This is a genomic window from Kineosporia mesophila (assembly GCF_021129235.1).
Lineage (GTDB): Bacteria > Actinomycetota > Actinomycetes > Actinomycetales > Kineosporiaceae > Kineosporia > Kineosporia mesophila.
The window spans coordinates 172,200-229,870 of sequence record NZ_JAJOMA010000007.1 but is presented as its reverse complement, the minus strand read 5'-3'; the positions used below and the strand labels follow the sequence as shown (position 1 = coordinate 229,870).

Here is a 57,671-nt window from a genome sequence, read left to right as displayed (position 1 = left end):
CGCTGACCTTCAGTAACCGCCCGCCCGAATGGCCGACCATCGGGCGGGCGGTCCTTTGGTCCCGTTCCCCATCCGTCACAGCGCTCTCTCCTGGGCATTCCCGCAGGGTGAGGGGAAACTGGCACTACGGCGTGACACCAACCACAGGGTGATCTCGTCAATCCGACTCGTACGGCCTGGCCTGCGGGGATATGCTTGTCCGTACAGGTGATGCCGACACTCCCCCGGGCATTTTCCGGGAGAACACTGCGTTCCCTGAATCGAAACCAGGCGGTCACAGAGTTGCGAGAGCCTGGGTATCGGTAGAGCACAACGGCCTACGACCCTTTGTTAAGGAGGAAAGATGCTTCACACCGCGACCACCCCGGACCGTGACGACACTGAGGCTCCTCGATCCGCCTCCGTCGCCAACCCCCGTCGCACGCGCCTCGGCGCCGACGGCCGGCCGCTGAACGTTCCGGCCACTCCGTCCGCCGCTGAGTAAAGCGCTTATGGACGCCTAGAACGCTTGCGTTCGAACGGCGATGCCCCGGTCTCACGACCGGGGCATCGCCGTTTTTGCGATCTCTCCCGCAGGCCGGATTCACGTTCTCAGGCTTCTCACAGACGTGGTGCAGCGAACGCCGAGGGGCGGGGCTTGAACTAGTCCATGTCAGCAAGCTGGCCATGAGGGTGAGAAGAATGTCGCAGACCACGAACAACCACGACGAGAACACGTCCTCCTGGGGTAACCGCCCCGGTGACGACTCGTCCGCCACCAACCCGGCTCCGGCTGCGCAGGCTTCCTCCGCTCCGGCCGGCCCGACGCACGAGACGCCGGCACAGACCCAAACCGCCACGGCGCCGGCCACACCGGCGTACAGCGCAGCCCCGGGATACAGCGCGACGCAGGACACGCAGGCGGTACAGACCCCGCAGGCACCCCCGGCGCCGCAGGCCGCACAGTCCCAGCCGGGCGCCCAGCCGTACGGACAGCAGCCTTACGGCCAGCAGTACGGCCAGACCCAGCAGAACCCGCAGGCCTACGGGCAGCAGCCGCAGGGCGCCCCGCAGTACGGCCAGCAGCACGACCAGAACCAGTGGCAGAGCCCGTACACACGCCCCCAGTACGGGCAGACACAGCAGACGGGCTGGAGCAGCGGAGGCCAGAACATGCAGAACACCAGCGGCGGTACGCAGACCCTCACCGCCTACCCGACCACGACCGACACCCAGACGGGAGCCCCGGTCGGCACGCAGACCGGCGCCCTGCCGCAGGCCGGCTGGGGCCAGCCCGGCTCGAACGGTCAGCTGGGTCAGCCCGGTCAGGGTGGGCAGCCTCCGCTCCCGCCGAACGGCAAGAAGCGCCGCGAGGCCGGGCAGCCCGGATGGCGCGGTGTGATCGCGACCGGTCTCGGCGCGGCCCTGATCGCCAGCCTGCTCACCGCGGGCGTGGTGCTCGCCGTGAACAACGACGACCCCTCCTCCGCCACCAGCTCGCTCACCTCGTCCTCCCAGAGCGGCGACTCCGCCGAAGCACCGGTGACCACCTCGTCCTCCGAGAACGCGGACTGGAAGGCCGTGGCCTCCGCGGTCGAGCCGAGCGTGGTCTCGGTGCAGGTGACCAGCCAGTCGTCCGAGGGTGAGGGCTCCGGCGTCATCCTTGACACCGACGGCCGGATCGTCACCAACAACCACGTGGTCACGGGCGCCCAGACCATCGAGGTGGTACTGAACGACGGCCGGAAGTACACCGCCAAGGTCGTCGGCACCGACTCCGCCACCGACCTGGCCGTGATCCAGCTGGAAGACCCGCCGAGCGACCTGAAGCCCGCGACCCTGGGTGACACCGACTCGGTCAGCGTGGGCGACTCGGTCATGGCCGTCGGTAACCCGCTGGGCCTGGCCGGCACCGTCACCACCGGCATCGTGAGCGCCGTCGACCGCCCGGTGACCACCTCGTCCTCCGAGAGCAGCGACTCCTCGTCCAGCGGCTCCGGCGAGACGGTCGTCACCAACGCCATCCAGATCGACGCGGCCGTGAACCCCGGTAACAGCGGCGGCGCCCTGGTGGACGCACAGGGCAAGCTGATCGGCATCAACTCCTCGATCGCCACCCTGAGCCAGAGCAGCGGTTTCGGCCAGGAGAGCTCCAGCCAGTCCGGCAGCATCGGCCTGGGCTTCGCGATCCCGGTGGACCAGGTCAAGAACATCACCAACCAGCTGATCGAGAACGGCAGCGCCCAGCACCCGTGGCTGGGCATCACCCTCGGCGACGCCACCGTGAAGGTGGACAACGCCGAGCGGGACGGCGCCTCGGTGCAGTCCGTGGTCGCCGACTCCCCGGCCGAGACCGCCGGCCTGAAGAAGGGCGACACCGTCATCGCCATCGACGGTGAGTACATCAACGGCGCCGAGTCGCTCATGGCCCAGGTCCGCGAGCGCACCCCGGGAACCGAAGTGACCGTCTCGATCGTCAGGGACGGTAAGACCCAGGACGTGAAGGTCACCCTGGACACCCGCCCGGACAGCGCCAACTGACCCCGCCCACTACCCCGCCCGGCCCGAGAGGGCCATGAGGTAGCCACTGGCCGGCCACACCGCACCACCGTCCGCCCTGGCCCCCACCCGGGGCGGACGGTCCCGACGGCCGATCCCCACGGCCGTCACAACGAAAGGGCTGATCCGAGCAGCCCTTTCCCGAAAGACCTCCGGAGATCCGCCAGGATCACCGGAGGCCTTTCGCGTTGCCCCCGACCGATCCGGACCGGACACCAACGCTCCGGTCCACCGCCCGCCCCGCACTCGCCCGCCGCCACGGCCACCAAGGCACCTCAACCCCTGACGCCAGCTTCCCCGTCAGACCGTGAACATCCGCACCGCAGCGTCTTCCACCTCTTGGTACTGCCGCCCCGCCTGGGCCAGCGCGGCCTGGATCTGCTCCAGAGCCACCCGCACCCGCTCTTGCGTCACCCGCCAGTCACCGACCACCGACTGGAACGACGTGGCCGCCGATCCGCTCCAGCTGCCCTGCAACTGCACGAGATGCCGCATCATGCGGTCGACCTCGGTACCGATCTGCTGGGCCGACGCCTGCACCGCGGCACTCGCCTGCACCACCTGGACGCTGTCCACCTCGAACCTGGGCATGCTCTCCCCTCCGCCGAACCCCCAGCATCACGAAATGTCTTTCCGAGGGACCGCTCCCGCCTGCGGCCTGGGGGTGCGCACGGGCGGGAGCGGCCGTTCCGCCACCGGTTCAGGTGGCGTGGAACGACCATGACAGCTTCCGCCAGCAGGCATCCGGCACTGTCCACAGAATCCGCGCCTGTGGAAAACCCCGGGTTTGTATGAGTCACGGGGCCGGATCGAACGCGGGACCCCAGCAAAACGACACCGCCGCGCACAGCTCCCGTCAGGGAGCCACGCGCGGCGGCGGAAGGACAGCGGTCAGCCGGCACTCATCGGACCGGTCGGGACGGGACCTCTCGACCGGTCCGACGCGAGCGCACGGGCCGGACCGCCGGTCCGGGTCGTTACGGGTCGCTACGGACCTCAGTGCGCGGCGTAGGGCATGGGGTTCGGAACCTCCCACACCATGGACAGCCGGCGGCCACCCTTACCGTCGGGCAGCTTCACCCAGTGAGCCACCGGGCGCAGCCCTGCGGCCGTCCACTCCGGGTGCCCCTCGTGCAGCGACGAGTCATTCGTCGCGGAAGCCGATTCCGTAGACGACGCGCCGGAGACCGTCTCAAGACCATAGGTTCGCTTCATAGTCCCCTAGCCACCTCTCGTTCATCTTTTGTTCACCTTCAGGTTAGCACCTGGTCAAGTGAGACAACACTGGGAGCTCACAGGCAACGCTCACCACCGGGGAGCCCAGCCGCGTCACCAATTTTTACTCTCTGTCATATCAGCACGCAGACGGGTGTTTCCGGAGGCCGCCGACCGGCTGAACCAACCCGGATCACCTGCCCAAAGTGCTGGAAGAGGGCCACGTCACAGCGTCGCCGGACGGCACCGAAACAGGTTCTTCCGGTTCATCTGGGCGACCCCACCCCCGGTACGGCCGAGCCGGGGGTGCCCGGCTCGGCCTCGAACACGCGTTTTCCCCAGCGTTGTTTACAGTGGCGAGGTGGCAACGGTGATGCTCGGCCTCCCGAGGACTCGTGGAGAGGGGCGGACCCCCGCGCCCACGGGGCGCCCCGAAGACTCCCGCCTGATCGACACCTATGGACGGGTGGCGACCGATCTGCGGGTGAGCCTGACCGACAAGTGCTCGCTGCGCTGTGGTTACTGCATGCCGCCCGAGGGCCTGGACTGGCTGCCCGACGACCAGGTGCTCTCCGACGACGAGCTGATCCGGCTGATCACCCTCGCGGTGCACGAGCTGGGCGTCGAGGAGGTCCGCTTCACCGGCGGCGAGCCGCTGCTGCGGCGCGGCCTGGAACGCATCGTCGAGGCGACCGCCCACTTACGGACGAAGACCGGCCGCGCCCCCGTCACCGCGCTCACCACGAACGGTGTGGGCCTGGACAAGCGCGCCCGCGCCCTGGCCGCGGCCGGGCTGAACCGGATCAACGTCTCCCTGGACACGCTCGACCCGGAACGCTTCCACCGGATCACCCGGCGCGACCGGCACCGCGACGTGCTGGCCGGACTGGCCGCGGCGGCCGCGGCCGGGCTCGGGCCGGTCAAGGTGAACACCGTGCTGCTGCCCGGCATCAACGACGACGAGGCCGTACCCCTGGTGCGCTGGGCCCTGGCCCAGGGCTACGAGCTGCGGTTCATCGAGCAGATGCCGCTCGACGCGCAGGGCGCCTGGCAGCGCGAGCAGATGGTCACGGCTCACGACATCCAGCAGGCCCTGGCCGGGGAGTTCGAGCTGATCCCGGTCGACGCCCGGGCCCGGGGCGCCTCGCCGGCCCAGACCTGGACCGCCACCGACGGCCGCAACACGGGCACCGTGGGCATCATCGCCTCGGTGACCCGCCCGTTCTGCGGCGACTGCGACCGCACCCGGCTGACGGCCGACGGCCAGATCCGCAACTGCCTGTTCGCCCGCGACGAGACCGACCTGCGGGCCCTGCTGCGCTCGGGTGCCGACAACGCGGAGCTCGCCCAGATCTGGCGGGCGGCCATGTGGGGCAAGGCGGCGGGCCATGGCATCAACGACACCTCGTTCATCCAGCCGGACCGGCCGATGAGCGCTATCGGAGGCTGAGCCGTTCCCATGGGTGACACCCGCACCACCAGTGACAACACCACAGATCACAGCAACCTCACGACAGGGTTGGTCACGATCCGCTACTTCGCCGGGGCCCGGGCCGCGGCCGGAGTGGAGTCGGAGCATCTGTCCATCGCCGGGCCCACCCCCCTCGATGAACTCCTGCTGCACCTTGCCGAGCGCCACGGGGCGGATCTCGCACGGGTTCTCAAGGCGTCGTCGTTCCTGGTGGACGAGGTCGCGGGCGACCGCCGGAGAGTCGTCCCGGTCGGCGCCGTCGTCGATGTGCTGCCGCCATTTGCTGGCGGTTGATCCGGTTTTCCTGGGTTTTCGACTCCCAGGAATCTCTCAGTCGACCGTTGTCCTCCCGTGACCCTTCCGGCGGGTGACAGCGTCCGGCCTGACGTAGGCTGATCGTGGGCGCTCCTTCCGAAGGCGCCGTAACGGTCTCCCGTTGTCGACGATGTCCGCCGTGGGTGACCACGGATCAGGATGCGGCAATGTCGCCGTGCGTGACCATAGGCACTCTCATAAGCGCCGACTCACCACGTCGAAGTAGGAGACATCGTTCGGTGACGCAGACCACGGGGCGGGGACCCGACGGGGCCGTACCGGCTGATTCGGGCCGGAAGACCACCGCACTCGCCGGACCGCAGACCACTCCTCTCAGCACCAGGCCCCGCCCGGGTCGTCTCGAGCGCCTCGAGGGGCGCGCGCACGATGTCCTGGCCCGGCCCGGGATGGCCGAGAGCCTGGTCGCGCTGATCGGCGCCGTGGTCTTCACCTGGTGGATCAACCGGCCCAGCCCCTGGTGGGACGAGGCCGTGACCCGCGACGTGGTGTCGCGCAGCACCGGCGAGATCCTCGACCTGACCAAGAGCGTCGACCTCGTCCACGCCACCTACTACCTGCTCGTGCACGCCCTGGTCGGCGACAGCGCCTCGATCACCCCGATCCGCCTGCTGTCCGCGGCGGCCGCGACCGTCACCGGTGTCCTGCTGGTGCGTCTGGGGCGCGAACTGGGCTCCGGCCGGGTCGGCCTCGTCGCCGGCCTGCTCTGGGTGATCGCGCCGCTGTCCTCGCGCTACGCCCAGGAGGCCCGGCCCTACGCGCTGGTCGCCCTGATGGCCACCGCTGCCACGCTGGCCCTGGTGCAGGTCTGCCGCAAGCCGTGGCTGCGCACGCGCTGGGCGGTCTACATCGGCTGTGTGACCGCGCTCGGCCTGCTCAATGTCATCGGCCTCACCATCCTGGCCGTCCACCTCTGTTACGTGCTGGCCACGTCGGCCGCCCCGGTGCGGCACCGCTGGTTCCTGGCCGGCGGCCTGTCCGTGGCCCTGCTCAGCCCGCTGCTCTGGTTCTCCAGCCGGCAGAGCGCCCAGGTGGCCTGGCTGCCGGTGCCACACTGGAACCGGTTGACCGGTTTCTTCGAGGCCCAGTACGAACTCACCTGGGTCGTCATCGGCCTCCTGGTGCTGGCCTTCGCGGGCATCGGCCGGGGCACCCACAACCCGGCCCTGGCGCTCGGCCTGGCCTGGGCGGTGCTGCCGACGGTGATGCTCTGGAGCGTCTCGCAGGTGCACCCGCTCTACGACTGGCGCTACGTCTTCTTCACCGTGCCCGGTGGCGCGCTGGCCCTGGCCTCGCTGGCCACCCTGCTGCGGGTCCGGTACCTGGCGATCATGCTGCTCGTGTTCGTCCTCGGCGGTGCCCACATGCAGGCCGTCTACCGCTGGCGGGCCACCGGCCACTCGGAGAACCTGCGGGGCGTGGCCCAGACCATCGAGTCGCAGGCCCAGCCGGGCGATGCGGTGATCTTCCTGCCCGAGTCCCGGCGCGTCGTGAAGCTGGCCTACCCGGCGGCGTTCGACGAGGTCGACGACATCGCCCTGGCCCAGACCGGCGCCCGTTCCGCCACCCTGTTCGGTGTCGAGGCCTCGACCGCCGACATCACCAAGGCCCTGCGCAAGCGCACCCGGGTCTGGGTGGTCACAAGCAACACCCGTCTGGGCGAGAGCGCCGAAGACCCCGAGGCCGACAAGCAGCGGCTGCTGAGCAACAACTTCCACGCCAAGAAGGCCACCGACCTGGGCACTTACCAGGTTCAGCTGTACCAGCGCAGCAGCAAGGAAGCCGGCATCAAGAACGCCGGCTCCAAGAAGTAGCACTCAGGGGCAGGCGACCCACTCGTCGGTGCCGTCGGCCAGCACCTGGCGCTTCCAGATCGGCAGCTGCGCCTTGACCTCGTCGACCAGACGCATGGCGGTCTCGAAGGCCTCCTGACGGTGGGCCCCGGCGACCGCGACGGCCAGCGCCGTGTCGCCGATGGCCAGCGTGCCGATGCGGTGGGAGACCGCGACCGCCTCGGCGTCACTGGCGGCGGTGACCTCGGCGACGACCCGCTCCAGCACAGCCTGCGCGGTGGGGTGGCCGACGTACTCCAGGCCGGTCACCTCGCGGCCGCTGTCGTGGTTACGCACCACCCCGCCGAACGTGACCACGGCCCCCGACGACGCTCCCCCGACACGTGAGGCGAGCTCCTGGAGGTCGATCGGCTGATCCGTCACCTGGGTCAGCAGCACCTGCCGGGCGGGCGGGACGATCCGGCTGTGGTCGCGTGTGGTCTCGATCGGCACGGGAACCAGGGTAAGCAGCGTTGGTGCAAGGCTGCGCACCGATCCGTGTCTACGTGCGGATCGACCGCGAAGAGACGTAATTGCGGACGTCGGCCGGCCCGGTTCCGGGAGGGGCATCCCAGGTGCGCATCCTCGTCCTCAATCAGAAAGCACGAGGGGCGGCCCTCCCGAAGGAGAGCCGCCCCACTGTGGTGCAGATGGATCAGAAGTCCATGCCACCCATGTCCGGAGCGCCGCCGGCCGGAGCCGCCGCCTTCTCCGGCTTGTCGGCGATGACCGCCTCGGTGGTCAGGAACAGCGCCGCGATGCTCGCGGCGTTCTGCAGCGCGGAGCGCGTGACCTTGGCCGGGTCGATGATGCCCTTGGCGATCAGGTCGACGTACTCGCCCGTGGCCGCGTTCAGACCGTGACCGGAAGGCAGGTTGCGCACCTTCTCCGCCACGACGCCACCCTCGAGACCGGCGTTGATCGCGATCTGCTTGAGCGGGGCCTCGACGGCGACCTTGACGATGTTGGCGCCAGTGGCCTCGTCGCCGGTCAGGTCGAGCTTCTCGAAGGCAACGACCGAAGCCTGCAGCAGCGCGACGCCACCACCGGCCACGATGCCCTCTTCGACGGCAGCCTTGGCGTTACGCACGGCGTCTTCGATGCGGTGCTTGCGCTCCTTGAGCTCCACCTCGGTGGCAGCTCCGGCCTTGATCACCGCAACGCCACCGGCCAGCTTGGCCAGGCGCTCCTGCAGCTTCTCGCGGTCGTAGTCGGAGTCGCTGGCCTCGATCTCGTTGCGGATCTGCGTGACGCGGCCGGCGATCTGCTCGGCGTCACCGGAACCCTCGACGATCGTGGTCTCGTCCTTGGTGATGACGACCTTGCGGGCCTGGCCCAGCAGCTCCAGGCCGGCGGTCTCGAGCTTGAGGCCGACGGTCTCGGAGATGACCTGGCCACCGGTCAGGATCGCGATGTCCTGCAGCATGGCCTTGCGGCGGTCGCCGAAGCCGGGCGCCTTGACGGCGATCGACTTGAACGTGCCCTTGATCTTGTTGACCACCAGAGTCGACAGCGCCTCGCCGTCGACGTCCTCGGCGATGATCGCGAGGGGCTTACCGCTCTGGATGACCTTCTCGAGCAGGGGCAGCAGGTCCTTGACCGTGCTGATCTTGCCCTCGACCAGGAGGATGTACGGGTCGTCGAGGACGGCCTCCATACGCTCCGGGTCGGTCACGAAGTAACCGGAGATGTAGCCCTTGTCGAAGCGCATACCCTCGGTGAGCTCGAGCTCGAGCCCGAAGGTGTTGCTCTCCTCGACGGTGATGACGCCTTCCTTGCCGACCTTGTCCATCGCCTCGGCGATGAGCTCGCCGATCGCGGGGTCAGCGGCGGAGATGGACGCGGTAGCAGCGATCTGCTCCTTCGTCTCGACCTCCTTGGCCTGCGCGAGAAGCTCGGCGCTGACGGCCGTGACAGCCGCCTCGATGCCCTTCTTCAGGGCCATCGGGTTGGCGCCGGCGGCGACGTTGCGCAGACCCTCGCGAACCAGGGCCTGGGCGAGCACGGTGGCGGTGGTGGTGCCGTCACCCGCGACGTCGTCCGTCTTCTTCGCGACCTCCTTGACCAGCTCGGCGCCGATCTTCTCGTAGGGGTCCTCGAGCTCGATCTCCTTGGCGATGGACACGCCGTCGTTGGTGATAGTGGGGGCTCCCCACTTCTTCTCCAGAACGACGTTGCGGCCCTTCGGCCCGAGGGTCACCTTCACGGCGTCGGCGAGCTGGTTCATACCCCGCTCGAGGCCGCGACGGGCTTCCTCGTCGAACGCGATGATCTTGGCCATCGTGTGGTGTTCCCTCCACGTAGGGTGGGTTGTTGGCCAGGGAGATGCCCGCGACGGACGGATCGGCACCCGACGGTCCTGTCCCGCCCGACACCGGCCCTCATCCACCTGGCCGTACTCGCAAAACTGTCACTCACACTTGGAGAGTGCTAGTTCAATGATTAGCACTCGACCATGGTGAGTGCAAACCTCCGGAGCCCCTCCGAACGGCCGTTCGCGCACTGTTTCCCCTGACCGCGTAACCGGCGCCGGGCGCTCAGAACTGTCGGTGGTGGCTGCCAGCATGGGGTTGTGGCGGGCGGTGCGGTGACGAGCGGTTCGGCCGGTGCGAATGTGGTCGCGGCGGGGCGTGTGCTGGTGGTGCCCTCCGGGGATGGTGTCCAGTGGCAATTGGTTAACGCATCTGGTCTCCCGGTCGGTCCGGTCACCTGGGCGGCCGATCCGGTCGCGGAGGTGCGCCGGCTCGAGCTCCAGGCGCGCCCCCGGTGGATCTGGTGGCGGACGGCCGAGATGTATCCGGCGTTGCTCGAAGCGGGGGTGCGGGTCGAGCGGTGTCACGACCTGGCCGCGGTGGAGAACTTGCTGCGCACGTACGAGGGCGAGCCGTTCGTGCCGCCCCAGTCCGCTGTCCGCGAGCCGGTGGTTGCCGGGCGCGCCACGCAGATCTCATTGTTCGGGGAGGGCGCGTTCGGGGAGGGCGCCGGTGGGGGCTCGGGGGCAACCACAGCAGTAGGGACGCCTGTCGGCGCGGGTGGGACCGGCGCGGGTGGGACCGGCGCGGGTGGGACCGGCGCGGGTGGGACCGGCGCGGGTGGGACCGGCGCGGGTGGGACCGGCGCGGGTGGGACCGGCGCGGGTGAACCTGGATCGGCCGGGCCGGGGCTGCGTGGACCAGGCACTGACGAGACTGCCCCTGGCCTGCCTGCCTTTCCGGACGAGGTGGCCACGTGGGCCGAGGAGCTCGACGATGCGGGGATGCCGGTACCCGAAACGGCTACCGGCCGTGTTCCAGGAAGCGATCAGGCCGGCCCCACCGACCCTCGCGGCCGGACTCGCGGCAGCGACACGGCAGGCCACCTCGACCCGGCCCATCTCCCCGACCCGGCCGATCACCCCGACCCGGCCGACCGCATCGACCCCTTCGACGAGGCCGAACCAGTGGCCGCCCCCACTCCACGCGGGGAACAGCCCCATGGTCTGGCTGGGCTGCTCCGTCTCTACGCGGCCCAGGTCGAGCAGATCGCTGACATTCGTGGTGCTCATCCTGGCTTCCCGCTGTTGGTGGCCGCCGAGTCCGCGGTCTGCCTGGCTGCCGTGGAGATGGGGCGGGCCGGGCTGCCCTGGAGCGTGCGGGTCCACAACGAGGTGCTCACCGAACTGCTCGGGCCGCGTCCTGCGCATCACGGGCGGCCGCGCAAGCTGCAGGCGCTGGCCGAAGAGGTCTCGCGGGAGCTGGCCCCGGGCAGCAGTGGGCCCGGGCTGCAGGTGAATCCCGACTCCCCCGCCGAGGTGCTGAAGGCGCTCCGGCGGCAGGGGGTCACGGTCGACACCACCCGGGCCTGGGAACTGAAGGGCATCGACCATCCGGCCGTGCCGCCCCTGCTGCGCTACAAGGAACTGGCCCGGCTGCACGTGGCTCACGGCTGGGCCTGGCAGGACCAGTGGGTCAGCGGGGGCCGGTTCCGCGCCGAGTACGTACCGGGCGGGGTGGTCACCGGGCGCTGGGCGACGTCGGGGGGCGGGGCGCTGCAGATTCCCAAGGTGATGCGGGCGTGCGTGGTGGCCGATCCGGGCTGGGTGCTGGTGGCGGCCGACGCGGGTCAGCTGGAGCCCCGCATCCTGGCGGCGCTGTCGGGTGACCGCGGCATGATCGCGGCCACGGCCGACCCGGACATGTACACCGCCCTGGCCCGGCAGGCCCTGGGCAAGCCCGAGGCCCGCAACGAGGCGAAGATCGGTCTGCTGGCCGCCATGTACGGCGCCCGGGCCAACTCCCTGGCCATGGTGGCGTTGCGCCGGCGATTCCCGCAGGCCCTGGATCTGCTCGAGCGCGCGGCCCGCACCGGTGAAGACGGTGGCATCGTGCGCAGCGTGCTCGGGCGCACCTGCCCACCGCCGGAGCCGACCTGGCAGGACGGGCCGCCGGAACAGGCCCTGGCCCGCTCCCGGGCCCGGGGCCGGTTCACGCGCAACTTCGTCATCCAGGCCTCGGCGGCGGACTGGGCCAATGCGCTCGTGGCCGGACTGCGCCGCCGGCTGTCGGCCCTGCCCGATCAGCAGGGCCGACCCGAGCTGGTCTTCTTCCAGCACGACGAGGTGATCGTGCATCTCCCCGCGCACCTGGCCGGAGAGGCCGTCACCGCGATCGTCGACAGCGGTTCCGAAGCCACTTCCCTGGTTCTCGGGAACCGCGGTGTTCGCATCCCGCTGGATGCCTCGCCGATCGCGTCCTATGCCGAGAAGAATTAGCCGCTCGGCGCATTCCGGCATCTGGCCATGGCTTTTCCGGCTCGTTGCCCCAACAATCATCCGTCGTTATTGATCAGGCCCGGGCCCGATCCGGGTCACTTCCCGACGGACGACCACTGTCGGCCATTGACAGCGTTCCATTCCGCGCCGCCGGGCTATTAGTACGACCCGGTCTCCGGAATGTAAAACCTGCGCAAACACACGAAGCCGCCCCCGGGATCGAGCCGGGAACGGCTTCGGTGACGAGTCAAGCCATAAGCCCGTCGAAGGGGCCAACGACCGACGAATCAGGATGCGGGGCGCACGGCCTCGGCCTGCGGGCCCTTCTGCCCCTGACCGACCTCGAACTCCACCCGCTGACCTTCGTCGAGCGAGCGGTAGCCGTCCATCTGGATGGCCGACCAGTGCACGAAGACGTCCGCGCCACCACCGTCAACGGTGATGAAGCCATAACCCTTTTCGGCGTTGAACCACTTGACGGTTCCCTGAGCCATTCCAACTCCTGCGTGCTGTAACCGCGGCGCGGTTCGCGCACTGCACACGAACCGGGTCTCACGCTCACCGTTTCCACCCGACCGGGCAGATCCGGGATGGTCCAACGTGCGGGCCTCTGGCGTGAAAGCTGGAGAGGACATTGCTCATCGAACTGTTCGACCGACGCCTACAGTAGCGCCTGAATGCGACATGCGGGAGATACCAGTTCTTAGCGATGTTCGTGAACCGCACTTAGACCGAGAACCGTTCGAGGAATGGGAACGGCCTTTCTCCAGGACCGGATAAAAGTCAGAATGATGACGGTCCGAAACGTAGGACTATTTGAACCAGAACTATCCTCGCTGGTCAGCCAACCGCCATCACCAACGTCCTGAAGCCCGTCGTGTGCAGGCAGTGAGCGCACCGCCACAGCCTCCGACGTGGCCCCCAGCCGTCGGCGCGGAGACAACGTCTCCGCCGACGGGGGAAGGCGAGGGCGCCCAGCCCTTCCTGCGCATGATCACGAACAAGAAGGTGACGCCCGGGAGCCGACCACGATCTCGACCGGCTCGCGTCCGTGATCGGGTGACTTCCGTGCGTCCTGGCCGCACGGAAGTCACCCGATCACGGTTCAAGACCTGCTGAGACGGCCTGGGGACACACACCAGGCGTGGACATGACGCAAGCGACCCACGAGGTTCGCCCGGCCGATCCCAGGGCGCCCCGGTCGGGCTACTGAGAGTCCTGCCCCAGCACGACCGTGATGCTGCCGGCGTTGACCGAGGCGTTCTCGGAGATCGTGCCGATGCCGCCGATCGCCTTCTTCACCGCCAGGGCCGAGGCCTTCATCTCGGCGTCCTGGTAGTAGATCTTGGTGGTCGCCAGGTCACGGTTGACGGAGTTGTCGGTGCGCGAGACGGTCCAGTCCTTGGCCTCGAGCTTCGCCTTGTACGTGCTCGCCAGCCCGCCTACGTCGAGGGAGTTCAGCACCACGACGGGGATCGTCTGGTCGGCCGTGGTGCCGGCACCGCCACCGGCGCCCGCATCTTCGGTCGCCGAAGCTTCCGCTGTCGGCTCGGCCGTGGTGTCGTCGTCGGCCGTGGGGGTCTTGTCGCCGCCCTTGCCACCGGCGGTCGCCGTGGCCGTGGCAGTGGCCTCGGTCTCGTCGCTCAGCCCACCGGCCGCCGTGCTGGATGAGTCGCCACCGGAACGATTGCTGGCCACCGTGTAGACAGCACCGAGCACGAGCAGCACGACGGCAACGCCCGCGAGTACCGGCAGGAGCGCGGCAATCGTCTTCGGCCGCGCGCGGTGTGCACCGCGGCGGCTCGCCTCCACCGGCGCGGCGGAGCGGTCGTCGTAGCCCGGAGGCCTCGTGGCGGTCATCGCATGACTCCCAGAACGATGGAACGAGCACCACCCGGTTCAGGGGTACCCGACGGCCTGAGACTACCGACCCGGCCCCTCCCGGCCGGGCATCTCAGAACGCCATATCACTGTGGTGTGCCCCATCGGACGCTTTGGATACTCAGCCGTGAGCATCCAGTGACCGTGCGGATCCACTCCGGCGCCGCGTCTGCCGCATCCGGCGCAGGCGCTTCACCAGCATAGGGTCCGCGGCAAGGGCCTCGGGTCGGTCGATCAGCGTATTCAGGACCTGGTAGTAGCGGGTCGCCGGCATGTCGAAGAGCTCACGGACGGCCTGCTCCTTCGCACCGGCGAACCGGAACCACTGCCGCTCGAAGGCCAGGATCTCAGCCTCCCGCGCAGTCAGACCGGCCGGACCGGCCTCCGGCTGCTCCTGCGAATCCATCCCGCTCCTCAACCCACCTCAAGATCTGTCGCGCTCACTCTAGAACCGCGGCCGACCTGTGTCATTCAAACCAGACTGTCCAGAATCGCGTCGATATCGGCCTCGCTGGTCTCCGGGTTCACCACCGCCAGCCGGGTCACGGTCTCCCCCGCGTGGGTGGTGGAGACCACGAACCCGATGTCGTCGGCCAGCAACCGGTCCGACCAGGCGCGATAGTCCTGGGGGGTCCAGCCCTGGCGGCGGAAGGCGACCACCGACAGTTCCGGCTCGTGCAGCAGTTCGAGCACGTCGCTGTGCCGGATCCGTTCCGTGGCGTAGCGCGCCACGGACAGGGTGCGCTCGACGGCGTCGGTGTAAGCCTGCGTACCGTGCGTCGCGAGCGAGAACCAGAAGGGTAACCCCCGGGCCCGGCGGGTCAGGCCGACCGCGTAGTCGGAGGGATTGATCTCGTCGTGCGCCGCGCCGTCGGTGACCACGTCCAGGTATCCCGCGCGCTGGGTGTGGGCGGCCCGGGCCACCGTCGGGTCGCGGTAGATCAGGGCGCAGCAGTCGAACGGGGCGAACAGCCACTTGTGCGGGTCGACCACGAACGAGTCGGCGCGCTCGATGCCACTGAACCGGTGCCGCACGCTCGGTGCAGCCAGACCGGCGAGCCCGTAGGCGCCGTCGACGTGGAACCAGAGACCCAGCTCCTCGCAGACCGCGCCGACCGACTCCAGGTCGTCGACGATGCCCAGGTTCGTCGTGCCGGCCGTGGCCACCACCGCGAACACCCCGTCGTGCCCGGACTTCTCCAGCGCCTCGCGCAGGGCCGTACCGGTCAGCCGGCCGTCCTCGCCCACCGGCACCCCGATGAAGTCGACGTCCATCACGTCACAGGCACTGACGATGGACGAGTGCGCGTTGGCGGTGCCCGCGACGGCCCAGCGCCGGGGGTGCTCCTTCCGGTCCAGCCGGGCCTGGTACCGGGCCGCGACCAGGGCGGACAGGTTGCCGGTGGTACCGCCCGGCACGAACACCCCGCCCGCGGTCTCCGGCAGGCCGGCCAGCCCGGCGAGCCAGGCCAGCGCCTGGTTCTCGGCGTAGACGGCGCCCGAGCCCTCCATCCAGGTGCCCGCGTACAGCCCGGACGCGCTCACCACCAGGTCGAACAGGGTGGCGGCCTTGGTCGGGGCGCACGGGATGAAGGAGAGGTAGCGCGGGTGGTCGGTGGAGATGCAGGCCTGGGCCAGCACGTCGCCGAAGAGCCGCAATGCCTTCTCGCCGCCCAGGCCCTGGGGCGTGATGGTCTGACCGGCCCGGGCCCGCAGCTGCGCGGCTGTGAGTGGAGCGTCCAGGGGAACGTCCTGGTAACTCATGCGCTGCCGTGAGTAACTCATCACGGCCTCGGCGAGAACCTCGGTCCCGGCGTCATAACGGTGCACGGATGTGCAGTCTAGGTGTGCACGGCGCTACTGTCGGCGGCCGTGACACGCCGACCACTCGCTGAGCAGATCGACCCGGGCTGGGCTGCGGCACTTGCCCCGGTCGAGGAGAAGATCGCCGAGATGGGCGACTTCCTTCGCAAGGAGATCGCCGACGGCAGGACCTACCTGCCCTCCGGCCCCAACGTGCTGAGGGCCTTCAAGCAGCCGTTCAAGGACGTGCGGGTGCTGATCGTGGGGCAGGACCCCTACCCCACTCCCGGTCATGCGGTCGGGCTGTCGTTCTCGGTCGGGCCGGACGTCCGCCCGCTGCCGCGCAGCCTGAACAACATCTTCAAGGAACTGCACAGCGACCTGGGCATCGAGCCGTCGAAGCACGGTGACCTGACGGCCTGGACGCAGCGCGGTGTGCTGTTGCTCAACCGAGTGCTGACGGTCGCGCCCGGCGCCTCCGCCTCGCACAAGGGCAAGGGCTGGGAAGAGGTCACCGCCCAGGCGATCCATGCGCTGGCGGAACGGGACGAGCCCCTGGTGGCCATCCTCTGGGGCCGCGATGCGCGCTCGCTCGCCCCTGCGCTGCAAGACATTCCGCTGATCGAGAGCGCCCACCCGAGCCCGCTCTCGGCCAGCAGCGGCTTCTTCGGGTCGCGCCCGTTCAGCCGGGCCAACGCCGAGCTCGAAGACCTGGGCGCCGAGCCGATCGACTGGTCTCTGTAGAACCACCAGAATTGAGGACGCCCACCAGAGGCTGGTGGGCGTCCTCAATTCTGTTTTTCGGTTCAGTGCTGGAGCTCGACCTCTTCGTACAGCGTGTTGCGCTGCCGCGCGGGCCGGTCGAGGTGTTCGGAGATCTCTTCCAGTTCTTCGCGGGTCTTCAGCGAACCGTACTGCGAACCGGCCATTCTCGAGATGGTCTCTTCCATCAGCGTGCCGCCCACGTCGTTGGCGCCGGCCTGGAGCATGGCCCGGGTGCCGTCCACCCCGAGCTTCACCCACGAGGTCTGGATGTTGTCGATCCGGCCGTGCAGAAGGATTCTCGCGAGCGCGTGCACCACCAGGTTGTCGCGCATGGTGGGCCCCGGCCGGGCGACGCCGGCCAGGTAGATCGGCGCGTTCTGGTGCACGAACGGCAGCGCCACGAACTCGGTGAACCGCGCTGCGCCGTACTCCATGCTCTGTTCCTGCAACTGGGCGAGCAGCCGCAGGTGCCTCGCCCAGTGCGAGGGGTTGTCCACGTGGCCGTACATCATGGTGGACGAGGTGGGCAGGCCCACCTGATGTGCCGTCGTGACGCACTCGATCCAGGACGCGGTCGGCAGCTTGCCCTTGGTCAGGATCCACCGCACGTCGTCGTCGAGGATCTCCGCGGCGGTGCCGGGCATCGAGTCGACCCCGGCTTCCTTGGCCTGCTCCAGCCACTCCCGGATCGGCAGGCCGGTGCGGGTGGAGCCGTTGATGACCTCCATCGGGCTGAAGGCGTGCATGTGCATCTGCGGCACGGCCTCCTTCACCGCGCGGGCGATGTCGAAGTAGGCCGTGGCGGGCAGGTGCGGGTCGATGCCGCCCTGCATGCAGACCTCGGTCGCGCCCACCGACCAGGCCTCCCGGACCCGGCTCTTCACCTCGTCCAGTGAGAGGGTGAAGGCGTCGTCGTCGTTGCGCCGCTGGGCGAAGGCGCAGAAGCGGCAGCCGGTGTAACAGACGTTGGTGAAGTTGATGTTCCGGTTGACGATGTAGGTGACGTCGTCGCCCACCGTCTCGCGGCGCAGGTCGTCGGCGATCCGGGCGAGCTGCTTGAGCGCGTCGCCCTCGGCGTAGGCCAGCAGCACGGACTGGTCTTCGGCGAGGGCCTGCGGGTCGCTCTCGGCCACGCTGAGGGCCTTGACGATGTCGCCGTCGAGCCGCTCGGGGGCGCCGGTGTGGACGGCCTTCTCCCGCAGTGCCTGCCAGTCACCGTAGACGTCGTCGAAGTCGCTGCGCCGGTCGCTGGTGCGGCCGGTGGTGTCGATCGTGACGTTCAGGTCGATGCGACCGCTGCTGCCCCACTCCGGATCCGGCTCCTGCCAGGGCATTCCGGTCGGGAGCGCGGCGGGGTTCGCCAGGCCGTCCTCCCGCATCAGGGCCTTCACGTGGCCGTAGACCCTCGGGTCGAGCCAGGGCTCGCCCACCGCGGCGTACTCCGGGTGCACGGTGAGCCGCTCGGTGAGCTCGAAACCCGCGTCGGCGCTGTACTTGGCCAGGTCGTCCAGATGCGGCCAGGGGCGCTCGGGGTTGACGTGGTCGGGGGTCAGCGGGGAGACGCCACCCCAGTCGTCGGCACCCGCCTGCAGCAGCCGGCCGAGCTGCTCGGGCTCGGACAGGTTGGGCGGCACCTGGATCCGCATCCGGGGGCCCATCACCAGCCGGGCCACCGCGACCGCGGCCAGGTACTCGTCCTCCTCGGCGTCCGCGACCGACCGCATCGCGGTCTTCGGCTTGGCCCGGAAGTTCTGGATGATCACTTCCTGGATGTGGCCGTACTCGCGGGCCAGCCGGCGCAGCGCGAACAGCGACTCGGCCCGGTCGGCGAACGACTCCCCGATGCCGATCAGCAGGCCGGTGGTGAACGGGATGTTGTGCCGCCCGGCATCTTCGATCACCCGCAGCCGCACCTGCGGGTCCTTGTCCGGGCTGCCGTAGTGCGCCTGGCCAGGGGTCTCGTAGAGGTGACGCGAGGTGGTCTCCAGCATCATCCCGACCGAAGGCGAGACCGGCTTCACCCGGCCCAGGTCCTGCCAGCTCATCACGCCCGGGTTGAGGTGCGGCAGCATGCCGGTGACCTCGAGCACCTGCACCGCGAGCGCGCGGATGTAGCCCAGTGTCGAGGAGTAGCCCGCCTCCTCCAGCCACTCACGGGCCTCGGGCCAGCGGTCTTCCGGGCGGTCGCCGAGGGTGAAGAGCACTTCCTTGCAGCCCAGCGCCGCGCCCTGACGCGCCACCCGGAGCACGTCGTCCGGGCTCAGGTAGAGCGACTTGCCCTCACGTTCCAGCTGCTTCGGGGTCTTGACGAACGTGCAGTAGTGACAGCGGTCGTTACACAGGTGCGTGACCGGCACGAACACCTTGCGCGAGTAGGTGACGATCCCCTCGCGCCCGGCACTGGCCAGCCCGGCGTCCCGCACCGCCCCGGCCGCGTGCAACAGCCGGTCCAGGTGCTCGCCGTGGGCCTGCAACAGCACCTCGGCCTCGGCCTGGTCGAGGGTGACACCGTCCGACGCGCGCCGCAGTGCCCGCCGTAACGCGGCCTCGGTCGGTGCCGGGCCGGAGGACGGGGTCGGCGTCTGGGTCACGAAAGACTCCTCTGCGGTGATCGTGCACGGGTCGTGCGCAAGCAACTGGTCTGCCTGGTTTGCTACGGGTCTGCGACTGCTCGCACCGGTGCGAACCCGCTCTGGCACCCGGTGCATTCCGCCCGTGCCTCACTGCACCGGTTCCGCGGACATCCAGGGACATCATGGGGGACGTCGCGCTCGTCACATCGTGCCCTGCGCGCGTATCAGGCGCGCCGCCGACGGCATCTTCGTTCACAGGTACTTTCTGAGCCTTTTCTCTCCCCCCGTCCCCCGAGGAGACTCAGCGCGATGCGCATCCCGCAGCCGATCGCCGGCCAGGTCGTTGTCATCACCGGCGCGGCGCGAGGCATCGGTGCCGCGCTGGCCCAGAGGCTGGCCGAGCGCGGTGCCCAGGTCGCCCTGCTCGGGCTGGAGCCGGAACAGCTGGCCGCCGCGGCCGCCCGCTGCGGCGACCGGGCCGCCTGGTTCGAGTGCGACGTGACCGACCCCGACGCCCTGGCCACCGCCGTCGCCGGGGTGCAGGAGCGTTTCGGCGGGGTGGACGTGCTGGTCGCCAACGCCGGGATCGCGATGGGGAGCCCGCTGAGCCTGTCCGACCCGGCCGCCTACGACCGGGTGATCGAGGTCAACCTGCTCGGCAGCATCCGCACGGTCCGTGCGTTCCTGCCCCTCCTCGTCCGCAATCGGGGCTACTACCTCCAGATCGCATCGCTGGCCGCGCTCGCCCCCACCCCGATGATCACCGCGTACGGCGCCAGCAAGGCCGGCGTGGAGGCCTTCGCCCTGGGCCTGCGCACCGAACTGACCGGTCACGGCGTGCGGGTGGGCGTGGCCTACCTGTCGTTCACCGATACCGACATGGGCCGCGTGGCCGGGCGCTCCGGCCGGCTGCGCCTGCACGACCTGGACGCGGCCATCACCCGCATCGTGAACGGCATCGAACACCGGTCGACCTACGTCTACGGCCAGGCCTTCATCCGGCTGCTGCGGCCGGTGCGCGGCCTGATGCCGGGAGTGGTGCACCTGCTCGGGCGGGGTCCCGCGGCCCGGTTCGAGACGGCCCTGGCCCAGGCCGGGCCGCAGGCGTCGTCACCCATCGGCCCCGGCGGGCGGGCGGACACCAAGGCCCGCGCCAACGACCCGGACCCAGCCCCTGAGAGCGGCTCGCGGCCGTGATGCGAGGCGGCGGCAAGGCGTGAAGAGATGCGCCCGCCACCTTGTTCGTGATCAGGCAAAATTTCCCCGGGGAGATTTTGCCTGATCGCGAACGAAGAGGGGGAAGGCCGTAGCGCCGGGATCAGTGCTGCGGAGGCCGACCGTACTTCGGTGCCTCGTTCGGCGGGGTGCCGTAGACCGGGGCGTCTTTCGCCTGAGGAGACTGCCCGGGTTTCGGCTTCTCACCCTTGGCGTCTTTGAGGCGCTTGGTCAGGCCGCGGGCCTGCTCCTGCACCTTGGCCCGGGTGGCCGGGTCTTTGAGCTGCTTGCTGATCTGCTGGGCCTGGGCCTGCACCTTGGCCCGGGTGGCCGGGTCCTTGGCGGCGGTCTGGACCTGCTGGATCAGTTTCTTGCCCTGAGGGGAGCGGGCGAACGCACTGAACTTCCCGAGAAAACCGGCCATGCCCCAAACTAACCGCTCAGAAGATCGAAGGCATCCGGCGCGGAATTCCCCGGGATGCCGAATCAGCAGGTCGTCGGCATGATTCGGGGTATGAGCGGCTCGGGCGACGAAGAAGTGGCAGAGGCTGTCGGAAAAGCCGGGAAAACCCCGGCGGAAATCGACGGTGAACGCTATGACGTGATCGTGATCGGCACCGGTTCGGCCGGTAAACCGCTGGCCGGTGAGCTGGCCCGGGCCGGCCTGCGGGTGCTCGCGGTGGAACGGCACCGGATCGGCGGGGAGTGCGCCTACGTCGCCTGCGTACCGTCGAAATCCATGTTGCTGTCCGCCCGGCGACACCGTTCGGCCGGTTCGGCCGTGCCTCACCTCGAGGCCTTCGCCCGGGCAGTGCGCGTGCGCGACGACACCGTCCACCACCGCGAAGACACCCTGGCCGCCCACGGGATGCTCGAGGACGGCGTGGAGCTGGTGCGGGCCCGGGCCACCGCCGGGCCCGGCGGGGTGCGGCTGGACGACGACTCGACCACGGGAACCGTGCACTGGAACACCGCTCTGGTGCTGGCCACCGGGGCGGCCGCGGTGATGCCACCCGTCGACGGGCTGGAGCGGGGCGCCCCGGGCATCTGGACCTCCGACGTCGCCCTGTCCACCGCCGAGCTGCCCGGCCGGCTCGCGATCCTCGGCGGCGGGGCGATCGGCTGCGAGCTGTCCGAGGTCTACGCCTCGTTCGGCAGCCGGGTCACGCTGCTGCAGTCGGCGCCGACGCTGCTCGACCGCGAGCAGCCCTGGCTGGGCGAGGCGATGGCCACGTCACTGGAACGGCTCGGGGTGGACGTGCGCACCGGCACCGAGCTCAAGCGGGTCGACGGCACCACGCTGACCACCGACGGCGAGACGTTCGCGGTCGACCGGCTGCTCGTGGCCGTCGGGAAGAAGCCCGTGCTCGACGGGCTCGAAGACCTCGACCTGGAGACCGGTAAGAAGGGCGAGGTGCTGGTCGACGCCCGGATGCGGGTCAACGGCCGTACCGACGTGTTCGCGATCGGCGACCTGACCGCGATCAACCCCTACACGCACGGCGCCAACCACCAGGCCCGCGTGGTCGCCGACGAGTTGCTCGGGCGGGGCCGCGACGCCGACCATTCGGGTACGCCACGCGTGGTCTACACCGACCCGGCCGTGTTCGCCGTCGGTGACACCGAGAAGACCGCAGCCGACCGGGGCGTCCGTACCGCGACAGCCCGCTCCGACGCCACGGAAACCACCCGCAGCGCGGTGGAACGCACGCTGGACCCCGACGACGACCGCCCGGCCGGGCTGGAACTGATCGCCGACGCCGACACCGGCGTGCTGATCGGGGCGGCCGCGATCGGCCCGGAGGCCGACGCCTGGGCGGCCGAACTGGCCCTGGCCGTGCGGGCCCGTGTCACCGTGCAGGCACTCGCCGACCAGCCGCACGCCTTCCCGTCGTGGGCCGAGGCGATCAACGCCCCGGCCCAGGAGCTCGCGGCCCGGCTACGGTGAGCTTCGGGAATGATCCGGGTGGCTGATTGCCCGGTTGTTCCCCGGCTGCCGATACCGGTACCGCAGATAAGGTGCGGGGCATGGACGCGGGCACGAACGACGGAACGATCTCGAGCGCGGTCTTCATCACGGCTACCGAGCCGGAACCGCGCAAGTACGGCAAGCCGGTGGTGATCGGCGGCATCCTCGACCACCTGTGCGAGCGGCTCGGGCCGGACAACGTGCACCTGGTGCTCGTCGGCCGCGCCGACATCCAGCGGCCCGACGTGCCCTACCGGCGGCACGTCCTCTCCAAGCCCGGCACCGTGGAGCAGGCCACCTCGGTGCTCGCCAACGTGGTGCTGCCGCCCCGGTTCCGGCCGGCCGGTTTCGGCCAGGCCGCCGGTGAGCACGCCGGTGGGCGCTACCGGCACCCGCTGCAGGAAGCCGTGCTGCACTCCCCGGCCCTGGGCAGCCGGATCTTCTCGGCGGTGGACGAGATCCAGGCCGACCTGGAGATCTGGGACACCGTGCGGATGGGCCAGTACGTGCTGGAGCGCGGCGAGACCGCGCGCGACCGCTCGGCCCTGTGGCCCGGCACCAGCTTCGGTCACCAGGTGAAGCGCCGCATCCTCTACGCGGACGACCTGTTCTCCGAGCGCTACGACGCGATGCTGAAGGAGCAGGGCGGCTCCGGCAACCCCGGTGGCGAGTTCGCCAAGCTGCTGCCCGGCCCGGCCAAACGCCTGCTGGCCAGCCCCCGGGTGCACCGGCCGCTGCTACGCCTGGAGCGCGACCTGGTGGCGGCCTCGGAGACCCGTCAGCCGGAGTACTTCGACGGCACTTACCTGATCAGCCCCGAAGAGACGGCGCGGCTTCAGTCCAAGGTGCCCGGTGCGAACATCGGCACCCTGCCCCCGCTGCTGCGCGAGCCGTCGAACAGCCGGGTGCGCTACTACACCGGCGCCCCGGAGTTCACCTTCATCGGCGGCTTCGACTACGCCCCGAACCGCGACGGGCTGGACTGGTTCCTGAAGGAGTGCCGTCAGGCCGTGCAGCAGGTGCTGCCGAACGTGGTCATCAACGTGGTGGGCCCGGGCACCGACGCCGGTCTGCCCTCCGGTGAGGCCTGGGGCGGCGCCGTGCGGTTCCTCGGCTGGGTCGACGACCTCGACACCGTGCTGAACGGCAGCGCCGCGCTGCTCTCCCCACTGCGTACCGGCAGCGGCGTGAAGATCAAGGTGCTGGAGGCTCTGGCCCGGGCGCTGCCCGTGGTCGGCACCCCGGCCGGCGTGCAGGGCATCGACGGCAACGAGAGCAGCGGTCTGCTGGTCGGCCAGACCCCGCAAGACCTGGCCGCGGCCATGCTGCGGGCCACCGACCCGATCCGCAACCAGCAGCTCTCGGCCGCCGCCCGCACCGCCTGGGACACCAAGTACTCCCCCGCGGTGGTGCGCCGGCGTTACGACGACATCTTCGGTCTGGCCCGGCCGATCCCGCCGGAGACCCGGCCGATCCAGCTGCCCCGTCTCTGACCGCGGAACTGAACCGAACAAAAAATGGGGGACGCCGGCGTCCCCCATTTTTTGCTGGTTCGGCTCAGGTGGACGCGGGCATGCCACCAGGACGGTTGAGGTCGCGCTTCTCCGCCCAGACCGTGCGCACGGCCGGGTACTGGTTCAGCAGCTCGCCGACCGTGCGCGAGGTGTAACCCTTCTCGGCCATCCCCCGCAGGAGCACCCGCGTCGCCTCACCGCGTTCCAGCTCCGCCCCGGTGACCGGGTCGAGGGCGCCCACGCCGTCGCCCGAGTGGTCGTGCAGCAGCACGAAACCGCCCTGATGCAGCGAACCGATCGCCCGTTCGGCGATCACGCCGGCGTCCGCGCTGTCCCAGTCGCGCGCCCACGCCGACCAGACCACGACCTCCAGGCCCAGGGCCCGGGTGGCCAGGTACTGCCCCACGGTCTGCGCTCCGTAGCAGGGACGGAACAGCGTGACCCGACGTCCGGCGACCTGCTCCAGACGACCCTTGCCGTCCTTGATCAGTGAGAGCGCCTTCTTCAGCGGCAGCGAGCTGAGCCGGGTGTGGTCGATGCCGTGCAGCGCGACCTCGTGACCCCCGCCGATGATCCGGTGGATCAGGTTCGGGTACCGCTCCGCCTGCTCGACCAGCACGAAGAAGGTGGCCCGCTGACCGGCGGCGGCCAGCGCGTCGAGCACCTGCGGGGTGTACTCCGGGTTCGGGCCGTCGTCGTAGGTGAGGCCGACGACCTTCTCGGTGGTCGCGACGCAGGCGACCGTACTGACCGCGAGCAGGGCGGGGCGGCCGTAGGTGAGCACCTTGTCCGGCCCGGGCAGCGGCCGCTCGCCGACCTCGTAGTCGCAGACGTATCCGCGGCGCACCAGCGTGGCAGAGAGATCCAGGACGGGCCGCCGGGCGGCCTGAGCGGGGGCACCAGTCATGGTGCGACCTTATCGACCGGGTCTGCCGGTTCCCGGGGCCATCACCCAGGGCCACCGAGGTGGAGCAGAACGACAACGTTCGGGGGATCCGGCACTCACAATGCGTTGAAGGAGTACACCGAACCGGCTACGGGGGACCGAAGTCGGTCATCACCACACCGCGGCGCTGGATACCCTCGAGCTCTTCTTGATTTCGGAGGATTTCCAGATGTCCGTTCAGCACGTCGGCGTCATCGGCGCCGGAATCGTCGGTCTCGCCGTCGCCCGGAGGATCACTGAGGTCTACCCCGGCACCCAGATCACGGTGCTGGAGAAGGAAGACCGTCCGGCGGTCCACCAGACCGGCCACAACAGCGGCGTGGTGCACGCCGGCCTCTACTACACCCCGGGCTCCCTCAAGGCCACGCTCTGCCGCCGCGGCGTCGGGCTGCTGAAGGAGTACACGCAGGAGAAGAAGCTCCCCTACGACGAGTGCGGCAAGCTCGTCGTGGCGATCAACGAGGACGAGATCGCCGGGCTGAAGAAGATCCAGGAGAAGTCCGCCGCGAACGGCGTGCCCGACGTCACCTGGCTCGACAATGTGGGTCTGCGCGAACTGGAGCCGTACGCGGCCGGTGTCGCCGCCCTGCACTCCCCGCACACCGCGATCACCGACTACGTGGCCGTGACCGACGCCTACGCCGACGACGTGCGCGCGGCCGGCGGCACCATCGAGTTCAACTTCCCGGTCGACGGGATCACCCAGTACAACGGCAAGGTTCAGGTGAAGTCGAACGGCCGCACCCTGGTCTTCGACCGGCTCGTGGTGTGCGCCGGCCTGCAGTCCGACAAGGTCGCCACCTGGGCGGGTGACGACGCGGGCCCCGCGATCGTGCCGTTCCGCGGTGAGTACTTCCAGCTGGTGCCCGAGCGCACCCACATGGTCAAGGGCCTGATCTACCCGGTCCCGAACCCGGACTACCCGTTCCTGGGCGTGCACTACACCAAGCGCGTGCACGGCGGCGTCGACCTCGGCCCGAACGCCGTGCTGGCCTTCGCCCGCGAGGGCTACTCCCGGGGCACGATCAAGCCCTCGGAGCTGTTCGAGACGCTGAAGTGGCCGGGCATGCGCAAGCTGGCCCAGCAGCACTGGCGGATGGGTGCCGGCGAGATGGCGGGCTCGTTCAGCAAGAAGCTGTACGTGAAGTTCGCCCAGCAGTACGTGCCCGAGATCCAGGCGGCCGACCTGGTGAAGGCCCAGGCCGGGGTGCGGGCCCAGGCCGTGGACCGCGACGGCTCGCTGGTCGACGACTTCCGCATCTCCAAGCTCGACAAGGTCATGGCGGTGCGCAACGCGCCCTCCCCGGCCGCCACGTCGTCGCTGGCGATCGCCGAGTACATCACCGACGAACTGCGCGACCTGATGGTCTCCGCGACCAGCTGAGGCACCTCCCGGCGGCACGGGCCGTGAGATCCGCGAGCGCGAACGATCTCACGGCCTGTGACAGGTGTTGCGCATATCCGGATTCTTCATCCTTTCTTCCAAGGCGTGAGCGCATCGCCTCCGGCACCCTGGCATGCTTACGCCAGGGGGCAGCAGCGCTGCTGTCGTTCCGCCGGGCGCTCCAGCCGGGTGAACGGGAGATGCCAAACCTCATCCGAACAGCCAGAAATTACTGGCGGCCCGGGATCGGTGGTTCGACCGGCAAAGCTCCGAAAGATAGGTTTCGGTTGCCTGGTTCTGAGACCAGTGTTTCTCCAGTGACTACGCAAGGTAGTCAATGATGCCAGTACCGTCACTCGACACCTGCGTTGCGGTAACGAAGTCTGCATTGGCTCACGATGAAGATGACGAGACCGTACGTTGGCAGTGACGGCAGTGCGGGGCTGCGGATGACACAGTGCGACAGGGAGGGCTTTAAGTGACGCTCCGTGATCCGATGGGCAGGGCTTCGCGAGACGCCGGGGGTACTGTCCCGGACACCCGCCCGGACGAACCACGGCTGGTCATCGATGTTCGTGGGGGCTCCGTCCCCGACCGGCAGCTGACCAGTCAGAGCGCGGCCCAGCCCGGCTACGGGGGTTACGCTCCGCAGGCCCCGTTCAACCAGCAGACCGCGACCCAGCCGATCCAGCTACCGCAGCTGAATCAGGCCTCGCGACCCGGCGCCGACCTCCACGTCACCCAGGGTGCGCAGGACGACGACCCGCCGGCCGGTTCCTGGACCGGGCCGCTGGTCCGCGCCGGCATCCGCCCGATGCTGGTGCTGCTCGACCTGATCGCCTGCCTGGCCGGGGCCCTGGCCTCGGGCGGGGTCCGGCCGATCATGGGTCTCTTCACCCTGCTGCTGATCTCCGCCTACGCCACCGCCGGTCTGTACCGCTCGCGGCTGTCGCCGGGCATCCTCGACGACCTCCCGGCCCTGTCCGGCCGCCTCCTGGTGGTCCTGGCCCTGACCGTGACCGGCCAGCTCACGCTGAACCAGCTGCGCTGGGACGTCGAGATGGTCGACTGGAAGCTGCTGGTCGCCGCCGCGGTCACCGGGGTCGCCACGGTCTGCCTGCGCAGCATGGCCTACGGCCTGGTGCGCTACGCCCGCCGCACCGGCCGGATCGCGCACCGCACCCTGATCCTCGGCGCCGGCCGGGTCGGTACCTACCTGGCCGAGTCGCTCTCCCAGCACCCGCAGTACGGCCTCCAGCCGATCGGCTTCCTCGACATCGACCCGCCGCGGCCGGGCGTCAGCGCCTCGCACCGCATCCTGGGCCGTCCCGAGCAGCTGGTCGAGGTCCTGCTCGACCACCAGGTGCGCAACGTGATCGTCGCGTTCGGCTCGATGCGCGAGTCCGAGCTGGTCGACATCATCCGCACCTGTGACCGTCTGCACTGCGAAATCTTCGTGGTACCGCGCCTGTTCGAGCTCCACCACGTCGGTGGCGAGATGGACACCGCGTGGGGCATGCCGCTGATCCGCCTGCGCCGCGCCGCCTACCGCAGCCGCGCCTGGCAGGTGAAGCGGGCCATCGACATCGCCTTCTCGGGTTTCGCCCTGATGTGCCTCTCGCCGCTGATGGCGGTCATCGCCGCCCTCGTGCGCATGGAGGGTGGCCCCGGCATCCTGTTCAAGCAGGAGCGCGTGGGTGTCGACGGTCAGCACTTCTCCGTGATGAAGTTCCGTTCCCTCAAGCCGGTGGACGAGACCGAGTCCGCCACCAACTGGAACATCGCCCTGGACGACCGTCTCGGTCCGGTGGGCAAGTTCCTGCGTCGCTCGTCGCTCGACGAGCTGCCGCAGCTGCTGAACATCCTGCGCGGGGACATGAGCCTCGTCGGCCCCCGGCCGGAGCGTCCGCACTTCGTCGACACGTTCCGCAGCCAGCACCCGCACTACGTCGCCCGGCACCGGGTTCCCTGTGGTCTCACCGGCCTGGCCCAGGTCAACGGCCTGCGCGGGGACACCTCGATCGCCGAGCGGGCCCGTTTCGACAACTACTACATCGAGAACTGGTCGCTCTGGCTCGATATCAAGATCCTGATGCGGACGGCGATGTCCGTGATCCGGGCCGAGGGCGGCTGATCCGACGCAACGGTGTGCTGACCCGATGCGTCAGACACCGGTGGCGGTGCCCTGGGCCGAACCGGTCAACCCTGGCCGGAACCACAACAGGCGCCGTCATACTGGGTCGCCGAGGCCACCGCAGCACCATGCGGTAATGCGCCGAGCACCCCCGAACCCGACCGTTCACCCCCCATGTGCGAGGAATGCCCTGTGACTGAACAGCTGCCCGTCTCCGAGATCCCCGTGGTCCTGCTCGCAGGGGGCATGGGTACCCGGCTCCGCGAGGCCAGCGGTGACAAGCTGCCCAAGCCCATGGTGGACATCGGCGGCCGGCCGGTGCTGTGGCACGTCATGAAGATGTACCGCGCCCACGGCTTCCGTAAGTTCGTGATCTGCCTGGGCTACAAGGGCGACACGATCAAGCGCTACTTCCTCGACTACCGCGAGCAGATGGGTGACTTCACCCTGACGCACGACGGCGCCCAGCCGGTGTACCACTCGGCCGGCCAGGTCGAGGACTGGGAGATCACCTTCGTCGAGACCGGCCTCCAGACCGGTACCGTCGGCCGCGTGAAGAAGGTCGCCGAGCACCTCAAGGCCGACCAGTTCATGCTCACCTACGGCGACGGCGTCGGTGACGTCGACATCAGCAAGGTGGTCGAGACGCACCGCGCCGGTGGCCGCATCGGCACCGTCACCGCCGTGCACCCGACCAGCCGTTACGGCGAGATGCACGTGCAGGACGGGCAGGTCGTCGAGTTCAACGAGAAGCCCACCCTGGCCACCGGCTGGGTCAACGGCGGCTTCTTCATGTTCGAGCGCAGCTTCATCGACGACTACCTCGCGCCGATCGACGACGACTCGATGATGCTCGAGCAGGTGCCGCTCCAGCAGCTGGCCCGCGACGGTCAGCTCACGCTGAACGGCCACGAGGGTTTCTGGCTGGGGATGGACACCTACCGGGACTGGACCGAGCTGAACAAGATGTGGGACAAGGGCGAGGCCGTCTGGAAGTTCTGGAAGGACTGAGCAGCCCCACCCCGCACCGCACACATACCCGAGTACGTACGACAAGGAGCAATTGACCATGAAGGTCCTGGTGACAGGCACCGAGGGGTACCTGGGCTGCCTGGTGGCGCCCGAGCTGATGAAGCGTGGTCACGAAGTGATCGGCGTCGACACCGGCTACTACCGGCAGGGCTGGCTGTACAACGGCGTCCCGTTCACGGCCCAGACGCTGGCCAAGGACATCCGTGACATCACGGTCGGCGACCTCGAGGGTGTCGACGCGATCGTGCACATGGCCGAGCTGTCCAACGACCCCCTGGGCGAGCTGCTCTCCGAGGTCACCTACACGGTCAACCACAAGGGCTCGGTCAAGCTCGCCGAGATGGCCATCCAGGCCGGCGTCGAGCGCTTCGTCTACATGAGCTCCTGCAGCGTGTACGGCGTCGCCGAGGGCACCGTCGACGAGAACTCGCCGGTCAACCCGCAGACCGCCTACGCCGACTGCAAGACCCTGGTCGAGCGGGACCTGAGCGCCCTGGCCTCGGACAACTTCTCCCCCACGTTCATGCGTAACGCCACCGCCTTCGGCGCCTCGCCGCGGCAGCGTTTCGACATCGTGCTGAACAACCTGTCCGGCCTGGCCTGGACCACCAAGAAGATCGCGATGAACTCGGACGGCACGCCGTGGCGTCCGCTGGTCCACGGTCTGGACATCGCCAAGTCGATCTACTGCGCCCTCGAGGCCCCGCGCGAGGCCGTCCACAACGAGAAGTTCAACGTGGGCAGCAACGAGCAGAACTACCAGGTGCGCACGATCGCCGAGACCGTCGGCGCCGAGTTCCCGGGCTGCGAGGTCACCTTCGGCCCGGCCGGGGGCGACAACCGAAGCTACAAGGTGAACTTCGACAAGATCTCCTCGCAGCTGCCCGGCTTCTCCTGCGACTGGGACGCCCAGAAGGGCGCGGCCCAGCTGCACCAGGTCTTCCAGTCCATCGACATGGACGAGGCCACCTTCACCGGTCGCGGCCACACGCGCCTGAAGCAGCTCGAGCACCTGATCAGCACCAAGCAGCTCGACGCCGACCTGTTCTGGACCAAGGAGGCGGTGGCCCAGTGATCATCACCAAGACGCACATCCCCGACGTCGCGATCATTGAGCTCGACCGTCGCGAGGACGACCGGGGCTTCTTCGCCCGGACGTTCGACGTGGCCGAGTTCGAGGCCGCGGGCCTGAACCCGGCCGTCGAGCAGTGCAACATGTCGTACAACCACAAGGCGGGCACCCTTCGCGGGATGCACTACCAGCTGGCGTACGCCCCCGAGGTCAAGCTGATCCGCTGCGTGCGCGGCGCGGTCGTCGACCAGATCGTGGACATGCGTCCCGACTCGCCGACCTACCTCCAGCACGTGTCGGTCGAGCTGACCGCGGAGAACCGCAAGGCGCTGTACGTGCCCGCGATGTTCGCCCACGGTTTCCAGACCCTGGTCGACGACACCGAGGTGATGTACCAGGTCACCGGTAAGTACACGCCGGACGCCGAGCGCGGCCAGCGGTACGACGACCCGGCCCTGGGCCTGACCTGGCCGCACGAGGTTACCGTGATCAGCGACAAGGACAAGTCCTGGGCGCTGCTGGAAGGTGCCGCCCAGTGATCATCGTCGACACCGCGCTGGCCAAGCGCGAGGCCGAGGGCAACCCGGTCCGGGTCGCCCTGGTCGGCGCCGGCTTCATGGGCCGCGGCTTCGTCAACCAGGTCGTGAACTCGGTTCCCGGCATGGTCGTCGCCGCCATCGTGAACCGCACGCAGGCCAACGCCGAGCGTGCGTACACCGAGGCCGGCGTGACGTCGTGGGAGGTCACGCAGACCGCGGAGGCAACCTCCAAGGCCGTTGCCGCAGGCATCCCGGTGATCACCTCGAACTACGAGGCCGTCACCCTGGCCGAGGGCATCGACGCGATCGTCGAGGCCACCGGCAACGTCGAGTTCGGCGCCCACGTAGTGACTTCGGCGATCGACGGCGGCAAGCACGTGGTGCTGCTGAACGCCGAGGTCGACGGCACCGTGGGCTCCGCGCTCAAGGCTCGCGCCGACGCCAAGGGCGTCATCGTGACCGGTTGCGACGGTGACCAGCCGGGCGTGCAGATGAACCTGGTGCGCTTCGTGAAGAGCATCGGCCTCACGCCGCTGGTCTGCGGAAACATCAAGGGCCTGCAGGACGAGTACCGGAACCCCACCACTCAGGAGGGTTTTGCCAAGCAGTGGGGGCAGGACCCGCACATGGTGACCTCCTTCGCCGACGGCACGAAGATCTCCTTCGAGCAGGCGATCGTGGCCAACGCGACCGGTATGACCGTGGAGAAGCGCGGCATGCGCGGCTCCGACCACCGGGCCCACGTCGACGAGCTGACCGGCGCGTACGACGTCGAGGAGCTCAAGGCGGCCGGTGGCTACGTCGACTACGTCGTCGGAAGCCAGCCGGGCCCGGGCGTTTTCGTACTCGCCACGCATGACGACCCGAAGCAGAAGCACTACCTGAACCTGTACAAGCTCGGTGAGGGCCCGCTGTACAGCTTCTACACGCCGTACCACCTGTGCCACTTCGAAGTTCCGCTGTCGGTGGCGCGGGCCGTGCTGTTCAACGACGCCGTGATGCAGCCCCTGGGCGCGCCCACGGTCGAGGTCGTCGCGGTCGCCAAGCGCGACCTGAAGGCCGGTCAGACGATCGACGGCCTGGGTGGTTACGACACGTACTCGGTGGCCGAGAAGGCGTCGGTCACCAAGGACGAGAACCTGCTGCCGATGGGCGTCACCGAGGGCTGTGTCCTTCTGCGCGACGTGGCCAAGGACGAGGTGCTCACCTACGCCGACGTCACGCTGCCCGAGGGCCGGCTGATCGACAAGCTGCGCATCGAGCAGGCCGGGCTCTTCGCCTGATCCTGGTCAACCCCACAAATTGAGGACGCCTCGGGAGTCTCCAGAGGCGTCCTCAATTTTTGTTCGGGTCACTTGGAGAAGAGCTTTCTGAACGTGGCCCCGGCCTTGGGCATGCCGTCGAGCGCGTGGGTGCCCTTGGTGTCGGTGGTGAAGTCGAAGTACGCCTGGTAGCCCACATGGTTCTGCGGGTTGTCGATGAACTCGTACATCTGCTGGATGAAGTACGGGTTGTCGCCCCCGCCGTGACCGTCGGGGCGCTCCCAGAGACCCCATTCGGGCAGCGAGAGCTTCTTGCCCTGCGACTCCGCGAAGTCCGACCAGAAGACCAGCCCGAACCGGGCGTCCAGAATGTTCGCCCAGGCCGCCTCCTGGTGAGACAGGCGGCACGCCGAGGTGCACTCGGCCGGGTACGGATAGGCGTCTTCCTCCCAGGAGATGTCGTAGACGTCGACGCCGATGTAGTCGACGTACTTCTTGCCCGGGTAGTAGACCGTCGAGTCGTAGGTGTCGCCGCCATTGTTGACGTTCCAGTCGAACTTCAGGCCCTCGGCGCCCGGCACGGCCCGCATGGCCTTGACGATCCGGCGCCAGTAGGTGACGAAGTCCCCGTTGTCGTCGGGCTTCGGGTGCCAGGTCCAGCCACCGACGTTGAACTCCCAGCCCAGCCGGATGATCGAGTCGCCCTGGCCGTGTGCCACGAGGTTCTGCGCGAGTGCCTTGAAGTAGCGGTCGTACTCCCCGTCGGCGCCCTTGGCCAGGCTCACCGAGCTGACCTGGGTCGGCAGCATCGCGACCGCGTAGACCATCGTGTAACCGGAGTTCTGCCAGGTGCTGAGCATGTAGGTGGGGTTGGCCACCTCGTCCCAGGTGGTGCGGCTGGAATAGTCCACCGCGTAGGTGGCGTCTTTCCCCAGCCAGTCGGAGAACTGCCTCACCTCGGAGGGCGAGGTGCCGCGGAAGACCCCGACCGGCACCTTCTTCGCGGCGCCGGTGGTGACCGGGGCCGCGGTCTCGGTGACCGGGGAGGTGCCCGTCGCGGCGACCGTGGGCGTGGCCGACGTGCCGGATTCCTTCTTCCCGCCCGTGCCCAGCGCGTACGCAACACCACCGATGACCATCAGTACGGCCAGGATGGCCGCGATCACCGGCACCCGGCGCCGGTTGGTCCGGTCGTCTTTGGGCTGGCGGAACGACGGCTGATGACGCGGGGACGGCGAGGTGCGGCTGCCTCCGAGGCTCGGGAAGCTCGCCCCGCCCTCTCCGCCGGGGACGTGCCGCTGCTCTCCGGAGGTCCTGCCGTCGTCGCGGGCCTCGGACTCCATAGGGAAGAAGCTCGACCGCTGCTCTCCGGTATTGAGTTCTTTGCCGCTGTCGTGTCGAAAACCCCGGGGGTTGGTGCGGTCAGCCCCGTCGGCCTGGTCGCCACCCCGGGACGAGCGGATGCGCTTCAGGATGTCGGTGGCCGCGGTCAGCGGGCCGAGACGGCCGGCCGACCGGGACGTCGGTTCGCCCCGGCGACGGCCCTCCCCGCGGGAACGCCGGCTCTCGTCGGGGTGGCGCCGACTCTCGTCAGGCCGGCGCTGTCCGTCGTCGTCGCGGGGGTTCTCGCCGCTGCGCAGGCGTGAGCGCCCGGCCCAGGGCTGCTCGTGACGGTCGGAGCGGTCCGAGGTGTCTTGCCGGCCACGCCGATCTCGCGGTTCCTCCTGGTCGTGCCAGCCCCGCCGGCCCTCTTGGTCCTGCCAGCCTTGCCGACCCTCCTGGTCCTGCCAGCCTTGGCGGCCCTCCTGGTCCTGCCAGCCTGGCCGATCCCGCTGACCCGGCCGACCCGGCTGACCCGGCTGACCCGGTCGACTCGGCTGGCGCTGCGCACTCTCCTGCGCTGTCCGGCGTGAGCTGTCCACCTCACCGCCGCGCGAGCTCTCCCACTCCTGGCCGCGCGAGCTCTCCGCCGGATTGCCACGCGGCCTTACCGCCTCACCGCCCCGCGGCCGCTCGGGCCCAGGCCGGGAAGAGCCCGGCATCCCTCGACGTGCGTCTTCGGGCTCGCTCCAGGAACCCTGGATCTCGCGACGGGACCGCTGGCCGTCGGGGCGCTGGTCGTACTCGTCGCCCGATGCCCGGCCCTGCCACTCATAGCGGGGGTGGGTGCTCGGCTGCTCTTGCCCACCCCGGCCACGGGAGACCCGATTCGGCCGGCCGTAGCCGGATGTCCGCTCGGGACGGACGGTTTCACGCCCGTTCCGATCCTCTTCAGCGGCGTAGGGGCCACGGCCGTCGTACGGGGGTTCCGCGCTGGGACCCGCCCCGTAGGGATTCGGCCGGTTCGCCGGGTGGTCAGGCATGACCGATCCTTGGCCTCACGCCCTGAACGGCCCGTCTCGACAGCTCGCAGAAGCTTTCGCCGGGCGTGTCAGAGCGCTGCGGGGTCACGCTCAGAGAGTGTAATCGGTTCGGAGAATGTCCGCTTCGCCCCGCAGAATCCCATAGCTTCGCACGTCGCGTTCAGCTACACGACTTTTAATCCGCGAAAAGACCACGGAAAGTTTCCTTTGCATCCTGGTACGTCGTCATCAATTTGTGCGGGCCGTCGTCGCCGTTGAACTCGAAGTAGGCCTGGTAGGCCACCCCGTTGTCCGGATCGGCGATGAACTCCCCCATCTTCTGCAGGTACCAGACGTCGAGCCCACCGCCGTGCCCGTCCTGGCGTTCCCACAGGCCCCATTCCGGCAGCGACATCGGCTTGCCCCGGTGCCGGGCGAAGTCGGACCAGAACTCCAGCCCGCGCTTGCCGCCGTAGATCGCCCGCTCCCAGGACCGGCGCTGACGCTCCAGCCGGCAGTCGCTGTCACAGTCACCCGGGTAGGGGTAGGTTCGCCAGGCGTACGAGACGTCGTAGGCGTCGACCCCGATGTAGTCCACGTAGTCGTTGCCCGGGTAGTACTTCACCGCGTCGAACTTGTTCTTGCCGTTGTTGGGGTTCCAGTCGAACTCGAAGTGCTGCCCCTCCACCGACCGCATGGTGTCGACGATCTGCTTCCAGTAGGCGATGAACGCGTCCTGGTCCGGCGTGGCCCAGCGTGAGCTCTCCAGGTTGAACTCCCAGCCCAGTCGCAGGACAGCCCGGGGCTGACCGGCTTTCACCAGGTTCTGCGCCAGTTCGCGGTAGTGCTCGTCGTACTCCCCGGTGGCACCCCGCTGCACCGTCGCCGAGGAATCACCCGTCGGGAGCAGCGCCACCGAGTACACCGGCCGGTACCCCGACCCTTTCCAGGTCTGCAGCATGTAGTCCGGGTCGGAGATGTCCTCCCAGGTCTCCCGCGTGGAGAAGTCCACCACCAGGTCGACATCACCGCCGAGCCACTGCTGGAAGGCGTCCGCGTCCTCCTTCGAGGTCCCGACGAAGACTCCGTTGCGCAGCTGCGGCACGGTGCGCTCGGGAAACGCGCCGGACGTGGCCTGGTCACCCACGGGATCGCGCTGCCAGAGCCAGTATCCGGTCCCGGCGACGACGGCCGCCGTGAGGGTGAGAACGCCCGCCACAAGGGCGAGACGACGCCCGTGGCGTCTGAGGAGCTCGAGCATCCGTGTTCAAGCCGTTCGGTGTGATGGCGCGCAGATATACCCGGTCCACCGGGCAGTTCATCCAGACTGACCGGGAGGGACGAGACGGTCAACCGCCACTCAGCGGTGACTCAGCGATGACTCCGGTCGGTCGCAAAAACGAAGAACGGCCACCGGTTCCGGTGACCGTTCCTCGTGATCGCAGTGCCCATAGGCGATTCAGGGCTGATTCAAAGGCGGCTCAGCGGCGACGGCCGCGGGACTCGCTCTCTTCCCAGCCCTGGTTGCCCCGGGCGTTGCTGTTGCTGTTGTTCCACGGCAGGTCGGCGTCTTCCGGCCGGCTCTGGCCGCCGTTGTTGTAGTCGCCGCCGTCGTAACCGTTCTGCCCGGCGCCGTAGCCCCGGTCGTCACCACCGAGCGCCGGGAAACCACCCGAGTTGTCGTTGATGATCGGCAGACCACGGGGGGAAGTGTCGTACATCCGGCCGGGGACCGAGCTCATCTCCGCGCGCTGGCGGCGACGGCTGTTCGTCATGTTGGGACGGCGGATGTGGTTGACCAGTACACCGGCCACCGGGATACCGGCGAGACGGCAACGACGCTGCAGCTCTTCGAGATCGGCCGGGGTGGTGACCTCGTCGATCACCACGACCGCGGCGTCGACCTGGCCGGCGAGCACGAACGAGGCGGAGGACGCCGGCAGCGGCGGGGCGTCGATGAGCACCAGGTCGGTGTCGTCGGGCAGCTGGTCGAGGATCGCCTGGACATCGGGCACCGGGTGCCCCTGCACCGGCTGGAGCACCTGGAGCCGGATGATGCCGAACTGGGCCCGGGAGGCCGCCTTGCGCTCGACCGCGTGGCCGAGGTCGATCCGGCCCTGGGCCAGGTCGTGCAGCGGAACCCGGAGCATGCCCGCGTCGGCCTGGGAGGCCGGGCGGACCGTGTCCTCGATGTTGAGGAGGAACACCCGACGGCCGTGGTCGGCCGCGGCCGCGGCCAGGTTCAGCGCGGTCAGGCTGGAACCGGCACCGTCGTGCGGCGCCGTGATCAGGAAGACACCGGGTGCGGTGCCGCGGATGTAGTCGAGGCCGACGGCCGCCATCCGGTAGGCGTCACCCGGCTCGGAGTACGCCGCGGCGATCGCGTCGTCGGCGGAGATGCGACCACGGTCGGGCACCTGGGTCAGCACCGGGGCGCCGAAGATGGCACTGGCCTCGGCCGGGCCGACCTTACGACGGGTGAATGACTGCGTGTACAGGGCGTAACCAGTACCGGCGATCAGACCGATCAGGGCCAGGATCAAGGCGTTGCGCACCGGCTGGGGCTCGGAGGCCGAGGTCGGCTCCACCGCTTCCTGCACGTTGCCGACACCGTCGCCGTAGACCGCGGCCGAGGCCGTGACCGCGCTGCTGGTGGCGCCGGACTTGCTCGACGCGGTGACCTGGTCGCGCTGCGCCTCGACCTGGGCCAGGCGCACCTTGCGGTAGGCGGCGACGACGCCGTCGGCGACGGACTTGGCGCCCGCCGGGGTGGCGTCGGTCGCGGAGACCGTGATGACGCTGGCATCTTCGGAGGTGGTGACCGTGATTTCCTTCGCCAGGTCGGTCGCGCTGCCCTTGAGACCGAGGTCGGTCTTCGCCTGCTCCATGACCTGGTTGGTCTGGATCAGGGCGGCCTGGTTGGCGATGTAGCGGGTGACGTCGGTGGTCGGGTTCTCGGAGATCGGGTCGAAATCACCCTGGGCCGAAATGAAAACCGTGGTCTCGGCCGTGTACTTGGCCGACTGCAGCTGACTGAGACCAATACCCAGCAGAGCCGCGACCACGACGCAGGCCAGGACCACCCAGCGTTCCCGCACGATGGCGTTCACCAGGCTGGGCGCCTCTTCGGCGGCCGAACTGCCGTCGGCCTGCCGCGCCGCCAAGATGTCCTGCACGCGTGCTCCTCCTGGTCGCGAAAATCTGTACCGGCCCGCAGCACCCCCCGAGTGCGGCCGAATGGGTAAATGCCCCGCAGCCGGATGGGTTCCTCCACATTGAGCCACCCGGTATCCGTGCGACAGTCTGTCACGAACGCCTAGCCTGGGCGGCAGAGTTGCGCAGCCTTGGGCTATATCGCCCCGATGATTGCGGCGATTGGGTCCGCGAGGGCAACACTCGGCCATCAGGCTGTCACGTCGCGCTCAACAACGCTGAGGCACCGAGCCGGTTCACAGGAGGAATGACGTGGAGTCAAGCGCCCAGGACGGCGCCGTACCCGCTTACGAGCTGATCATTGTCAGCTACAACAGCAGGTCCCAGATCGAAGGCCTGCTCGCCGGGCTTCCCAACGACATCCCACTCGCCGTCGTGGACAACGCGCGGGGTGCGGACGGCTTGCGCGACCTGATCCGCGACCGTCCCAACGCCCGTTATCTGGAAGGCGCGGGACAGGGTTTCGCCACTGCGGCGAACCTCGGTGCCCGTAGCTCCGCGTACGAGTATGTGATCTTCGTCAACCCGGACACCCGCCCCACGGTGACCGGGCTCGAGACGCTGGTCTCACAGCTCGCGGCCGAGCCGGACATCGCTTCCTCGGCGGCCACCACGGTGGGCGCCGACGGGTCGGTGGAGATCGGCACGGGCGGCTGGGAGCCCACCGTGCGGCGGGCCGTGATCCACTCGATCGGTCTACACAAGATCGCGCCCCAGGCGGGCCTGTTCGCCCGTCCGCGGCCCTATCTGCCGATCCGGGTGGACTGGACCACGGGGGCCTGCATGGCCGTTCGGGTCAGCACGTTCACCGACCTCGGGGGCTTCGACGAGCAGTTCTTCGTCTACAACGAGGACGTCGCGTTCGGCCGGGCGGTGCGCGAGAAGAACATGACCCAGGCGTTGCGCACCGACGTGCTGGTGCAGCACGCGGCCGGTAACTCGGGCGCCCCGTCCAAGGAGATGCTGCGACTGCGGGGCGCGTCGATGGCGCGCTACGTGGCCCAGCACAACAACCTGCAGAACGCCCGGGCCATCCGTCTGGCCCTCACCTTCGGGTACGGCCTGCGGGTGCTGGCCTCCCTGGCCAAGGGCGACAAGTCCCGGGCGCAGGAGCACTGGAGCTACATCCTCGGCGTGACCAGCGGCCGGGCCAGCGTGGGCGGCCGGACGGTGACCCGGGCGTGAGCGAGACCCCCAGACACGGGGAAGGTCCCCGGCCCGGTGGCGGTACGCCGCCGGGCCGGCCCGGCGTGCCCCCGACCGGCGGCACGCCGCACCAGCCCTGGCGGGCGTTCGACGGCGGCGGTACCGGAATGGTCCGCAAGGTGCGTCAGCGCTGGCGCCGCGACCGTTCCAGCCCGCAGCCCAGCCTCGACGCGCTGGCCGCCTACGACGAGCGCTCCGACCGGCTGCGGCTGGTCGAGGCCGTGGGCCCGACCAAGGAGGTCAGCGAGGAGAACCGGCGGTACATCCTCCGGCTCCTGAAGATCACCCTGCTGGTCTGCATCGTCGGCATGCGGTTCGCGATCCCGCTGGGCAGCTTCCCGATCCCCCTGCCACTGGTGGCCACGTACGTCTTCGTCGTGCTGGCCCGTCTGCGGGGCGGTGTGCGCTACAACCGGGTGCGCACCGAGCTGTTCATCGCCTCGGCGGCGCTGATCGTGCTGGCGACCTACCTGAGCCAGTTCTTCGGCAACTCGATCTCGCTGAACTCGGTTCTGCTGCTGCTGATTCTGTGGATGCCCTGGGTGTTCTGCATCAGCATCCAGTTCCGCGACCTGTTCGTGCCGCTGGCGCGCTTCTACACGCGGATCATGCTGGTCGCGGCCGTGGTCGGCGTGTTCCAGCTGGGCTCGCAGTACGCCGGCGTCTGGGTCTACCAGGACTACCTGCTGAAGTTCGTCCCGGAGAACCTGCTCATCCAGGACTACAACGTCTCGTACGAACTGGCCTGGAACGACCCCACCACGAAGGCGAACGCGTTCGTCTTCCTGGAGCCCTCGTTCCTCTGCCAGTACCTGGCGCTCGCCCTGGTGATCGCGCTGCTGATCCGCGCCCCCGCGTGGCAGCCGGCCCTGCTCGGCATCGGGATGGCCTCCACGCTGTCCGGTACCGGCATCATCCTGCTCGTCGTCGCGGTCGGCCTGATGGTCGTCGTGGCCCCCAACCGCATCCGGCCGGCCTACGTCCTGGCCGGGGCGGTGGGTCTGGCCATCGTCTTCGCGACGCCGGCGGCGAACATCCTGCTCGACCGGCGCGACGAGACGTCCCAGCAGGGTTCCTCGGGCTACATCCGGTTCGTCCAGCCGTACACCGAGGTGTCGGCCGGGCTGTCGGACAATCCGACCCGGCTCTTCGTCGGGGCCGGCCCGGGTTCCGCCGACCGTCTGCTGACCTCGTTCCGCTCGGGCGGTGACGCGGTGGTGTACACCATCGCCCCCAAGCTGGCCTTCGAGTACGGCCTGGTGGCGATGGTCGTGTTCGTCGCCTTCCTGATGGTCAGCGTGTACCGCGGCCCACCGATCCCGGTGCTGCCGACGGCCATGCTGTTCATGATCTTCTTCCTGTCCGGAAGCCTGTTGCAGGCGCACACCGTCGCCCTGGCCTGGCTCCTGACCAGCCTCTGGGGCCCACCCGTCACCGTGGGGGTCTCCGATGCCCTGGCCGCGGTGATGCGGCGGGACCGAGATCAGGTGCCGGTGGCATAGTCCCGGCGACCACACGAATGAGGGACGCCTGTCAGCTCGCGAGCTGACAGGCGTCCCTCATTGAGTGGTGGGCGTGGGCCCCCCAAACCTTTCGTGATCATGCAAAACCTCCCCAGAGTTCTAGAACTGTCCGGTCGAGAGTTCTAGAACACCGGGGAGGTTTCGCATGATCACGGAGGAAGGAAGTTGCGCGGGCGCCCTCTCCAGGGTGGTCGAGGGTGGTGCCGGCGTCAGCGGCCCTGGTGCTCCGGATCGGGGAACGGCCAGGAGTTCCGGCCGCCGCGCGGAGACTGCTCCTCGGGGTAGCGGTCGTCGGCGTAACGGTTGTCGTAGCCCGGGCCCGGCTGCGGCGACTCCTGGGGGAGTTCCTCGATGAAGGGCACCGTGGGCTCGGCCGGGTCGAACGTGCCGCGGGACGGGGGCGGCGCGGCCTGGCCGGTGTGCCAGTCCTGGCGGAACTGCACGGTCTCTTCGGAGGCCGGGAAATCGCCGGACCGGTCCGGGTTCTGGCGGGGGTCGGCCCAGTTCCGCCGGTAGCCCGGCTGATGTTCCGGCGCCCAGGGTTCCTCGGCCTGCCGGCCGCCGTAGATGCCCTCCGGCTCCTCACGGGTCCAGCGGTCCTGCTCGTCCTGGTCCCAGAAGGCTTGCCGGTCGTGCGGGCCGTGACGGAGGGTGTGGTCGCGGCCGTGGGGCTGGTCGCCACCCGGCGCGACGCTCGGGCCGTCCTCGTTCTCCTCGTCGACCCAGTCGCGGGGCATGCGGTCGGCCCGGATGAAGATCCACCAGCACATCACGAAGCCGGTGACCTGCGCGATGGCCATGCCCCAGGCCGCACCGGGAGCGCTCCAGACCGCACCCAGGCCGGCGCCCAGGCCGAGCATGAGCGGCGCCTGGATGAAGGTGACCCGCAGCATCTGGTCGGCGCGGCGCAGGGCCTTCAGACCGAGGCTGGCGCCCAGCACGAACCCGACCGTGACGGTGATGAGACCCATCGGCAGCATCACGTCGCGGGCGTTGCCCCAGCTGTCACCCAGGAACTGGCGGCCGATCGAGGTCGGCACCACCAGGAGGATGAGCACCCAGACGCTGGCCATGCCACCGATGCCCGCGCTCAGCAGGAGCGCCTGCTTCACCAGGGAACGGCCGGTGAGGGCGGTGCGGGCGAGGACCGGCAGGCCGAACGAGGAGATACCGGAGAACAGCAGGTTCAGGGGGCCGAGCAGCGACTGCGCGGCCCGGATGGCGCCGATGGCCAGGGTGCCGACGATGCCGGTGATCACGTAGCTGACCAGGGTGGTGGCGCCCTGGTTGAGCGAGAAGTCGGCACCCATCTTGAGGTTGATGTCGCGGGTCTCGCGGTACCAGGCGAGCGCCTCGAACGGGTCGGGCACGACGCGGGTCTGCAGGATGCCGATGAGTGCGGCGACCAGGCCACCCGCGCCCCAGGCGAGGGTGATCAGGAAGACCGACGGGCTGTCGGAGGTGAGCAGCACACCGAGCAGGGCGAACTGGATCACGGTGCGCACGCCGTCGTTGATGGTGGCCGTGCGCGGGCGGCCCTCGGCGAAGAAGGTGCTGCGCCAGGTCTCCTGCAGCATCAGGCCGGGCATCGCGATGCCGAGACCGAGGATGCCGGCGGCACTCTGCTTGTCGAGGAAGATCGAGGCGACCGCGCAGACCACGCCGGCGATCACGCCGAAGCTGACGGCCGCACCGGTGGCCTGACGGGACGCCCGGCGGCGCGTGTGACGGTCGGCGTCGGTGAACCGGACCACGTAGGGGTCACCGACCATGGCCCGGCCGAGGCCGATCAGGAAGGTGAAGGTGACCAGCATCAGGCTGAACGAGCCGAAGTCGTTCTCCGACACCTCACGCGCGACCACGATCGACAGCGCGAAGTTGGCCAGGCTGGACAGGGCCTGGTCGGCGAAGGTCCAGATGATGCGGCTGCGGTTGGAGGGGGCGTCCTCGAGGTCCGGCTCCAGGTCGGCCTCGTCGGCCCGCACGTGCCTACCGGTTATGGCCACGGGTCACCTGCTGATCGGCGGGTGCCTGACTCGGGGGCGCCGCTGCGGCCGGGCATTCACGCACACCTTTCGGATCGCGGTCGACGGGCCCGGGACAGGACCGCCGAACGATCGACCGGCACGTCTGTGAGCGGTTCGATCGGCGCTGCCAGCCCCCTTGCTGAAGCGCAGCCGGAAATCACCACAGGGAGCTTCCGGCGCCCCAGCCTACCTTTACGTCCCGTCAGATACGCCCGTTTCTCTCCGTTACACCTGTTCGGCGCCGTTCAACTACGGAAACGAACATCAACAGGACCTAAAGGGCTGATTACATCGTCCGAACGGATGAGGCAGGCTCAATCGCCCCTTGAACCGCAGATCGGGAGCATTAACTATGACGGCAGACTCTCAGGCCGCTCTCAGTTGGCCTTAGGCTGTGCCTGCAAGTCTTTAAGAGTAAGTTGCACATGTGTTGCCTACGGAGAGGCCTGATCTGAAATGCCGTCTGTGAGCGTGGTGATCGCCTGCCGTAACGCCGCCGACACTCTCGGCATCCAGCTCGAGGCCCTGTCCCGCCAGCGTTACACCGGCGACTGGGACGTCATCATCAGTGACAACGGGTCGACCGACCATACACGCGTCGTGGCCCAGCGTTATGAAAGCGTTCTTAACCTTCAGATCATCGACTCCTCCGACCGGCCCGGCGCCGGCCACGCCCGCAACGTGGCCGCCCACGCATCGAAGGCTGACTTCCTCGCCTTCTGCGACGCCGACGACGAGGTGGCCGACGACTGGCTGATCCAGATGATGGCCGCGCTGGAGCGCAACCCCTTCGTGGCCGGCCGTTTCGAGTCGCGCAAGCTCAACTCCGAGCGGGTCTGGCGCTCGCGCCCGCTGCAGCAGAACACCGGACTCCAGGAGTCCCCCTTCGGCCCGGGCCTGCCGCACGCCGGCGCCGGCAACATGGGCATCAAGCGGGAGACCTTCCTGACCGTCGGCGGCTTCGACCAGGCCGTCGGCACTCTGGAAGACACCGACCTGTGCTGGCGTGTGCAGCTCTCCGGCACTCCCCTGATCTTCGGCCCCGACGTCGTGATGCACGTGCGGCTGCGGACCTCGTTCAGCAAGATGTGGCGCCAGGGCTGGTCGTACGGCCACGCCGCGGCCCTGCTCGAGCGCCGCTACGGCAACAAGCCGATCGCCAGCGTCACGGCCGTCACCACGTCCATCGCGGTGATCAAGGCCTCGCAGGTGGCCGAGTCGCATCAGCCCTCCAGCCCCGTCGCCTCCGCGCTGAAGCTGATGCGGGAGAACCCGACGCCCGGCGCCCTGCTGTGGGCCGTCGGCTGGCACGTCGGCCACCGCGCCTACCAGGACGACGCGCTGCCGCCCCTGCCCGCGCTGCCGGCCACGGCCAGCCCGTCCGACAACCGGCTGCGTCAGGCCGGCTGAGACCTCGCACCACGATGAAGGGCGCCTTCCCCACCGGGGAGGCGCCCTTCGTCGTGGCCGGGACGGCTGGAGTACGGCCCCGGTGCCCTCAGGCCCTTCGTCCGTGAACAGAAAGAGGGGGTCAGCGGGCCAGGAAGTCCAGGAGGGGCTGGAGGGTGACGTCCCACGAGTAGTGCTTGCGGACCCAGTCCTGGGCCTGGGCCGAGGTGTCACGGGGGGCGCGCAGGCGGGCCACCACGATGTCCGCGAACAGCTGGGGGTCGATGGCCAGGCGCTCGACCAGCTCGGAGGGGATGTCCTCGAGGCCCGAGGCGCCGACGTCGGTCGAGACGATGTCGATGCCCGCGGCCAGGTACTCCAGGATCTTGATCCGCGAGCCACCGCCGGCCAGCAGCGGCACGATGCCCATCACGTGCGCGTCGAGCACGGGAGCCATCACCGGCGGGTTGGCCAGCAGCGTGATGCCCTCGGGCGCACAGGCCGCGGTGACCGCCTGGCCGGGGTTACGGCCGGCGATCGTGACCGTGGCGTCAGGCATCTGGGCCCGGATCAGCGGCCACACCTTCTCCGAGAACCAGACGATGCCGTCGATGTTCGGCTCCCAGTCCAGGGCGCCGGAGAAGACCATCGAGTTCGGCGGGCGCTTGCCCGAGGGGGTCACCTGTCCGGCGAAGATGCCGTTCTTGCAGACGATCCCGCCACGCTTGGCGTTCAGCGCCCGGGAGTCGGCCTCGGTGCAGACCACGACCGGGTAGTGGTCGGCCACGTGCGCCTCGAGGTGACGCAGCAGCCGCACCTCGGCGTTCATCGCGAGCCGGGACTTGGCCGAGATGGCCAGCTGGGCGCGCTGATTCATCAGGTCGGACTCGATGTTGTGCATGCTGACCACGACCTGGTCGCAGCCGGAGGCCACCTCGTCGGTCAGGCCGGCCAGCGCGGTGTGGTCGATGATGCCGACGTCGTACCGGCCCTCGGCGGCGTTCCACAGGTTGTCGAGCAGCTTCGAGCCACCGGTGCGGATACCGCTGAGCGACTTGTACCGCCAGGTGGTGCGCAGCTGACGCAGCGCGTCACCGCCCGACGCGCGGCCCGGGTGCTCTTCGAGCGGTCGGCCCGGCCCCTTCGCCACGACGCCCTCCGGGCTGACCACGGTGGTGTCGTACCGGGTCGCGAGGGTCTCCAGCAGGGCCAGGGTGCGCAGGGTGCCGCCCGAGGTCGGGACCGTGGAGAACTCCTTGGTCACCAGCAGACAGCGGGGGGTGCCGGCGGAGCCGGGCGCGGGAACGTCAGTCGTGGGCACCCCCAGACCCTAACGACTGCTGAGACCGGATGTGGCCCCCGAGTCCGGTCTTCCTGTTGCCGGGTGCCCCGGCGCCGGTGGTCGAGCTGCTCTCCCAGAACCCTTCTCCTGAGCCGGACGCCGGACTAAAGTCCTGGTCCGCCGAGGGGTGACGAACTCCACGGCAAGGCCACCCCGAACGGGTCACTGTGCCCGAAACAAGTGCGGTCTATTCTCCAACTGTCAAACGAACGATCAAGACAGGATCAAGCGCATGGTCCCTGAGGACGGCACGTCATGACTCTGGCCCAGCCCGCGGTCACCGTCTGCATCCCCACGTTCAACCGGCGTGAGCTGCTGAGCCGGAGTCTGGGGAGTGTGCTCGAACAGTCGTTCGAGGACGTCGAGATCATCGTCTCGGACAACGCCTCCACCGACGACACGCAGGACTACGTCCGCTCGATCGGCGACCCCCGCGTCCGTTACGACCGGCTGCCCTCGAACATCGGCCTGTTCGGCAACCTCTCGCGCTGTCTCGCGCTGGGCACCGGCCGCTACCGGGTGATGCTGCCGGACGACGACAGCATGCTCCCGGGCAACCTCGAGGCCAAGGTCGCCTTCCTCGACGCCCACCCGTCCGCGGGACTGGTGCACTCCGCGTTCCGGCACCTGGACGACGGCCCCGCACCTGTCGGTGAGACCCAGAACTGGTCCCGGCTGGAGCGCGACACCCTGGAGACCGGCCTGACCTTCCTGCGGCGCTCCCTGGCCGTCGGCGGCATCGTCTGCGTCTCCTCGGTCATGACGCGCAGCTCGATGGTCGCCGGTGAGCGCTTCGACAGCTCCGACGGCCCGTATGCCGACATCGCCCTGTGGTGCCGCATCGCCAGCCGCTCCGACGTCGGCTTCCTGGCCGCGCCGCTGTCCGGCTACATGGTGCACGGCGGCTCGGCCAGCTCCGGCTTCCAGCTGGTGCAGGTCAACGGCGGCCAGCACCAGATGACCGCGCAGCACGCCAACGCCACCCTCCAGGCGCACGGCCGCTTCGTGCAGCGCGCCGACATCTCCCCCGAACTGCGCGCCGAACTGGCCGCGATCGTGGCCGAGGCGGACCGGCGCATGCGCCTGACCGTGCTGGCCAACCGCACCATCCCGCCGAACGCCCTGCGGATGATCAAACAGGCCGTCGGATGGGGCAAGGGCAGTGCCCTGCACAACCGCCTCTCCCTGGACGGCAACACGTCCGGGGGTCCGGGGGCGCTCGCGTGAGCGACGCGTCCACCGATACACCGGACGACGCCGCGATCGAGGCCGACGTCTGCATCGTCGGGGCCGGCCCGGCCGGGCTCTCGGTCGCGACGGTGCTCGCCGGCTCGGGGGTGCGCGTCGTGCTGCTCGAGGGCGGCGCCGAGGCCACCTGGCGTCTGCTGACCGATGTGAGCGCCGAGGGCGACGACCTCTACCCGCAGGGCAGCGTCACCGAGACCCGCGGCTCCGGCATCGGCGGCACCGCCGGCCAGTGGAGCTACCGGATGTCCAACGTGGACGCCGACCCCGAGGCCGGGGAGCGCGGCTGCCGGTACGCGCCGATGGACGCGATCGACTTCGAGCAGCGCGAGGCCGTGCCGCACTCGGGCTGGCCGCTCACCCGCTCCGACCTGGACCCCTGGTACGCCAAGGCCCAGCGCATCGCCGGCCTGGGCGAGTTCGCCTACCACCCGAACTCCTGGAGCACCCCGCAGGCCCAGCCCCTGGAACTCGACCCGTCGCTGGTCGAGACCCAGATGTTCCAGTTCGCCCCGGCCTCGGCCTGGGTGAACCGGGCCGCGGGGGCGCTGCGCTCCGCGATCGGGGTGCTCATGCTCACCGACGCCAACGTGACCCGGCTGGAGGTGGACGCCGAGGGCACCACCGTGACCGGTGTCCACTTCGCCCGCTCCACCGGCGCCGGCGGCACCGTCCGCGCCCGCGCGGTCGTGCTGGCGGCCGGGGGCATCGAGACGGCCCGGCTGCTGCTGATGTCCGACGACCGCGTCACCGGCGGCCTGGGCAACGCCAAGGACCAGGTCGGCCGCTACTGGATGGAGCACCCGCTGGTGCGCGGCGGCATGCTGGTCGCCCGGTCCGGGGTGTCCCTGGCCGAGCGCCTGAAGCTCTACGACGCGCACTGGCAGGGCTCGACCAAGGTGATGGCCAAGCTCTCCGTCGCAGCCGAGCGGATGCGCCAGGAAGGGCTGCTCTCCACCAGTTGCCTGTTCCTGCCCCGGCACGACGCACTCGCGGGCAGCGCCGTCCAGGCCTACACCGAGATCCGCAGCCCCTCCGGCCGCGGCTCGGGACTGGTGCACCAGGCGGCGCTGGGCGCCCGCATCGCCCTGGGCGCGACCCATCTGCTGACCGCCCGCAAGGCGATGGCCGACCAGCCCGGCCTGGACCACTCCGGCTGGTCCCGGCAGCCCGACGTGGGCCGGTTCCGGGTCTTCGAGATCCTGCACCAGACCGAGCAGTCGCCCGACCCGGACAACCGCGTGGTGCTGGACCGCAGCGCCCCCGACCGGTTCGGCCGCCCGCTGCCGGTGCTGCACTGGAACTGGAGCCGGTCGGACCGGGAGCGCATCACCCGCTCCCGCGACCTCTACGGCGAGGCCTTCGCCGCGGCCGGGCTGGGCGACTTCGTGCAGACCGACTGGGACAGCGGCCACCCGCGGATGATCGGCGGCAACCACCACCACCTGGGTGGCGTGCGGATGTCGGCCGACCCGGGCACCGGCGTGGTCGACGTCAACGCCCGGGTGCACGGCACGGCCAACCTGTTCGTGGCCGGCAGCTCGGTGTTCCCGACGGGCGGATCGGTGAACCCCACGCTGACGATCGTGGCCCTCTCCCTGCGCCTGGGTGCGCATCTGGTGAAGGAACTGCCCACCCTGCGATAGACGAACGTCGAGGGGCCCGGCACAGACCTGTGCCGGGCCCCTCGACGTTCGTTCAAGTTCTACGGGGTGCGGAGCTCACCCTCGGAAACGCCGTCGACGAATGCCGACCATTCGCCCCGGGTAAAACGCAGCACAGGCCCCTCGGGGTCTTTGCTGTCACGCAGAGCTACACGACCTTCACCCAGGAATGCGACTTCCACGCAATTCCCATTCACACCGGAGCGGCTGGACTTGATCCAGACGACATCGGCCAGCTCGTCAGTTCGCATTGCCCTGTTCCGTCCTTCATCGCAGTCGGTCGCTCACCATGCGCGCTGATGCGGCAGGTGATGCGGCCGTGGCCCGCAAATGGTCGAAGGCCACAGTACAGGCCCGGACCTCGTCCTCCGTCTCCCGAAACATGCTCCCCGCCATGGTTTCGACGCAGGCGACGGTGGGATCGGGATCGGGGAAGTCGAGCAGCGAGAAGGAACCCAGCATGCCGACGTGGGAACCGGCCGAGAATGGCACGACCTGGAAAGTCACGTTCGGCAATTCCATCATCGACAGTAGGTGTTCAAATTGATCACGCATCACATCAGGCCCTCCGACCACCCGATGCAACACGGCTTCGTCGACAATGGCCCACAACGCCAGGGGATTACTACGCGTTAACAAGTCTTGACGCCCGACCCGGATCTTGGCCTGCAGGTCGATCTGGTCAACCGGCATCAGCGGCATCTGCCCGGCCGAACTGGCCACGATGTAGCCCGCGGTCTGCAACAGGCCGGGAACCAGCAGTGACTCGTAGTTCCGCACCGAGGCGGCCTCCGACTCAAGCTGGATGTACATGCTGTACTCCTCCGGGATCGACCCGGCGTACGGCTGCACCCAGCCTTTCTCCCCGGCGGCCTTGAGCAGGGCGAACAATGCGTCCCGCTCTTCCGGGGCAACCTGGTAGAGCTCCAGCAGGCTGGTCAGGGTGCGGCGTTGCGGGCGCCCCTTGGCGGTCTCGAGCCGGTACAGGGTGGCGACATTGATGTCGGTGCGCCCGGCGACGTCCTCGCGGCTCATGCCGGCTGCGCCCCGCAGCCTGCGCAATTCACTCGCGAGTCTGCGCATGCGGACGGTCGGCGGCGTGCGCGGGGCCATGGACCTCATCCTTTCGGTCAGGTGTTTCGCCGGACAAGCGCAAAATGAGTTTGCAATCCTTGCATTTACTCGTCGGTCACTCGTATTGTTACGGCATGGCGCGGGGATGAACGAGTCCCTCCCGTTCACCCCGCGCCCACCAAACTTCTTCCCGTGATCGCCCCGGGAGTCCTTTCCTCACTTCACTCCTTCCGGGCCGTCCGGCCCTACCATTCGGTGCGACTTCGGTACACCCCCTGGTGAGACCCGACGTCTGCCCGGATACGCTGGTCTTCCCGACGCGCTGGACGATGCTGACCGACCGCGTCACACCGCAGCCCGCCCGGTCGGCCACCACCCACCGGTCCATGCCGCGGTGACCCGACCAGCGACGAACGGCGCTCACCGCCGGCGGTACCAACTGGACGTCGCGACCCCGTCCGGATCGACCCGCAAGATGCACGGTAATTCCGTGCGCCGAGCGGTCGCCGGAAGTGGCGCAGGACACAGAGGTCCGTCGCCGAGGGCTCAACTCGATGCCGAGACCCGCCGACCAACAGCCCACAGGGGCAGTCGGCGAGGCGACGACGATGTCGCCAAACCGGCCGTGAACAGCGACGACGTGATGGTGCGCACGTCTGCCGGGCGAATCGGGCAGGGCGGCACAAACCCGTGCCGCTGGCTGTTCCAGATGATGCCAATGCAAGACTGAGCGCACGTGGCAAGACCTTCGGGAGTGGAAAAAGACACGATGTCGAACCAGCCTGCACAGCCCCGCGACGCTGCCGCCAAGCCGGCCCGCGAGCGGGTCGTCATCATCGGTTCCGGTTTCGGTGGCCTGTTCGCCGCCCGCAAGCTGGCCCACACCGGTGTCGACGTCACGATCATCGCCAAGACCTCGCACCATCTCTTCCAGCCGCTGCTCTACCAAGTGGCGACCGGCGTGCTGTCCCAGGGCGAGATCGCCCCGGCCACCCGGGAGATCCTGCGCGGGCAGAAAAACGCCCGGGTCATGCTCGGTGACGTGACGCAGATCGACGTGGAGGCGAAGACCGTCACCTCCCAGTCGCCGGTCGGCGAGGCGGTGACCTCGTACGACACGCTCGTCGTGGCCGCCGGCGCCGGTCAGTCGTACTTCGGGAACGATCACTTCTCCGAGTTCGCCCCGGGCATGAAGAGCATCGACGACGCCCTCGAACTGCGCGGCCGGATCTTCGGCGCCTTCGAGATGGCCGAGGTGCTGCAAGACCCGGAAGAGATCCAGCAGTGGCTGACCTTCGTCGTGGTCGGCGCGGGCCCCACCGGTGTGGAGATGGCCGGCCAGATCGCCGAGCTGGCCCACAGCACGCTGAAGCGGGACTTCCGTCGCATCGACCCGACCAAGGCGCGCGTGCTGCTGCTCGACGCCGCCCCGGCCGTGCTGCCGCCGTTCGGCGAGAAGCTCGGCAAGAAGGCCCAGGCCCAGCTCGAGCGGATGGGTGTGGAGGTCCAGCTCGACGTCAAGGTCGTGAACGTGGACGAGGAGGCCGTCGACGTCATCGACCCCGACGGCAGCCCCCGTCGCATCCAGACGCGCACCAAGGTGTGGGCCGCCGGTGTCCAGGCCTCGCCGCTGGGCCAGCAGCTCGCCGAGCAGACCGGCGCCGAGACCGACCGCGCGGGCCGCGTCATGGTCGAGGAGGACTGCACCCTTCCCGGTCATCCGGAGATCTTCGTGATCGGCGACATGATGTCGCTCAAGCGGTACCCCGGCGTGGCCCAGGTCGCCATGCAGCAGGGCAAGTACGCCGCCAAGACCATCACGCACCGGATCAAGCACCCGGGCGGCGAGAAGCTTCCGGCGTTCGAGTACTTCGACAAGGGCAGCATGGCCACCGTCTCCCGCTTCCACGCGGTGGCCAAGATCAACGACCGCATCCAGCTCTCCGGGTTCTTCGCCTGGCTGGCGTGGCTGGGTGTGCACATCGTGTACCTGATCGGGTTCAAGAACCGCGTCACCACGCTATTGCACTGGACGGTCACCTTCATCGGCCGCGGCCGGTCCGAGCGCGCCGTCACCGACCAGCAGGTCGTGGCGCGGATGGCCCTGCACCGCGAGAAGCTCGCGACCGAGGCCGAGCAGGCCCAGACCGCCGAGAACGGCGCCGCGTAGGTCACGTCAGCACGAAGGACGGCGCCGGGCTCTCACGAGAACGGCGCCGTCCTTCGTTCCCGGCCACCCGGGCCGGGGAGCCCAGCCTCGTCCTCAATCGGTGCGGTCCACCCCGGGAACCCGCACCGGCCCCCGAGCCCCTACCCTGACCAGGTGCTCCGTACCGTCACCGCCACCGCCTACGTGACCCCGTTCCGGGAGGGCGGGTCCCTGCCGGGACTCATGGAGGCGGACGACGACGGCATGTACGTGGTCAAGTTCCGTGGGGCCGGGCAGGGCACGGCCTCCCTGGTGGCCGAGGTGGTGGTGGGCGAGCTGTCCCGCCGTCTGGGCGTGCGGGTGCCGGAGCTCGTCCGGATCGGCGTGGCCGCGCAGATGGCCCGCCTGGAGCCGGACGAGGAGGTCCAGGAGCTCCTGAACAACAGCGCGGGCGAGAACCTGGGCATGGACTACCTGCCGGGCTCGTTCGGCTACGACGGCATCCACTGGCAGCCCCCGGCGCCCGAGGCCGCCACCATCCGCTGGATCGACGCGTTCGCCGCGAACATCGACCGCACCTGGCGCAACCCGAACCTGCTGATCTGGCACAAGAAGCTCTGGGCGATCGACCACGGGGCGTCGCTGGTGTTCCAGCACGCCTGGCCGCCGGTGGACCGCTGGGCCACACGCCGTTACGACCTCAGTGAGCACATCCTGGCGCCGGTGGCCGACACGCTCTCAGCGGACGATCTGAGCACCCTGGACGCCGATCTGGCCGCCCGGATCACCCCCGGGCTGCTCGGCGAGGTGACGGGGCTCGTGCCGGACGACTGGCTGCTGTCGATGAACTCGGCCTTCGGTGACGACCGGGCCGCCGGCGCCTGGCGGGCGCGGTACCAGGAGTACCTGCTGGCCCGGCTGCGCGACCGCGACACCTGGCGCCCCGAGCTGGCCCCGGTGGGCTCGTGAGCTCGCGGGGAGGTCTGGACAGCGGCCTGAACAGCTCGCCCGCCGTGGCCAACGTGGACAGCGACCCGGACGGGCCCAAGCTGTTCACCTGGGCCGTGGTGCGGGCGGTACCCCGGATGGAACGCGGGGAGTTCGTCAACATCGGGGTGGTGCTCTACTCGCAACACCACGAGTTCCTGGCCTGCACGCACCACCTCAGTGCCGGGCGGTTGCAGGCGCTCGACCCGGACGTCGACCTGGCCATGGCCCGGGCCGCCCTGCGGGCCATCGGATCGGTGTGTGAGGGATCACCCGTCGCCGGGCTGATCGGCCGGCAGCCCCTGCGGGCCCGCTTCGGCTGGCTCACCGCCCCGAAGAGCACCGTGGTGCACACCGGGCCGGTGCATTCCGGCCTGACCAGCGACCCAGGGGCCGAGCTGGCCGGATTGCACCGGCGGCTGGTACTGCCCGCCCTCAGCCCTGGTGAATGACGGTCTCTTCCTTCGGCATGAGCAGCCACAGCAGCAGGTAGATCAGGACCTGGCTGCCCGGGATGATGATCGAGACCAGGAAGATGATCCGCATCATCGTCGGGCTGATCCCGAACCGCCGCGCCAGTCCGGCGCACACGCCGGCGAGGATTCCGCCGTGGCGCGGTCGGAAGAGGCCCTGCTCGTACATGTTCCGACGAACGGTGTTCATGGCGACGTCACGTCCTTGCTGGTTCGGGGTGAGCTGACTCGTCCACCCTGCTGCAGGTGTGAGACAACGGCATATCGGGAATCACCCCAACACCACCCTGAGGCACCCCTACCTCCGGTCAGGCCCCTACGTCTTCCGTGGTCGGGTCGTCGAGCTTGACCCTGATCTCCCCGCCCAGGGTGGCCCCCCGCTGGAGGGAGAGGCTGTCACCGCTCCAGAAGCGGCCGGGGTCGTACCAGCTGGGCTGCCGGTCGCCGGGGAGCAACTCCATCGCCTGGTAGGTCATGGCGACGATCTCGGCGCAATAGGCGGTCTCCAGGGCGACAGCCTCGTCGGTGCGGCCGGAGCGGCGCAGGGTGCGCACGAGCTTCTTGCTGCCGACCCAGCGGCCCATCAGGCCGACAGTGCTCGGGAAGGGCGTGCCGTCCATCCGGGCGATGGTGCGCAGCACGGCGTCCTCCGTGGCCCGGTCCACCTCGAAGTCGAGCTGGCGGAACCAGGCGCGCTGGCCGTACCGCGTCACCCAGGTGGTGACCGCGGAGGACAGGTCGTGCAGCTGGGCCCCGCGGCGGTGCTCGCCGACCCAGACGTCGGGGAGCGACCGGCCGAGCTCGGCATGCCACATGAGCGGGGGCAGGTCATCGAGGACAACGGCCATACCGACGTGGTTGACCGGCGAATTGGTGACGGTCTGGATCGCCCGGTCGGCGCTGCTGCGCCCCCGGAAGAGCCAGATGTCGCCGGTTCGGGTCAGCTCGGCGGCCTGGGACAGGAGAAGCGGCTGAGGAGCGGGCACGACCCCTACCCTAGGCCGATGGCGAAGAAACAACGACGCATCCCTTGGTGGAAACTCATCGGGCTGGCCGGTGCGGCCGGAGTGGCCGCGGGTGGGGCGCTGGTGGTGCGCAACGAGCGCCAGCGCCAGTCGTACACCCCCGAGCAGGTCCGGGAGCGGCTGCAGCAGCGCCTGACCGAGGCCGACGGGAACTCCTAGGGGTACAGCCTGCTGTACCCCCGGTCCGGCAGTAGCCGGGATCGGCCGGGAGGGGTGTTCGTCCCTAGCGTGGGAAGAACGAAAACCCCTCCCGGACTAGGAGAAGTTTCATGACGGAGAACACCTCTGCAGTGGTCGGCGGGGCCTGGCTGGCGGTGGTGGCCGGAGTCGTCGGCAACACCGTGGCCTCCCTCGCCGGCGACTCGATGCCGGTGCACCTGGGCTTCGGCGCCCTCACCACCGTCGGCGTGGTCACGCTCGTCGTGAACTGGCTGCACCGGCGATGAACGGCCCGGCGATCCGGCTCACCGACGTGTCCCGGGAGTACGGCGACGTCACCGCTCTGCACCGGGTCTCGGTGGACGTGGAATCCGGCGAGTTCGTGGCGGTGATGGGCCCTTCCGGTTCGGGCAAGAGCACACTGATGCACTGCGCGGCCGGGCTGGACACGCCCACCGGCGGCGAGGTGACCGTCGGCGGCACCGCGATCGGCGGGCTGAACGAGACCCGGCGCACCGAACTGCGACGTGAACGCATCGGTTTCGTCTTCCAGTCGTACAACCTGGTCTCCTCGCTCACCGTCGAGGACAACATCACGCTGCCGCTGCGGATGGCGCGGCGCACCGCCGACCGGGCCTGGGTGTCGGAGCTGGTCGAACGGGTCGGCCTGACCGAGCGCCGGCACCACCGGCCCGGGCAGCTCTCCGGGGGCCAGCAGCAGCGGGCCGCGATCGCCCGGGCCCTGGTGGCCCGGCCGGCCGTGGTCTTCGCCGACGAACCGACCGGCGCCCTCGACCTGCGCGCGGCCCGCGATGTGCTGAAACTGCTGCGGAGCATGGTGGACGAACTGGGCCAGACCGTGGTGATGGTCACCCACGACCCGGCCGCTGCGGCGCATGCGGACCGGGCCCTGGTGATGGCCGACGGCCGGATCGTCGAGACCCTGGCCAAGCCGTCGGCGGCCGACCTGGCCGCGAGCCTGATCCGGGTCGGGGAGGGCTGAGATGTTGTACGTGGCAAGCAAAATGGCCCGGCGGCGGATCGCGGCACTGGTCGCGGTGATCAGTGCCGTCCTCGGTGGTGCCGCCCTGATCACCACCACCGCGGTGCTGGGCGAATCGGGATTCCGCTCGCACGCCCCGGTCACCCGGCTGACCGGTGCCGACGTGCTGGTCGGGGCCGATCAGAACTTCCCCGATCCGGCCGGGGGTTCGATCGCACTGCCGGAAAGAGCTTCTCTCCAGGCCGGTCTGGTCAGCGAGATGGCCACTCTGCCCGGGGTGAGCGCAGCCGCCGGGGATGTGAGCTTCCCCGCCGCGGTGCTGGGCGCCGACGGGCAGCCGGTGGTCGCCGGCGACCCGGCAACGGCCGGGCACGGTTTCTCGACAACGGCTTTCGTCGGAACGACAACGGGTACGGCACCGACTGGGGGCGATCAGGTCGCTCTCGGGCAGAACCTGGCCCGGGCCGCAGGTCTGGGCGTCGGCGACACGGCCCGGGTGGTGGCCGACGGGCGGACGCGGACGGTCCGCATCACTTCTCTGGTCACCTCGGCGGACGCGGGGGTGTACTTCACGGACGAGGCGGCGGCGGAGCTGGCCGGGTCCGCCGGGTCGGTGGATCTGATCGGCATCACGGTACCGTCCGATCGCCGTGATGCGGTGATCGAGGAAATCCGATCACGGTGGCCCAATCTCGCTGTCGCCCAGGGCGATTCCCGGGGTGATGTGCTCGACCCCGGACTCGGTGCGGCCCGCACCCTGCTGGTGGCCCTCTCCGGGTCGATGTCCGGAATCACACTGATCCTGGTCGGTTTCATCGTGGCCGGCGCACTCGGCGTGTCAATCGACAACCAGCGCCGCGAACTCGCCCTGCTGCGGGCCGTCGGCGCCACCCCACGCCAGATCCGGCGGCTGGCGGCCGGTCAGGCCTGCGTCGCGGCGGGCCTCGCCCTGGTGCCGGGCATCCCGCTCGGCTATCTGCTGGCCGACCAGGCCCGGCGGCTGCTCGTGCGCCTGGACCTGCTGCCCGAGGGCCTGCCCCTGACGTTCAGCCCGCTGCCGGCCCTCGGCGCGGCGGTGTTGCTCCTGCTCACCGTGCAGATCGCGGCCCGCAGCGCGGCCTGGCGGGTCTCCCGGCGCCCGGCCACCGAGGCCGTCGCCGAGTCGCGTACCGAGGCGCCGAACGACGGCCGGGGCGCCCGGATCCGCAACGGCGCCGGGCTGCTGCTCATCGCCGGCGGCACGATGCTCGCGGTAACACCGCTGGTCTCCCGCTCGGTCATCGCGATCTCCACGTCGGCCCTGGCCGGCATCATCGCGGCCATCGGCCTGGCTCTGGCCGGACCGACCCAGTTGCAGGCGCTCAGCGCCCGGCTGCCCCGCCGGGGATCCCCCACCGCCTGGCTCGCCGTCTCCAACCTGCAGGGATACGCAAGGCGTTTCGCCGGCGCCGGAACGACTCTCGGTATCGCCGTGGTCTTCGTCATCACCTACGTGTTCACCCAGACCACGCTGATGCGGGCGCAGGCCGACGACACGGCCACCGGCACCAAGGCCGGGTTCAGCATCTCCGCACCGGCTCTCGGCGGAGTGCCGCCGGGCACTCTGGAGTCGGTGCGAGCTCTGGCCGGGGTGGAGGGCGCGGCCGCGGTGAGCACCACGACCCTGCTGCGTCAGTACCGGATGCTGGGCGACGTGGAGGTCGAGAGCACCTCGGCAATGATCCTCGGCCCGGACGCGGCCCCGGTGCTCGACCTCGACGTCAGCGCGGGCTCGCTGGACGACCTGACGGGTGCGACCGTCGCCGCCGGGGCTTCGACCCATCTGGAGGTCGGTGACGAGGCCACCCTGTACCTCGGTGACGGCACCCCGGCCACGGCCCGCGTGGTGGCCGTCTACGAGCGGGATCTGGGCTTCGGGCCGCTCGTGGCCTCACCCGATCTGGTGGCCGGTCACACCGCGGATCTGGCCTCGAGCCTGCTGGTACGCACGACGGACGAGGCGGCGCTGTCGGCCTTCATGGCAAGCCGACCCGGACTCGTGCTGGGCGATCCCGTTACCACGGCCACCGGCCCCAAGGGGGTTCCGGCCGACGTCTGGATCAACCTGGCGGCCATCGGCGTGCTGCTCGGCTATCTGCTGCTCGGCATCGCGAACAAGCTGGTGGCCGCGACCACGGGCCGTCGGGCCGAGTTCGCCACGCTGCGGCTGAACGGCTGCACGACGCGGCAGATCCTCTCGATGACCCGGCGCGAGGCCGGGCTGATCACGGCGACAGCGGTGACGGCGGGGCTGGGGCTGGCCGCCACCCCGATGGTGCTGCTCGGTCTGGGACTGCTCGGCCGCCCCTACCCCTCCGGCCCGGTCTGGCTGGTGCCGGTGACGATCGGGGTGGTGGCCCTGATCGGTTTCCTCACCGTCGAGCTCGCCACCCGGCACGCGCTGCGCCTGCCCCCGGCCCAGGCGCTGGCGCAGCGCGAGTAAGGCCTCTGCTATCCGAGCTGGGCCTCGATGGCCGCCACGACCTCGGGCGACTCCGGCTCGGTGCGGGGGCGGAACCGGGCGAGCACCTCGCCGCGGCCGGAGATCAGGAACTTCTCGAAGTTCCAGGCCACGTCCCCGGC

At 69.4% G+C, this 57,671-nt stretch carries 48 protein-coding genes (1 of these 48 only partly in view); 27 read left to right on the top strand and 21 right to left on the bottom strand.

Annotated features, from left to right (window positions below; translation table 11 throughout):
• Positions 1 to 681: 681 nt before the first annotated feature.
• A complete protein-coding gene (locus LR393_RS12515) occupies positions 682 to 2,520 on the top strand; it encodes a S1C family serine protease (protein WP_231484026.1) in 1,839 nt (612 codons plus the stop codon).
• A gap of 318 nt (positions 2,521 to 2,838) precedes the next feature.
• On the opposite strand, the gene LR393_RS12510 is transcribed toward LR393_RS12515, so the two are convergent.
• Together LR393_RS12510 and LR393_RS12505 are read right to left on the bottom strand one after the other, a co-directional pair.
• Positions 2,839 to 3,129 (bottom strand): WXG100 family type VII secretion target, encoded by a 291-nt coding sequence (locus LR393_RS12510; RefSeq protein WP_231484025.1) that lies wholly within the window; start codon positions 3,127 to 3,129, stop codon positions 2,839 to 2,841.
• A 405-nt stretch (positions 3,130 to 3,534) separates the two neighbouring features.
• Positions 3,535 to 3,753 carry a hypothetical protein gene (locus LR393_RS12505; protein ID WP_231484024.1) on the bottom strand — a complete coding sequence of 73 codons (219 nt, stop codon included), beginning with the start codon at positions 3,751 to 3,753 and terminating at the stop codon, positions 3,535 to 3,537.
• A 361-nt stretch (positions 3,754 to 4,114) separates the two neighbouring features.
• On the opposite strand from LR393_RS12505, the gene moaA reads away from it, so the two are divergent.
• The 3 genes from moaA to LR393_RS12490 all read left to right on the top strand — a co-directional run bounded on the left by moaA (position 4,115) and on the right by LR393_RS12490 (position 7,371).
• Entirely contained in the window at positions 4,115 to 5,203 is a 1,089-nt protein-coding gene (gene moaA, locus LR393_RS12500; RefSeq protein WP_231484023.1) for a GTP 3',8-cyclase MoaA, read from the top strand.
• Between the two features lie 9 nt (positions 5,204 to 5,212).
• Positions 5,213 to 5,518, top strand: a complete 306-nt coding sequence (locus LR393_RS12495; protein ID WP_231484022.1) for a MoaD/ThiS family protein — start codon at positions 5,213 to 5,215, stop codon at positions 5,516 to 5,518.
• Between the two features lie 260 nt (positions 5,519 to 5,778).
• Entirely contained in the window at positions 5,779 to 7,371 is a 1,593-nt protein-coding gene (locus tag LR393_RS12490; RefSeq protein WP_231484021.1) for a glycosyltransferase family 39 protein, read from the top strand.
• A 3-nt stretch (positions 7,372 to 7,374) separates the two neighbouring features.
• On the opposite strand, the gene LR393_RS12485 is transcribed toward LR393_RS12490, so the two are convergent.
• Together LR393_RS12485 and groL are read right to left on the bottom strand one after the other, a co-directional pair.
• Positions 7,375 to 7,842, bottom strand: coding sequence for a molybdenum cofactor biosynthesis protein MoaE (locus LR393_RS12485; protein WP_231484020.1), 468 nt, complete (start codon positions 7,840 to 7,842; stop codon positions 7,375 to 7,377).
• A gap of 202 nt (positions 7,843 to 8,044) precedes the next feature.
• Positions 8,045 to 9,670: a chaperonin GroEL gene (gene groL, locus LR393_RS12480; RefSeq protein ID WP_231484019.1), complete on the bottom strand. Its 1,626-nt coding sequence runs from the start codon at positions 9,668 to 9,670 to the stop codon at positions 8,045 to 8,047.
• 291 nt (positions 9,671 to 9,961) lie between these two features.
• On the opposite strand from groL, the gene LR393_RS12475 reads away from it, so the two are divergent.
• On the top strand, positions 9,962 to 12,139 hold the full coding sequence (locus LR393_RS12475; RefSeq protein WP_231484018.1) for a bifunctional 3'-5' exonuclease/DNA polymerase: 2,178 nt from the start codon (positions 9,962 to 9,964) through the stop codon (positions 12,137 to 12,139).
• A 287-nt stretch (positions 12,140 to 12,426) separates the two neighbouring features.
• Here the strand turns inward: LR393_RS12475 and LR393_RS12470 are convergent, their stop codons facing one another.
• The 4 genes from LR393_RS12470 to LR393_RS12455 form a co-directional block, all read right to left on the bottom strand.
• Positions 12,427 to 12,633 (bottom strand): cold-shock protein, encoded by a 207-nt coding sequence (locus tag LR393_RS12470; protein WP_214153400.1) that lies wholly within the window; start codon positions 12,631 to 12,633, stop codon positions 12,427 to 12,429.
• A gap of 712 nt (positions 12,634 to 13,345) precedes the next feature.
• Entirely contained in the window at positions 13,346 to 13,999 is a 654-nt protein-coding gene (locus LR393_RS12465) for a LytR C-terminal domain-containing protein (protein WP_231484017.1), read from the bottom strand.
• Positions 14,000 to 14,141: 142 nt separating this feature from the next.
• Positions 14,142 to 14,426: a DUF3263 domain-containing protein gene (locus LR393_RS12460; protein ID WP_231484016.1), complete on the bottom strand. Its 285-nt coding sequence runs from the start codon at positions 14,424 to 14,426 to the stop codon at positions 14,142 to 14,144.
• A 65-nt stretch (positions 14,427 to 14,491) separates the two neighbouring features.
• Entirely contained in the window at positions 14,492 to 15,850 is a 1,359-nt protein-coding gene (locus tag LR393_RS12455) for a pyridoxal phosphate-dependent decarboxylase family protein (RefSeq protein ID WP_231484015.1), read from the bottom strand.
• 42 nt (positions 15,851 to 15,892) lie between these two features.
• Here LR393_RS12455 and LR393_RS12450 point away from each other — a divergent pair, with 42 nt between their 5' ends.
• A complete protein-coding gene (locus LR393_RS12450; RefSeq protein ID WP_231484014.1) occupies positions 15,893 to 16,567 on the top strand; it encodes a uracil-DNA glycosylase in 675 nt (224 codons plus the stop codon).
• A gap of 62 nt (positions 16,568 to 16,629) precedes the next feature.
• Here LR393_RS12450 and LR393_RS12445 read toward each other — a convergent pair whose 3' ends face one another.
• Positions 16,630 to 19,200, bottom strand: coding sequence for a bifunctional FO biosynthesis protein CofGH (locus LR393_RS12445; protein WP_407937311.1), 2,571 nt, complete (start codon positions 19,198 to 19,200; stop codon positions 16,630 to 16,632).
• A gap of 270 nt (positions 19,201 to 19,470) precedes the next feature.
• Here LR393_RS12445 and LR393_RS12440 point away from each other — a divergent pair, with 270 nt between their 5' ends.
• On the top strand, positions 19,471 to 20,358 hold the full coding sequence (locus tag LR393_RS12440) for an SDR family oxidoreductase (protein WP_231484012.1): 888 nt from the start codon (positions 19,471 to 19,473) through the stop codon (positions 20,356 to 20,358).
• A 121-nt stretch (positions 20,359 to 20,479) separates the two neighbouring features.
• On the opposite strand, the gene LR393_RS12435 is transcribed toward LR393_RS12440, so the two are convergent.
• On the bottom strand, positions 20,480 to 20,800 hold the full coding sequence (locus LR393_RS12435; RefSeq protein WP_231484011.1) for a hypothetical protein: 321 nt from the start codon (positions 20,798 to 20,800) through the stop codon (positions 20,480 to 20,482).
• 90 nt (positions 20,801 to 20,890) lie between these two features.
• Here LR393_RS12435 and LR393_RS12430 point away from each other — a divergent pair, with 90 nt between their 5' ends.
• Positions 20,891 to 22,324 (top strand): dihydrolipoyl dehydrogenase family protein, encoded by a 1,434-nt coding sequence (locus tag LR393_RS12430; RefSeq protein WP_231484010.1) that lies wholly within the window; start codon positions 20,891 to 20,893, stop codon positions 22,322 to 22,324.
• Positions 22,325 to 22,404: 80 nt separating this feature from the next.
• Complete coding sequence (locus tag LR393_RS12425; protein ID WP_231484009.1) at positions 22,405 to 23,838, top strand: glycosyltransferase family 4 protein; 1,434 nt, start codon at positions 22,405 to 22,407, stop codon at positions 23,836 to 23,838.
• A gap of 64 nt (positions 23,839 to 23,902) precedes the next feature.
• On the opposite strand, the gene LR393_RS12420 is transcribed toward LR393_RS12425, so the two are convergent.
• A complete protein-coding gene (locus tag LR393_RS12420) occupies positions 23,903 to 24,766 on the bottom strand; it encodes a polysaccharide deacetylase family protein (RefSeq protein WP_231484008.1) in 864 nt (287 codons plus the stop codon).
• A 208-nt stretch (positions 24,767 to 24,974) separates the two neighbouring features.
• On the opposite strand from LR393_RS12420, the gene lhgO reads away from it, so the two are divergent.
• The 6 genes from lhgO (at position 24,975) to LR393_RS12390 (ending at position 32,249) form a co-directional block, all read left to right on the top strand.
• On the top strand, positions 24,975 to 26,189 hold the full coding sequence (gene lhgO, locus LR393_RS12415; protein WP_231484007.1) for an L-2-hydroxyglutarate oxidase: 1,215 nt from the start codon (positions 24,975 to 24,977) through the stop codon (positions 26,187 to 26,189).
• Positions 26,190 to 26,667: 478 nt separating this feature from the next.
• Complete coding sequence (locus LR393_RS12410; protein ID WP_231484006.1) at positions 26,668 to 28,323, top strand: sugar transferase; 1,656 nt, start codon at positions 26,668 to 26,670, stop codon at positions 28,321 to 28,323.
• Between the two features lie 174 nt (positions 28,324 to 28,497).
• Positions 28,498 to 29,334, top strand: coding sequence for a glucose-1-phosphate cytidylyltransferase (locus LR393_RS12405; RefSeq protein WP_407937309.1), 837 nt, complete (start codon positions 28,498 to 28,500; stop codon positions 29,332 to 29,334).
• 58 nt (positions 29,335 to 29,392) lie between these two features.
• Complete coding sequence (locus LR393_RS12400; RefSeq protein WP_231484004.1) at positions 29,393 to 30,430, top strand: NAD-dependent epimerase/dehydratase family protein; 1,038 nt, start codon at positions 29,393 to 29,395, stop codon at positions 30,428 to 30,430.
• Positions 30,427 to 30,966, top strand: coding sequence for a dTDP-4-dehydrorhamnose 3,5-epimerase (gene rfbC / locus LR393_RS12395; RefSeq protein WP_231484003.1), 540 nt, complete (start codon positions 30,427 to 30,429; stop codon positions 30,964 to 30,966). The genes LR393_RS12400 and rfbC overlap by 4 nt, the downstream gene beginning before the upstream one ends.
• Positions 30,963 to 32,249 carry an NAD(P)H-dependent oxidoreductase gene (locus LR393_RS12390; protein WP_231484002.1) on the top strand — a complete coding sequence of 429 codons (1,287 nt, stop codon included), beginning with the start codon at positions 30,963 to 30,965 and terminating at the stop codon, positions 32,247 to 32,249. The genes rfbC and LR393_RS12390 overlap by 4 nt, the downstream gene beginning before the upstream one ends.
• 68 nt (positions 32,250 to 32,317) lie before the next feature.
• Here the strand turns inward: LR393_RS12390 and LR393_RS35260 are convergent, their stop codons facing one another.
• The 3 genes from LR393_RS35260 to LR393_RS35255 all read right to left on the bottom strand — a co-directional run bounded on the left by LR393_RS35260 (position 32,318) and on the right by LR393_RS35255 (position 37,746).
• Positions 32,318 to 34,591, bottom strand: coding sequence for a glycosyl hydrolase (locus LR393_RS35260; protein WP_269327075.1), 2,274 nt, complete (start codon positions 34,589 to 34,591; stop codon positions 32,318 to 32,320).
• Between the two features lie 175 nt (positions 34,592 to 34,766).
• Entirely contained in the window at positions 34,767 to 35,789 is a 1,023-nt protein-coding gene (locus LR393_RS12380) for a glycosyl hydrolase (RefSeq protein ID WP_231484001.1), read from the bottom strand.
• A 262-nt stretch (positions 35,790 to 36,051) separates the two neighbouring features.
• The gene (locus LR393_RS35255; RefSeq protein WP_331282939.1) at positions 36,052 to 37,746 is read right to left on the bottom strand and encodes a Wzz/FepE/Etk N-terminal domain-containing protein; all 1,695 of its coding nucleotides are present in this window, start codon (positions 37,744 to 37,746) and stop codon (positions 36,052 to 36,054) included.
• A 289-nt stretch (positions 37,747 to 38,035) separates the two neighbouring features.
• Here LR393_RS35255 and LR393_RS12370 point away from each other — a divergent pair, with 289 nt between their 5' ends.
• Both LR393_RS12370 and LR393_RS12365 read left to right on the top strand, forming a co-directional pair.
• A complete protein-coding gene (locus LR393_RS12370) occupies positions 38,036 to 38,968 on the top strand; it encodes a glycosyltransferase (protein WP_231484000.1) in 933 nt (310 codons plus the stop codon).
• Complete coding sequence (locus LR393_RS12365) at positions 38,965 to 40,491, top strand: hypothetical protein (protein ID WP_231483999.1); 1,527 nt, start codon at positions 38,965 to 38,967, stop codon at positions 40,489 to 40,491. The genes LR393_RS12370 and LR393_RS12365 overlap by 4 nt, the downstream gene beginning before the upstream one ends.
• A gap of 230 nt (positions 40,492 to 40,721) precedes the next feature.
• On the opposite strand, the gene LR393_RS12360 is transcribed toward LR393_RS12365, so the two are convergent.
• Positions 40,722 to 42,518 carry an MATE family efflux transporter gene (locus LR393_RS12360; protein WP_231483998.1) on the bottom strand — a complete coding sequence of 599 codons (1,797 nt, stop codon included), beginning with the start codon at positions 42,516 to 42,518 and terminating at the stop codon, positions 40,722 to 40,724.
• 477 nt (positions 42,519 to 42,995) lie between these two features.
• On the opposite strand from LR393_RS12360, the gene LR393_RS12355 reads away from it, so the two are divergent.
• Positions 42,996 to 43,949 carry a glycosyltransferase gene (locus tag LR393_RS12355; RefSeq protein ID WP_231483997.1) on the top strand — a complete coding sequence of 318 codons (954 nt, stop codon included), beginning with the start codon at positions 42,996 to 42,998 and terminating at the stop codon, positions 43,947 to 43,949.
• A 121-nt stretch (positions 43,950 to 44,070) separates the two neighbouring features.
• Here the strand turns inward: LR393_RS12355 and LR393_RS36345 are convergent, their stop codons facing one another.
• Positions 44,071 to 45,249, bottom strand: coding sequence for a glycosyltransferase (locus LR393_RS36345; protein WP_231483996.1), 1,179 nt, complete (start codon positions 45,247 to 45,249; stop codon positions 44,071 to 44,073).
• Between the two features lie 276 nt (positions 45,250 to 45,525).
• On the opposite strand from LR393_RS36345, the gene LR393_RS12345 reads away from it, so the two are divergent.
• Both LR393_RS12345 and LR393_RS12340 read left to right on the top strand, forming a co-directional pair.
• Positions 45,526 to 46,497 carry a glycosyltransferase family 2 protein gene (locus LR393_RS12345; RefSeq protein ID WP_231483995.1) on the top strand — a complete coding sequence of 324 codons (972 nt, stop codon included), beginning with the start codon at positions 45,526 to 45,528 and terminating at the stop codon, positions 46,495 to 46,497.
• Entirely contained in the window at positions 46,494 to 48,161 is a 1,668-nt protein-coding gene (locus LR393_RS12340; protein WP_231483994.1) for an FAD-dependent oxidoreductase, read from the top strand. The genes LR393_RS12345 and LR393_RS12340 overlap by 4 nt, the downstream gene beginning before the upstream one ends.
• 59 nt (positions 48,162 to 48,220) lie before the next feature.
• On the opposite strand, the gene LR393_RS12335 is transcribed toward LR393_RS12340, so the two are convergent.
• Together LR393_RS12335 and LR393_RS12330 are read right to left on the bottom strand one after the other, a co-directional pair.
• On the bottom strand, positions 48,221 to 48,430 hold the full coding sequence (locus LR393_RS12335; protein ID WP_231483993.1) for a DUF397 domain-containing protein: 210 nt from the start codon (positions 48,428 to 48,430) through the stop codon (positions 48,221 to 48,223).
• A 16-nt stretch (positions 48,431 to 48,446) separates the two neighbouring features.
• Positions 48,447 to 49,292, bottom strand: a complete 846-nt coding sequence (locus LR393_RS12330; RefSeq protein ID WP_231483992.1) for a helix-turn-helix domain-containing protein — start codon at positions 49,290 to 49,292, stop codon at positions 48,447 to 48,449.
• 730 nt (positions 49,293 to 50,022) lie between these two features.
• On the opposite strand from LR393_RS12330, the gene LR393_RS12325 reads away from it, so the two are divergent.
• The 3 genes from LR393_RS12325 to LR393_RS12315 all read left to right on the top strand — a co-directional run bounded on the left by LR393_RS12325 (position 50,023) and on the right by LR393_RS12315 (position 52,841).
• Complete coding sequence (locus LR393_RS12325) at positions 50,023 to 51,423, top strand: NAD(P)/FAD-dependent oxidoreductase (RefSeq protein ID WP_231483991.1); 1,401 nt, start codon at positions 50,023 to 50,025, stop codon at positions 51,421 to 51,423.
• Positions 51,424 to 51,576: 153 nt separating this feature from the next.
• The gene (locus LR393_RS12320; protein WP_231483990.1) at positions 51,577 to 52,371 is read left to right on the top strand and encodes a HipA family kinase; all 795 of its coding nucleotides are present in this window, start codon (positions 51,577 to 51,579) and stop codon (positions 52,369 to 52,371) included.
• Positions 52,368 to 52,841 (top strand): DUF3037 domain-containing protein, encoded by a 474-nt coding sequence (locus LR393_RS12315; protein ID WP_231483989.1) that lies wholly within the window; start codon positions 52,368 to 52,370, stop codon positions 52,839 to 52,841. The genes LR393_RS12320 and LR393_RS12315 overlap by 4 nt, the downstream gene beginning before the upstream one ends.
• Here the strand turns inward: LR393_RS12315 and LR393_RS12310 are convergent.
• Entirely contained in the window at positions 52,825 to 53,052 is a 228-nt protein-coding gene (locus tag LR393_RS12310; RefSeq protein ID WP_231483988.1) for a PspC domain-containing protein, read from the bottom strand. The genes LR393_RS12315 and LR393_RS12310 overlap by 17 nt on opposite strands.
• Before the next feature lie 118 nt (positions 53,053 to 53,170).
• Positions 53,171 to 53,848, bottom strand: a complete 678-nt coding sequence (locus tag LR393_RS12305; RefSeq protein WP_231483987.1) for a hypothetical protein — start codon at positions 53,846 to 53,848, stop codon at positions 53,171 to 53,173.
• A gap of 18 nt (positions 53,849 to 53,866) precedes the next feature.
• Here LR393_RS12305 and LR393_RS12300 point away from each other — a divergent pair, with 18 nt between their 5' ends.
• From LR393_RS12300 to LR393_RS12285, 4 genes are all read left to right on the top strand, one after another.
• On the top strand, positions 53,867 to 54,046 hold the full coding sequence (locus tag LR393_RS12300) for a hypothetical protein (protein ID WP_231483986.1): 180 nt from the start codon (positions 53,867 to 53,869) through the stop codon (positions 54,044 to 54,046).
• A gap of 110 nt (positions 54,047 to 54,156) precedes the next feature.
• The gene (locus LR393_RS12295) at positions 54,157 to 54,333 is read left to right on the top strand and encodes a hypothetical protein (RefSeq protein WP_231483985.1); all 177 of its coding nucleotides are present in this window, start codon (positions 54,157 to 54,159) and stop codon (positions 54,331 to 54,333) included.
• The gene (locus tag LR393_RS12290) at positions 54,330 to 55,049 is read left to right on the top strand and encodes an ABC transporter ATP-binding protein (RefSeq protein WP_231483984.1); all 720 of its coding nucleotides are present in this window, start codon (positions 54,330 to 54,332) and stop codon (positions 55,047 to 55,049) included. Before LR393_RS12295 ends, LR393_RS12290 begins: the two co-directional genes overlap by 4 nt.
• Before the next feature lies 1 nt (position 55,050).
• Positions 55,051 to 57,531 carry an ABC transporter permease gene (locus tag LR393_RS12285; RefSeq protein WP_345718838.1) on the top strand — a complete coding sequence of 827 codons (2,481 nt, stop codon included), beginning with the start codon at positions 55,051 to 55,053 and terminating at the stop codon, positions 57,529 to 57,531.
• A gap of 8 nt (positions 57,532 to 57,539) precedes the next feature.
• Here LR393_RS12285 and LR393_RS12280 read toward each other — a convergent pair whose 3' ends face one another.
• Positions 57,540 to 57,671, bottom strand: the 3' end of a protein-coding gene (locus LR393_RS12280; RefSeq protein WP_231483982.1) for a glutathione peroxidase. It continues 354 nt past the right edge of the window; the window shows 132 of its 486 coding nt (coding positions 355-486); its start codon lies beyond the right edge, outside the window — the gene reads right to left on this strand; its stop codon occupies positions 57,540 to 57,542.

Bases quoted from the DNA above. Each gene is read 5' to 3' on its own strand.
- LR393_RS12515 (WP_231484026.1), top strand. From the start codon at position 682: ATGTCGCAGACCACGAACAACCACGACGAGAACACGTCCTCCTGGGGT.
- LR393_RS12510 (WP_231484025.1), bottom strand. From the start codon at position 3,129: ATGCCCAGGTTCGAGGTGGACAGCGTCCAGGTGGTGCAGGCGAGTGCC.
- LR393_RS12505 (WP_231484024.1), bottom strand. From the start codon at position 3,753: ATGAAGCGAACCTATGGTCTTGAGACGGTCTCCGGCGCGTCGTCTACG.
- LR393_RS12495 (WP_231484022.1), top strand. From the start codon at position 5,213: ATGGGTGACACCCGCACCACCAGTGACAACACCACAGATCACAGCAAC.
- groL (WP_231484019.1), bottom strand. From the start codon at position 9,670: ATGGCCAAGATCATCGCGTTCGACGAGGAAGCCCGTCGCGGCCTCGAG.
- LR393_RS12470 (WP_214153400.1), bottom strand. From the start codon at position 12,633: ATGGCTCAGGGAACCGTCAAGTGGTTCAACGCCGAAAAGGGTTATGGC.
- LR393_RS12465 (WP_231484017.1), bottom strand. From the start codon at position 13,999: ATGACCGCCACGAGGCCTCCGGGCTACGACGACCGCTCCGCCGCGCCG.
- LR393_RS12460 (WP_231484016.1), bottom strand. From the start codon at position 14,426: ATGGATTCGCAGGAGCAGCCGGAGGCCGGTCCGGCCGGTCTGACTGCG.
- LR393_RS12440 (WP_231484012.1), top strand. From the start codon at position 19,471: ATGCGCATCCCGCAGCCGATCGCCGGCCAGGTCGTTGTCATCACCGGC.
- LR393_RS12435 (WP_231484011.1), bottom strand. From the start codon at position 20,800: ATGGCCGGTTTTCTCGGGAAGTTCAGTGCGTTCGCCCGCTCCCCTCAG.
- LR393_RS12430 (WP_231484010.1), top strand. From the start codon at position 20,891: ATGAGCGGCTCGGGCGACGAAGAAGTGGCAGAGGCTGTCGGAAAAGCC.
- LR393_RS12425 (WP_231484009.1), top strand. From the start codon at position 22,405: ATGGACGCGGGCACGAACGACGGAACGATCTCGAGCGCGGTCTTCATC.
- LR393_RS12420 (WP_231484008.1), bottom strand. From the start codon at position 24,766: ATGACTGGTGCCCCCGCTCAGGCCGCCCGGCGGCCCGTCCTGGATCTC.
- lhgO (WP_231484007.1), top strand. From the start codon at position 24,975: ATGTCCGTTCAGCACGTCGGCGTCATCGGCGCCGGAATCGTCGGTCTC.
- LR393_RS12405 (WP_407937309.1), top strand. From the start codon at position 28,498: ATGTGCGAGGAATGCCCTGTGACTGAACAGCTGCCCGTCTCCGAGATC.
- LR393_RS12400 (WP_231484004.1), top strand. From the start codon at position 29,393: ATGAAGGTCCTGGTGACAGGCACCGAGGGGTACCTGGGCTGCCTGGTG.
- LR393_RS35260 (WP_269327075.1), bottom strand. From the start codon at position 34,591: ATGCCTGACCACCCGGCGAACCGGCCGAATCCCTACGGGGCGGGTCCC.
- LR393_RS12355 (WP_231483997.1), top strand. From the start codon at position 42,996: ATGCCGTCTGTGAGCGTGGTGATCGCCTGCCGTAACGCCGCCGACACT.
- LR393_RS12345 (WP_231483995.1), top strand. From the start codon at position 45,526: ATGACTCTGGCCCAGCCCGCGGTCACCGTCTGCATCCCCACGTTCAAC.
- LR393_RS12335 (WP_231483993.1), bottom strand. From the start codon at position 48,430: ATGCGAACTGACGAGCTGGCCGATGTCGTCTGGATCAAGTCCAGCCGC.
- LR393_RS12330 (WP_231483992.1), bottom strand. From the start codon at position 49,292: ATGGCCCCGCGCACGCCGCCGACCGTCCGCATGCGCAGACTCGCGAGT.
- LR393_RS12325 (WP_231483991.1), top strand. From the start codon at position 50,023: ATGTCGAACCAGCCTGCACAGCCCCGCGACGCTGCCGCCAAGCCGGCC.
- LR393_RS12310 (WP_231483988.1), bottom strand. From the start codon at position 53,052: ATGAACACCGTTCGTCGGAACATGTACGAGCAGGGCCTCTTCCGACCG.
- LR393_RS12300 (WP_231483986.1), top strand. From the start codon at position 53,867: ATGGCGAAGAAACAACGACGCATCCCTTGGTGGAAACTCATCGGGCTG.
- LR393_RS12295 (WP_231483985.1), top strand. From the start codon at position 54,157: ATGACGGAGAACACCTCTGCAGTGGTCGGCGGGGCCTGGCTGGCGGTG.
- LR393_RS12290 (WP_231483984.1), top strand. From the start codon at position 54,330: ATGAACGGCCCGGCGATCCGGCTCACCGACGTGTCCCGGGAGTACGGC.
- LR393_RS12285 (WP_345718838.1), top strand. From the start codon at position 55,051: ATGTTGTACGTGGCAAGCAAAATGGCCCGGCGGCGGATCGCGGCACTG.